The sequence below is a fragment of the Falsarthrobacter nasiphocae genome (assembly GCF_031456275.1).
Lineage (GTDB): Bacteria > Actinomycetota > Actinomycetes > Actinomycetales > Micrococcaceae > Falsarthrobacter > Falsarthrobacter nasiphocae.
This window is the reverse complement of record NZ_JAVDUI010000001.1, coordinates 1198697-1255750: the sequence shown is the minus strand read 5'-3', so window position 1 is coordinate 1255750 and position 57054 is coordinate 1198697. Positions and strand designations below refer to the sequence as shown.

General features: G+C 70.3%; 51 protein-coding genes (2 of these 51 only partly in view). 25 read left to right on the top strand and 26 right to left on the bottom strand.

Features of this window, described 5'->3' with window-relative positions; genetic code table 11:
• A protein-coding gene (locus J2S35_RS05655; protein ID WP_309850794.1) for a PucR family transcriptional regulator crosses the window boundary here: on the bottom strand, positions 1-270 show its 5' portion. The gene continues 1020 nt to the left of window position 1, outside the view; 270 of the gene's 1290 nt are visible here — the first part of the coding sequence; it begins with the start codon at positions 268-270; its stop codon lies off the left edge, out of view.
• A 203-nt stretch (positions 271-473) separates the two neighbouring features.
• On the opposite strand from J2S35_RS05655, the gene ald reads away from it, so the two are divergent.
• The 7 genes from ald to J2S35_RS05620 all read left to right on the top strand — a co-directional run bounded on the left by ald (position 474) and on the right by J2S35_RS05620 (position 8419).
• Positions 474-1571: an alanine dehydrogenase gene (gene ald / locus J2S35_RS05650; RefSeq protein WP_309850792.1), complete on the top strand. Its 1098-nt coding sequence runs from the start codon at positions 474-476 to the stop codon at positions 1569-1571.
• 229 nt (positions 1572-1800) lie between these two features.
• Positions 1801-2184 (top strand): peptidase inhibitor family I36 protein, encoded by a 384-nt coding sequence (locus J2S35_RS05645; protein WP_309850790.1) that lies wholly within the window; start codon positions 1801-1803, stop codon positions 2182-2184.
• 86 nt (positions 2185-2270) lie between these two features.
• Positions 2271-3107: a hypothetical protein gene (locus J2S35_RS05640; RefSeq protein ID WP_309850787.1), complete on the top strand. Its 837-nt coding sequence runs from the start codon at positions 2271-2273 to the stop codon at positions 3105-3107.
• 41 nt (positions 3108-3148) lie between these two features.
• Positions 3149-4201 carry a hypothetical protein gene (locus J2S35_RS05635; protein ID WP_309850785.1) on the top strand — a complete coding sequence of 351 codons (1053 nt, stop codon included), beginning with the start codon at positions 3149-3151 and terminating at the stop codon, positions 4199-4201.
• Complete coding sequence (locus J2S35_RS05630) at positions 4189-6207, top strand: ABC transporter ATP-binding protein/permease (protein WP_309850782.1); 2019 nt, start codon at positions 4189-4191, stop codon at positions 6205-6207. The genes J2S35_RS05635 and J2S35_RS05630 overlap by 13 nt, the downstream gene beginning before the upstream one ends.
• 127 nt (positions 6208-6334) lie before the next feature.
• A complete protein-coding gene (locus J2S35_RS05625; protein ID WP_309850779.1) occupies positions 6335-7576 on the top strand; it encodes an aminotransferase-like domain-containing protein in 1242 nt (413 codons plus the stop codon).
• A 90-nt stretch (positions 7577-7666) separates the two neighbouring features.
• Positions 7667-8419, top strand: a complete 753-nt coding sequence (locus tag J2S35_RS05620; protein WP_309850776.1) for a class I SAM-dependent DNA methyltransferase — start codon at positions 7667-7669, stop codon at positions 8417-8419.
• On the opposite strand, the gene J2S35_RS05615 is transcribed toward J2S35_RS05620, so the two are convergent.
• From J2S35_RS05615 to J2S35_RS05580, 8 genes are all read right to left on the bottom strand, one after another.
• Positions 8367-8957 (bottom strand): methylated-DNA--[protein]-cysteine S-methyltransferase, encoded by a 591-nt coding sequence (locus J2S35_RS05615; RefSeq protein WP_309850773.1) that lies wholly within the window; start codon positions 8955-8957, stop codon positions 8367-8369. The genes J2S35_RS05620 and J2S35_RS05615 overlap by 53 nt on opposite strands.
• Before the next feature lie 158 nt (positions 8958-9115).
• Positions 9116-10918, bottom strand: a complete 1803-nt coding sequence (locus J2S35_RS05610) for a DNA-3-methyladenine glycosylase 2 family protein (protein WP_309850772.1) — start codon at positions 10916-10918, stop codon at positions 9116-9118.
• A gap of 220 nt (positions 10919-11138) precedes the next feature.
• Positions 11139-12590, bottom strand: coding sequence for a dihydrolipoamide acetyltransferase family protein (locus J2S35_RS05605; protein WP_309850770.1), 1452 nt, complete (start codon positions 12588-12590; stop codon positions 11139-11141).
• Positions 12587-13567 carry an alpha-ketoacid dehydrogenase subunit beta gene (locus J2S35_RS05600; RefSeq protein ID WP_309853061.1) on the bottom strand — a complete coding sequence of 327 codons (981 nt, stop codon included), beginning with the start codon at positions 13565-13567 and terminating at the stop codon, positions 12587-12589. Before J2S35_RS05600 ends, J2S35_RS05605 begins: the two co-directional genes overlap by 4 nt.
• An 18-nt stretch (positions 13568-13585) precedes the next feature.
• Entirely contained in the window at positions 13586-14665 is a 1080-nt protein-coding gene (locus tag J2S35_RS05595; RefSeq protein ID WP_309850768.1) for a thiamine pyrophosphate-dependent enzyme, read from the bottom strand.
• 226 nt (positions 14666-14891) lie between these two features.
• Complete coding sequence (locus J2S35_RS05590; RefSeq protein WP_309850764.1) at positions 14892-16016, bottom strand: histidinol-phosphate transaminase; 1125 nt, start codon at positions 16014-16016, stop codon at positions 14892-14894.
• 54 nt (positions 16017-16070) lie between these two features.
• On the bottom strand, positions 16071-17492 hold the full coding sequence (locus J2S35_RS05585; protein ID WP_309850761.1) for an alpha/beta fold hydrolase: 1422 nt from the start codon (positions 17490-17492) through the stop codon (positions 16071-16073).
• Positions 17489-17758 carry a hypothetical protein gene (locus J2S35_RS05580; RefSeq protein WP_309850758.1) on the bottom strand — a complete coding sequence of 90 codons (270 nt, stop codon included), beginning with the start codon at positions 17756-17758 and terminating at the stop codon, positions 17489-17491. The genes J2S35_RS05585 and J2S35_RS05580 overlap by 4 nt, the downstream gene beginning before the upstream one ends.
• A gap of 202 nt (positions 17759-17960) precedes the next feature.
• On the opposite strand from J2S35_RS05580, the gene purB reads away from it, so the two are divergent.
• From purB to J2S35_RS05565, 3 genes are all read left to right on the top strand, one after another.
• The gene (purB, locus tag J2S35_RS05575) at positions 17961-19385 is read left to right on the top strand and encodes an adenylosuccinate lyase (protein WP_309850755.1); all 1425 of its coding nucleotides are present in this window, start codon (positions 17961-17963) and stop codon (positions 19383-19385) included.
• A 169-nt stretch (positions 19386-19554) separates the two neighbouring features.
• Positions 19555-20175: a thymidine kinase gene (locus J2S35_RS05570; protein WP_309850752.1), complete on the top strand. Its 621-nt coding sequence runs from the start codon at positions 19555-19557 to the stop codon at positions 20173-20175.
• Positions 20176-20241: 66 nt separating this feature from the next.
• Entirely contained in the window at positions 20242-20550 is a 309-nt protein-coding gene (locus J2S35_RS05565) for a hypothetical protein (RefSeq protein WP_309850750.1), read from the top strand.
• Here the strand turns inward: J2S35_RS05565 and J2S35_RS05560 are convergent.
• Positions 20547-21602, bottom strand: a complete 1056-nt coding sequence (locus J2S35_RS05560) for an ornithine cyclodeaminase family protein (protein ID WP_309850747.1) — start codon at positions 21600-21602, stop codon at positions 20547-20549. The genes J2S35_RS05565 and J2S35_RS05560 overlap by 4 nt on opposite strands.
• Before the next feature lie 188 nt (positions 21603-21790).
• Here J2S35_RS05560 and J2S35_RS05555 point away from each other — a divergent pair, with 188 nt between their 5' ends.
• Positions 21791-22528 (top strand): response regulator transcription factor, encoded by a 738-nt coding sequence (locus J2S35_RS05555; protein WP_309850744.1) that lies wholly within the window; start codon positions 21791-21793, stop codon positions 22526-22528.
• A complete protein-coding gene (locus J2S35_RS05550; RefSeq protein WP_309850741.1) occupies positions 22525-23964 on the top strand; it encodes a sensor histidine kinase in 1440 nt (479 codons plus the stop codon). Before J2S35_RS05555 ends, J2S35_RS05550 begins: the two co-directional genes overlap by 4 nt.
• A gap of 28 nt (positions 23965-23992) precedes the next feature.
• Here J2S35_RS05550 and J2S35_RS05545 read toward each other — a convergent pair whose 3' ends face one another.
• Positions 23993-24670 carry a CE1759 family FMN reductase gene (locus tag J2S35_RS05545; protein WP_309850737.1) on the bottom strand — a complete coding sequence of 226 codons (678 nt, stop codon included), beginning with the start codon at positions 24668-24670 and terminating at the stop codon, positions 23993-23995.
• Positions 24671-24863: 193 nt separating this feature from the next.
• Between J2S35_RS05545 and J2S35_RS05540 the strand changes: the two genes are divergently transcribed.
• The 4 genes from J2S35_RS05540 to J2S35_RS05525 all read left to right on the top strand — a co-directional run bounded on the left by J2S35_RS05540 (position 24864) and on the right by J2S35_RS05525 (position 28153).
• On the top strand, positions 24864-25124 hold the full coding sequence (locus tag J2S35_RS05540) for a GlsB/YeaQ/YmgE family stress response membrane protein (protein WP_309850735.1): 261 nt from the start codon (positions 24864-24866) through the stop codon (positions 25122-25124).
• 158 nt (positions 25125-25282) lie between these two features.
• Positions 25283-25627: a metal-sensitive transcriptional regulator gene (locus J2S35_RS05535; protein ID WP_309850734.1), complete on the top strand. Its 345-nt coding sequence runs from the start codon at positions 25283-25285 to the stop codon at positions 25625-25627.
• An 86-nt stretch (positions 25628-25713) separates the two neighbouring features.
• Positions 25714-25938: a heavy-metal-associated domain-containing protein gene (locus J2S35_RS05530; protein WP_309850732.1), complete on the top strand. Its 225-nt coding sequence runs from the start codon at positions 25714-25716 to the stop codon at positions 25936-25938.
• 4 nt (positions 25939-25942) lie between these two features.
• The gene (locus J2S35_RS05525; RefSeq protein ID WP_309850731.1) at positions 25943-28153 is read left to right on the top strand and encodes a heavy metal translocating P-type ATPase; all 2211 of its coding nucleotides are present in this window, start codon (positions 25943-25945) and stop codon (positions 28151-28153) included.
• Here J2S35_RS05525 and J2S35_RS05520 read toward each other — a convergent pair.
• From J2S35_RS05520 to J2S35_RS05510, 3 genes are all read right to left on the bottom strand, one after another.
• On the bottom strand, positions 28150-28626 hold the full coding sequence (locus J2S35_RS05520; RefSeq protein ID WP_309850730.1) for a hypothetical protein: 477 nt from the start codon (positions 28624-28626) through the stop codon (positions 28150-28152). The genes J2S35_RS05525 and J2S35_RS05520 overlap by 4 nt on opposite strands.
• 143 nt (positions 28627-28769) lie before the next feature.
• On the bottom strand, positions 28770-30128 hold the full coding sequence (locus J2S35_RS05515; protein ID WP_309850728.1) for an MATE family efflux transporter: 1359 nt from the start codon (positions 30126-30128) through the stop codon (positions 28770-28772).
• On the bottom strand, positions 30125-30961 hold the full coding sequence (locus J2S35_RS05510) for a CPBP family intramembrane glutamic endopeptidase (protein WP_309850726.1): 837 nt from the start codon (positions 30959-30961) through the stop codon (positions 30125-30127). The genes J2S35_RS05515 and J2S35_RS05510 overlap by 4 nt, the downstream gene beginning before the upstream one ends.
• A 124-nt stretch (positions 30962-31085) precedes the next feature.
• Between J2S35_RS05510 and J2S35_RS05505 the strand changes: the two genes are divergently transcribed.
• The 3 genes from J2S35_RS05505 (at position 31086) to lysX (ending at position 35692) form a co-directional block, all read left to right on the top strand.
• Positions 31086-31547, top strand: coding sequence for an SRPBCC family protein (locus tag J2S35_RS05505; protein ID WP_309850723.1), 462 nt, complete (start codon positions 31086-31088; stop codon positions 31545-31547).
• Between the two features lie 143 nt (positions 31548-31690).
• Entirely contained in the window at positions 31691-32365 is a 675-nt protein-coding gene (locus tag J2S35_RS05500; protein WP_309850718.1) for a DNA-3-methyladenine glycosylase I, read from the top strand.
• 12 nt (positions 32366-32377) lie between these two features.
• The gene (gene lysX, locus J2S35_RS05495; RefSeq protein WP_309850715.1) at positions 32378-35692 is read left to right on the top strand and encodes a bifunctional lysylphosphatidylglycerol synthetase/lysine--tRNA ligase LysX; all 3315 of its coding nucleotides are present in this window, start codon (positions 32378-32380) and stop codon (positions 35690-35692) included.
• A 73-nt stretch (positions 35693-35765) separates the two neighbouring features.
• Here lysX and J2S35_RS05490 read toward each other — a convergent pair whose 3' ends face one another.
• Positions 35766-36695: a GNAT family N-acetyltransferase gene (locus J2S35_RS05490; protein ID WP_309850712.1), complete on the bottom strand. Its 930-nt coding sequence runs from the start codon at positions 36693-36695 to the stop codon at positions 35766-35768.
• A 170-nt stretch (positions 36696-36865) separates the two neighbouring features.
• Positions 36866-37777 (bottom strand): VOC family protein, encoded by a 912-nt coding sequence (locus tag J2S35_RS05485; RefSeq protein ID WP_380083736.1) that lies wholly within the window; start codon positions 37775-37777, stop codon positions 36866-36868.
• 151 nt (positions 37778-37928) lie between these two features.
• On the opposite strand from J2S35_RS05485, the gene J2S35_RS05480 reads away from it, so the two are divergent.
• Positions 37929-39428 (top strand): long-chain-fatty-acid--CoA ligase, encoded by a 1500-nt coding sequence (locus J2S35_RS05480; RefSeq protein ID WP_309850709.1) that lies wholly within the window; start codon positions 37929-37931, stop codon positions 39426-39428.
• Positions 39429-39500: 72 nt separating this feature from the next.
• On the opposite strand, the gene J2S35_RS05475 is transcribed toward J2S35_RS05480, so the two are convergent.
• Positions 39501-40031, bottom strand: a complete 531-nt coding sequence (locus J2S35_RS05475; protein ID WP_309850706.1) for a DUF2087 domain-containing protein — start codon at positions 40029-40031, stop codon at positions 39501-39503.
• A 168-nt stretch (positions 40032-40199) separates the two neighbouring features.
• Here J2S35_RS05475 and J2S35_RS05470 point away from each other — a divergent pair, with 168 nt between their 5' ends.
• From J2S35_RS05470 to J2S35_RS05460, 3 genes are all read left to right on the top strand, one after another.
• Positions 40200-40814 carry a GrpB family protein gene (locus tag J2S35_RS05470; RefSeq protein WP_309850705.1) on the top strand — a complete coding sequence of 205 codons (615 nt, stop codon included), beginning with the start codon at positions 40200-40202 and terminating at the stop codon, positions 40812-40814.
• A 109-nt stretch (positions 40815-40923) separates the two neighbouring features.
• Positions 40924-42093, top strand: a complete 1170-nt coding sequence (locus J2S35_RS05465; protein ID WP_309850704.1) for an AI-2E family transporter — start codon at positions 40924-40926, stop codon at positions 42091-42093.
• A 187-nt stretch (positions 42094-42280) separates the two neighbouring features.
• Entirely contained in the window at positions 42281-44521 is a 2241-nt protein-coding gene (locus J2S35_RS05460; RefSeq protein ID WP_309850702.1) for an immune inhibitor A domain-containing protein, read from the top strand.
• Between the two features lie 157 nt (positions 44522-44678).
• On the opposite strand, the gene J2S35_RS05455 is transcribed toward J2S35_RS05460, so the two are convergent.
• The 5 genes from J2S35_RS05455 to J2S35_RS05435 form a co-directional block, all read right to left on the bottom strand.
• Positions 44679-45806, bottom strand: a complete 1128-nt coding sequence (locus tag J2S35_RS05455) for an MFS transporter (protein ID WP_309850700.1) — start codon at positions 45804-45806, stop codon at positions 44679-44681.
• Positions 45807-45951: 145 nt separating this feature from the next.
• A complete protein-coding gene (locus J2S35_RS05450; RefSeq protein ID WP_309850698.1) occupies positions 45952-47310 on the bottom strand; it encodes an endonuclease/exonuclease/phosphatase family protein in 1359 nt (452 codons plus the stop codon).
• 142 nt (positions 47311-47452) lie between these two features.
• Entirely contained in the window at positions 47453-48028 is a 576-nt protein-coding gene (locus J2S35_RS05445; RefSeq protein ID WP_309850697.1) for a dihydrofolate reductase family protein, read from the bottom strand.
• Between the two features lie 81 nt (positions 48029-48109).
• Positions 48110-49072 carry a D-erythronate dehydrogenase gene (gene denD, locus J2S35_RS05440; protein ID WP_309850696.1) on the bottom strand — a complete coding sequence of 321 codons (963 nt, stop codon included), beginning with the start codon at positions 49070-49072 and terminating at the stop codon, positions 48110-48112.
• Between the two features lie 58 nt (positions 49073-49130).
• The gene (locus J2S35_RS05435; RefSeq protein WP_309850694.1) at positions 49131-49856 is read right to left on the bottom strand and encodes a FadR/GntR family transcriptional regulator; all 726 of its coding nucleotides are present in this window, start codon (positions 49854-49856) and stop codon (positions 49131-49133) included.
• A 206-nt stretch (positions 49857-50062) separates the two neighbouring features.
• Here J2S35_RS05435 and J2S35_RS05430 point away from each other — a divergent pair, with 206 nt between their 5' ends.
• Both J2S35_RS05430 and J2S35_RS05425 read left to right on the top strand, forming a co-directional pair.
• On the top strand, positions 50063-51442 hold the full coding sequence (locus tag J2S35_RS05430) for a GntT/GntP/DsdX family permease (protein WP_309850693.1): 1380 nt from the start codon (positions 50063-50065) through the stop codon (positions 51440-51442).
• Between the two features lie 46 nt (positions 51443-51488).
• The gene (locus J2S35_RS05425) at positions 51489-53975 is read left to right on the top strand and encodes a four-carbon acid sugar kinase family protein (RefSeq protein ID WP_309850692.1); all 2487 of its coding nucleotides are present in this window, start codon (positions 51489-51491) and stop codon (positions 53973-53975) included.
• An 86-nt stretch (positions 53976-54061) separates the two neighbouring features.
• On the opposite strand, the gene J2S35_RS05420 is transcribed toward J2S35_RS05425, so the two are convergent.
• The 4 genes from J2S35_RS05420 to dnaB all read right to left on the bottom strand — a co-directional run.
• Positions 54062-54553: a hypothetical protein gene (locus tag J2S35_RS05420; RefSeq protein WP_309850691.1), complete on the bottom strand. Its 492-nt coding sequence runs from the start codon at positions 54551-54553 to the stop codon at positions 54062-54064.
• 105 nt (positions 54554-54658) lie between these two features.
• On the bottom strand, positions 54659-55555 hold the full coding sequence (locus J2S35_RS05415) for a PRC and DUF2382 domain-containing protein (protein WP_309850690.1): 897 nt from the start codon (positions 55553-55555) through the stop codon (positions 54659-54661).
• A 249-nt stretch (positions 55556-55804) separates the two neighbouring features.
• A complete protein-coding gene (locus J2S35_RS05410) occupies positions 55805-56425 on the bottom strand; it encodes an HD domain-containing protein (protein ID WP_309850688.1) in 621 nt (206 codons plus the stop codon).
• 77 nt (positions 56426-56502) lie between these two features.
• Positions 56503-57054, bottom strand: partial view of a replicative DNA helicase gene (gene dnaB, locus J2S35_RS05405; protein WP_309850686.1) — the end only. It continues 813 nt past the right edge of the window; only the last 552 of its 1365 coding nucleotides appear in the window; its start codon lies off the right edge, out of view; the stop codon is at positions 56503-56505.

Here is a 57054-nt window from a genome sequence, read left to right as displayed (position 1 = left end):
AAGGAGGGGGACGCACACGCGCGGGCGCATGCCGAGCGCAGGGTTTGCGGGGATGACGACGGGGCGCACCGCATCCTCGATCCCGTGCGAGCGCTGCCATGACGCGACATCCGCAGGAACCCGCTTGGCGAGGAGGAACCGCACGCGCACCGGGTCAGCGTCCGCCTGGTTGGAGCTGTAGGCGAGAAGAAGCCCGTCAAGATCCTCCAGGGACACGCCGTGTCCGATCCTCTGCCCGGCCTCTTCGACAAGCTCCTCAATGGACTGCACACCCTGATTCTACGGGGCGGACTGGGACGAAGGTCGACATTCGTCGAGGGAGCGCTCGACAGATGTCGAGCGGACGAGGCTCCGCCTGCCCGGCATGAGGCCGAAGCGGCCCCGGCGTCGTCCGCATCCCCCTCACGCACCCCGAACGTGACGCGAATCCCGGCCCTACGCTGGAAGAAACACCACACGATTCAGGAGAGCCCATGCGCATTTCCATCCCCCGCGAGGTCAAGAACAACGAGTTCCGCGTCGGCGCCACCGCCGCGGGCGTGCACGAGCTCGTCGCCGCCGGCCACACCGTCTACGTCGAGAAGGGCGCAGGCCTCGGCTCCGGCATCCCCGACGAGGAGTACATCGCAGCCGGCGCCGAGATCATGGACTCGGCCGACGAGCTCTGGGCCGCGGCCGACATGGTCCTCAAGGTCAAGGAGCCGGTCAAGGAGGAGTACCACCGCTTCCGCAAGGACCTCATCCTCTTCGCGTACCTCCACCTCGCGGCCGAGCCCGAGCTGACCCGAGCCCTCATGGACGCCGGCGTCACGGCCATCGCCTTCGAGACCGTGCGCCGCGGCCGTGCCCTCCCGCTCCTCGCGCCCATGTCCGAGGTCGCCGGCCGCATGTCCGTGCAGGTCGGCGCAAACGCGCTCATGGCCCCCAACGGCGGCTCCGGCAAGCTCCTCGGCGGCGTTCCGGGTGTGGCACCGGCGAAGGTTGTCGTCCTCGGCGCGGGCGTCGCGGGCACCAACGCGGCCGTCATGGCCATGGGCCTCGGCGCCGACGTGACCGTCATGGACATCAACGTCGACCGCCTCCGCGAGCTCAACGCCCTCTACGGCGGGCGCCTCAAGACGCTCGTGTCCAACAAGCTGAGCGTGGAGCAGGAAGTCACGAGCGCCGACCTCGTGATCGGCTCCGTCCTCATCCCCGGCGCCAAGGCTCCGAAGCTCGTCACGCTCGACATGGTCTCCAAGATGCGCCCGGGCTCGGTCCTCGTCGACATCGCCATCGACCAGGGCGGCTGCTTCGAGGGCTCGCGCCCGACCACGCACCAGGACCCCACGTTCCAGGTGCACGACGCGATCTACTACTGCGTGGCCAACATGCCCGGCGGCGTGTCCCACACGTCCACCGCGGCGCTCGCCAACGTGACCCTGCCCTACGCGGTCAAGCTCGCCGGCCTCGGCGTCGAGGCCGCTCTCGCCTCGGACGAGGGCTTCGCCGAGGGCCTCAACGTGCGTGACGGCAAGCTCGCCAACAAGCCCGTGGCCGTGGCCCTGGGCCTTGAGGCCGAGCTCGCCTAAGGGGACTCACGTCTCCCTCGAAGGGGGCTGGCTGCTGGAGACGATCGCGTCTCCGGCGGCCAGCCCCCTTTCTGCGTCGGCCGGGCCTTAGCTAGAGGCCCACCAGGGTTGCCGGGGGCCTCAACGCATCCGCAAAGACACATTCCGCAACATTCGTTACACGTTCGATCGTTCTATGTATGATGTGATTGCCTGCATCTCGCAGGACAGGATCGAACCAGGAGGTTACGTGAAGAAGCCAGTGACTACAGCCCTCCTTGGCGGACTGCTCGCGTCCGGCGGGGTAGTCGCCGCAGCAACACCCGCCCAAGCAGCCTTCGACTGCAATTCCAATGTGTGCCTGTGGCAGGACATCAACTACAGCGGACCCAAGTGGAACTTCTCTCCGCGAAAGGTTGACAACGTCGGATCAGCAAACGACCAGGCAACTTCGTTGCACAACCGAATCAACCGGCAAACCGCCTTCTACACAGACGCCCACCAAATGGGATACAAGATCACTCTTCAGCCCGGGATGTCGGTCAACAACCTGAGCAGCTACATTCTTCCACGTGGGATCTATCCCTGGTGGACGAACTGGAACGACGAGATCTCCAGTTACATCACGTACTGAGTAGGACACAACTTCCCTCCTTGAGGGCCCACATGTCTCACGGGGTGGGCCCTCAGTCAGTTTTCTCCTGGTTTTCTGAATACACCATGTCTTCATACCGTTCTCTTCTCGTCATCGCCGTGGCATCGCTCCTCGCCGTCTCGGGTTGTACCACGACTCCCGCCAACGCTCCTCAGGACCAGATTTCCCCAACTCCAACCAAAGCCCGTCTCGACCCCTCGACTGGCGCCATCACGCTCCCACTCAACGCTTACGCCCCCACAGTCGCGGACAAGAAAGCCGGACAGAAAGCAATCGACCTTGCGATGCGTGCGTGCATGAAACCAACCGGGGTTATTGTCCCGGACACGTCCGTCACCATTCCGGAGGAAGACCGCATATACGGCATTTGGTCCAAGGCGAAAGCCTCAAAGTATGGTTACCAGCTTCCACCCCGAGAGGGCTCAGAAGACCTGGATCTGAGCACTCTCAGTGCTACACAAAACCAGGCATGGGACGACTGTCTGAATCGCCTCAATGGCGTCCCTGGCGCAAACCTCCCGGGTGTCACGCTCGACAGCCTCTCCGAACAATTGCGTCTCAAGGCACGCCTCACCGCACAGGCCAACCCCGCATGGAACGAGTACGTCGGAGCTTGGAAGACCTGCCTCCGTTCCAAGGGCCACCACATAGAGGACGGCGCCGAGAAGTGGTCGCCAGACAAACCAGACGGGCTGAGTCGAGAGAATGAGATTCGCATGGCCGTCGACGACGTCGCCTGCAAAGAATCCACAGGCATGATCCAGAAACTGGCCGACCTCGAAGCGTCCTATCAGCAGACGCTCGTGACTCAGAATGAGGCCGCGCTCAAGGCCCAGCGAGATGCCATCGACAAAGAGGTCGCAGCCGCCAAACGGTATGCCGCAACCCACTCCGCTCAATGACCCGGCCACGCAGGACCCGCACCCCACGCCTCACGCGCCCCGTGGCCACCGCCGTCATGGCGCTCCTCATCGTGTGCGCCATCGGCGGCGCTTTTCTCCTCGGACGGCTTGTCACCAGCCCGTCTCAGAAAGCACTCCAGGAGGCCCCCGCGTCCGTCCAGAGCTACGCGGTCGTCGAACAGCGCACTGTCAACGCGACGGAACGCATCACGGGCACGCTCTCATCGGGACAGAGCAGCGCCATCGGCACGAGTGCCGTCGCGGCAAGCCCCGTGGTCACACATATGCCCCTCTCCCCTGGGGCGAAAGTATTGCCCCTGCAATACCTGGGGTCTCTTGGCGAGCAGCCCGTCTTCGCCATGAGCGCCTCGATCCCACTGTTTCGGGACTTGAAACTCGGCGACAGGGGAAACGACGTCTTCATGCTGCAGAACTTTCTCTCCTCGCACGGGTTCCCAGGGGTCTCCTCCAGCGGTTCCGTTGACGCCGTGACGCTCGAGGCTGTGCGCCTCGTCTACACGAACCAGGGGCTCGAGGCCCCCGGCAAGACGGCCAAGGACACTGTCTTCCATCACGCCCACTTCTTGCGCTTCGGGGACGGCAGCGGGATTGTGACCAAGGCGGCCGCTGTGGCCAGCAGCGTGAGCGAAAAATCGCCGCTGCTCACCATCTCCCGGGGGGACGCCATCGTCACCGCTCGCGTCACGCTGCCGACGGCGGATGAGATCCGCAAGGGCGACGTCGTCGGCCTGGCGGCAGGCGAGAAGACCGCCACAGGCACGGTGACGGATGTGGGTGATTTCCGCACTGACGACAGCGGCATCTCCGCGCGAGACGTCACCGTCCGGCCGGACGGGAACCTCAGCTCGGTCTCGACAGTGTCCATCACCCCAAAGGGCACTGCCGGCCCGGGGCCCGCTGTTCCGATGATTGCACTCCGCGAGGAGAACGGACAGACCTATGTCATGGCAGCGCGATCACGATCGGACGAGCCGCGGCGCATCAACGTCAAGGTCCTGCGCCAGGCGGACGGCTGGGCGGCTATTGCCCCGGAGACGGACCTCCCTGTGGGAAGCGTTCTATGGATTCCATAGGGACCCCCGTTCTCCGCCTGCGGGGCGTGAGACGGGAGTTCGGAACGGGGCCCACAACCGTCGCCCTCGCCGAGGCGAGCTTCGAGGTGTGGCCCGGAGAACTGGTGGCGGTCGTCGGGCCGTCCGGAGCCGGCAAGTCCACGCTGCTCAATCTCATGGGTCTTCTGGACCGGCCGACGCGCGGCTCGATCGAGATCCTCGGGCGCGACGTGACCACCCTGTCTGAACGCGAACGCGACGTCTTCCGGGGCCTCCATATCGGGTTCGTCTTCCAGTCGAGTCATCTCATTGGCTACGAGTCCACCGCGAACAACGTCGGGCTCAACCTGAGGGTGCGAGGCGTTGACCAGGGTTACCGCGATGACCGCATCACCGAACTCTTGCAGACCTACGGACTCAGCGACCGTGCGGCTACGCCTGGCGCCCTTCTATCCGGTGGCGAGCGCCAGAGAGCGGCGATCGCGAGGGCCGCCGCAGGGCACCCAGAGCTCCTCCTTGCCGACGAGCCCACGGGAAACTTGGACTCCCGCAACGCCGCGGGAGTCATGCGGCAGCTGAAGGGCCTCGCGCGGGCGGGTGTCGCCGTTGTCGTCATCACGCACGACCCAACTGTGGCAGCTGCCGCAGACCGCCGTCTGGACGTCTTTGATGGCCGCGTGTCGGCACCCCCGAGGCCCAAAGAGACGACTCCTGCGCAGGCGCGGCCCGGGTCCGTGACCAGAAAACACCTCGGGGTGGACACAGGCGGGCTAGGCAGCAGGAAGCCCACACTGCCCAAGGGGCGGGCCCTCTCCCGATGGGCAGACACTTTGGCTGACGGGGTCAACGCTCTATGGTCTCTCACGTTTCGCTCCGCCCTCCTCATCACGGCGTTTGCGCTTGGTGTGGGCGGTCTGATCGCGGCGTCGGGCCTCACCGCGACAACGAGCGCTCACATCAGCGACCGCCTCGACGACGCGGCCCTGAGCGAGGTCCGATTCCAGGACCTTCGCGACAGACCCACGCTCCCCGTCCCCGCCGGCCAGCGGGACCCCCGAGACGCGACTCGGGGCCCCGTTCCATCGGACGCGATTGTCCGCGCCGTGTCCGAGCAGGCCGCGTCGATCGATGGCGTCCTCAGTGTGGGGTACGAGGCTACGGCCGACACCGTCTCGATCAAACGCCTGCACGAACCCGGTCCGGGCGCCAAGACCGTCATCTCGACACTAACCGCCGTCAACGGTGAACGCGTCAAGCAGTTCCTCGTGACCGGAGGCGTCGCTCTCTGGGACTCCCCGCAGGGCGGGCACCAGGCCATCCTGGGCGCTGAGGCCGCCCAGAAGCTGTCCGTGGCCCGCGCCGGGCCTGGGGTCAATGTGTACGTGGGCGACACCCGTGCGGCCGTGGTGGCGGTTCTTCCAGGGCGAGGTGACCCAATCATCGATCAAGGTGTCTTCGGCAACCTCAACCTCGCCCGCACCGTAGGCGACGTAAAACACGCCTACGTCGTGAAAACGCGTCCCGGGTATCCGACAGCCGTCGGCGAAGCGGTTGCTCAAACACTGAGCCCCGGAGCCCCTGCCGCTGTCCACGTTCAACGGACGGCGGATCTGCGAAATCTCAAGAAAGGCGTTGCGGGGGACCTGACCCTCATGGTCCGCATCATGGGGATCGTCCTGCTCATTCTCGCGGCGCTCACCGCCGCCACCAGCATGTATATTTCCGTCCTCAGCCGAACAGGTGAAATCTCGCTGCGCCGGGCCCTCGGGCAAAGTCGCCTGTCCATCGCACGGCAGTTCATCCTCGAGGGCTCCCTTCTCGGCTTCGTGGGCGGACTCGGTGGCCTGTTTCTCGGCGTGCTCTTCGTCGTGGGCCTTTCCATGACCCAAGGATGGATCCCGATTCTCGATCCTGTCGTCATGCCCCTCGTCGCGGTCCTGCTTGGCCTGGGGGTGGGGTCCATTGCCGCTGTAGTGCCCGCCGGCATTGCCGCCAGGCTCGAACCCGCTGCTGGGCTTCGCGGCTGACTCCGCGTTCGGGGCGGCGCCGAGGCCGGAGACGGCGAGGTGTGGGGCGCTGGGCATGAGCCGTCGCACCGGCATCCCGGGCGCGAGCCGGGGCGCGAGAGGCCCCGGACAGGCTAGGCTGAAGACTGTGACTGACAACGCCTTCTCGAATCCCCTCGAAGCCCTCTTCTCCGAGCGCAGCGCGCACATCAAGCAGTCCGCAGTTCGGGACGTCTTCGACATCTCCGTCCAGCCCGGGCTCGTCTCCTTCGCCAGCGGCAGCCCCAACCTGAAGGCCCTCCCGGTCGAGGAGCTTGGGGAGGCCGCCAGGCGCGTCGTCGTCGACCACTCCGCCGAGGCGCTCAACTACGGCGTGGGCACCGGCATGGACCAGCTGCGGAAGCAGATCACCGAGGTCATGGCGCTGGAAGGCGCAGAGAACGTGGACTGGGAGACGGTCCTCGTGACCACCGGCTCGCAGTTTGCGCAGGACATTGCGGCGAAGGTGTTCTGCGACGAGGGCGACGTCATCCTCTGCGAGGACCCCACGTACGTGGGCGCGCTCAACGCGTTCGAGGTGTACCGCGTTGAGGTGGTGCCTGTGGCGACCGACGAGCACGGCATCATTCCCGAGGCGCTCACCGAGACGATCCGCTCCCTCAAGGCCGCGGGCAAGCGGGTCAAGATGCTCTACACGATCCCCTCGTTCAACAACCCGTCCGGGATCTCGCTCGCGGAAGAGCGCCGCCAGCCCGTCGTTGACGCATGCCGCGCGGAGAATATTCTCGTCCTGGAAGACAACCCGTACGGTCTCCTGAAGTTCGACGGCAAGCCGTTCCGACCCCTCGTCGCCGACAACCCGGACGACGTCATCTACCTCGGCTCGTTCTCGAAGATCCTCGCCCCCGGCGTCCGCGTCGGCTGGGCCGTCATCCCCAAGGCCCTCTTCCGGCGCTTCTACCTCGCCGCAGAGGCCGTGGTCCTCACGCCGTCCACCGTCACGCAGCTGCTCGTGTCCGAATACCTCACCTCGATCGACTGGCGCGGCGCCATCAGCGAGTCTCGCGCGCTCTACAAGGAGCGGTGCGAGGCGATGCTCGCGGCCCTCGAGCGCGAGTTCGGGGATGTCGAGGGCGTCTCGTGGACCGTGCCCGAGGGCGGCTTCTTCGTGTGGGTCACCCTGCCCGAGGGGATCGACACGTACCCGCTCATGCGCGAGGGCATCGACGCCGGCGTGGTCTTCATCCCCGGCGTGGCCTTCTCCCCCAACGACGAGCCCAATCACCACCTGCGCCTCGCGTTCTCCAACGTCACGCCGGAGCAGATTGACGAGGGCTTCCGCCGCCTCAAGCCCGTGCTCATGCGGGCCATCGAGGGCGCGCGGGGCTAGGCTCTGGGCTCCGTCCGACTCGATTGGTGCCTGGATGCCGGAAACACGCCCATTGCCGGCGGCGGGCCCACAACCGAGGAGCGTGACCCTGTGAGGACGGTTGCGGACCCAGACCACGGTGGCCCTTCCGGTGCCCGCGGTGGAACCTCCGCCGCGGCGGACGCCTACACGCGCCGCGCCGCAGAGTACGCGGCCGCTCTGGGCTCAATGGATGCCGTCGCCGCCCCGGACCGCGAACTCGTGACCCGCTGGGCCCTCGAGCAGGACGGGCCCATCGTCGACCTGGGGTGCGGGCCCGGGCACTGGACGGCACACCTCGCGGGTCTCGGCTGCACGATTGACGGCGTCGACCCCTCCACCGAGTTCGCCCGCCTCGCCGCGCGCGAGCACCCGGGGGTGCACTTCTGGCGCGGGACCGCCGCAGACCTCCAGCCCGGGGGCGCGGCGGGCATCCTGGCCTGGTACTCCTTGATTCACCTGCCCCCGGCCGAGCTCCCGCAGCACCTCGCCTGGATCCGGACGGCCCTGACAGCGGGCGGGAGTCTGCTCGTCGGGTTCTTCGAAGGGCCGGAGCTCAGCCCCTTTGATCACGCGGTGACCACGGCCTACCGCTGGCCGGTCTCCCGCATGTCCGCTCTCCTTGAGCGCGCGGGGTTCCGTGTGACTGAGGTGCATCAACGGCACGACGACGGCGCCCGCCCGCACGCAGCCATCGTCTGCCGACGCGGCACGGCCCTCAATTGGCGGCTCAATGCCGGAAACGGGCCCATTTCTGGCGGCGAGCCCACAATCAACGAGAAAGAGGCAGGCGCCCAGCCTCCCGCGCCAAGAGACGCTCCTTGATCTCAGTCCCGTAGCGGAACCCTCCCATCCCGCCGCCCGTTCGCACCACCCGGTGGCATGGCACAAAGAGCGCGGCCGCGTTCGAGGCGCACGCACCGGCTGCGGCGCGGACTGCGGCCGGGCGGCCCGCTCGCTCGGCGTATTCGGCGTATGTCACGGGAGCCCCGGGACCGACCTGTCGCAGGACATCCCAGGCATGAGCCCTGAACTCAGCCGAGTCCTGACGCACAGGCACCGCCGCCGGGGCGTCCAGGTCCCCGGCGTAGTAGGCGCGGACGGCGTTGAGTGCGTGGGTGATCCGCTCGTCGTCGTCATCCACGAGGTCCACCTCAGCGGGGCGCAGGCGCGCGTGGATGAGCTCCCGCAGAGCCCAGACATCATTGGTCCAGCCGGAGGCGAGGACGTGGCCGTCACTGGCGATGACCGTGAACGGGCCGTCCTCCGTGGTGAGCGTCGCGGTGACGGCGGGGGTGTGATCGGGGGACGAGGCCGCGCCAGAAGACGGGGCCGTGGTGCTGGGCTGCGGCGATGCGTTCATGAGGTGTCCTTAGGGATGGGGGCCCGGCGAGGCGGGCTGATCGGGTCAGGGGTGGTCGAATCAAGGCTGGACTGGTCCGGGCCGGCGCGAATGGCGGGAAGCTCGGGCAACGCGGCGCCGGCGTGGCGGGCCAGACACGTTGCGCCCGCCGCCTCGGGCTAGGGCGCGGGCATCGCCACTGCCCGCCACAGGTGCATTTGCGCGTAGGAGCGCCACGGCGACCAGTCCGCGGCAATGCGCTCGAGCTCCACATGGGCGGTGCGCGCCGGCATGTCCGCCTCAAGGAGGCCTAAACGCTTCGCGCCGGCAATGAGCGCGACATCCCCGCGCATCCAGACATCCGGGTCACCGAGGACGCGCATCGTCACGTACGCGGCCGTCCACGGCCCAATGCCGGGCAGAGCCACGAGATCCCGGGCGAGCTCGGCGCGGTCCCGCCCGGCGTCGAGCACCAGATCCCCCGAGGCGAGCGCCGCCATGGCGCCCCGGAACGCCACGATGCTCCGCCGCGGCAGCCGCAGCGGGCGCCCCGGTTCCAGCGCCACGTCCTTGGGGCCGGGGTCTGGGACGACGGCGAGGCACTCCTCCGCGGTGGGGAACAGCCGCGTCAGCCCGTCGAACCCGAAGGACACGGCCGGTCCCAGCTCGGCCACGCGCGAGAGGTGCCCCCGCGCGGCGCCCACGGTGATCTGCTGGCCCACGATGGCCCGGGCGAGCATCTCGTGGGCGTCCGCCGCTCCCGGCACGCGCATGCCCGGGGTGGCCGCGACGCCCTCCGCGAGACGGGGGTGCGAGGCGGCGAGGGCCGCGTCCACGGCGACCGGGTCCGCATCGAGGTCGAAGAGGCGGCGCAGCCGGGCGATGGCGGCGGGCAGGTCGGAGAGCGCGCCCAGCTCCAGGTCGGCGGACAGGGTCCATTCGGCCACGGGCTGCCCCGCTGCTCTGGGGCCGCTGTCTGGGTATGACGGGGGCGCGGCTGTGACTGCCGGTGTGGCGTTGGAGCCGCGAACCCTGGCCGCGCCGCCGCGAACTGGGCGCCTCTCCGCGATGACCCGGGCGGCCCCGGGCGCGCCCGGCAAGCGGAGCGTCCGCGCGTAGACGAGGCGGTCGGGGTCGGAGAGGTCGATCCGCTCCACGCCGTCCAGCGCGCGCGGCGCGAGGAACTCGAAGACACCGGGCGCGTCGAACGGCTGCCTGACGGGCAGGTCCACAGTCAAGCGGATCGCGTCTCCGGGGCTGGATGGGCTCTCGCCCCTGGGCGCGCCGCCGTCCTGGGCCGCGCGGACACTCCGGAGGGCGGCAGCCCCCTGGTCTGCGCCGCGGTGCCCGCCCAAACTGCGGGCCGCGCCGACGCCCTGACGTGCACCGCGACGATCCCCCGCGGTCCGCCGGGGCAAGTCCCCTGGGGCCACGGCGAAGACCTCGCGCATGGTCTCGTTGAACTGGCGCACCGAGCCGAAGCCCGCCGCGAAGGCCACGTCAGACATGGGCAGATCCGTCCCGGCGATGAGAGCGCGCGCCGTCTGGGCCCGCTGCGCCCGGGCGAGCGCGGCCGGCCCCGCCCCGAGTTCAGCCGTCATGACACGCTGGAGCTGCCGCGGCGAGTAGCCCAGGCGCGCGGCCAGCCCCGGAACGCCCTCCCGGTCCACGATGCCCTCGCCGATCAGGCGCATCGCCCGCGCCGCGACATCTCCGCGCACATCCCACTGGGGCGAGCCTGGCGTCGCCTCGGGCAGGCACCGCTTGCACGCCCGGAACCCCGCCTCATGCGCGGCCGCCGACGTCAGGTAGAACCGCACGTTCTCCGGCTTCGGGGTCCGTGCGGGGCATGACGGGCGGCAGTAAATCCCTGTGCTGAGGACGCCGACGACGAATTGGCCGTCAAACCGCCTGTCCCGCGACGAGAGGGCACGGTGCCGCTCAGCATGGAGGGCGTCGGCGGAGTTATGGGGCGTCGTCATGTCCCCAGTCCACACCACACGGGGCCGGGGCGCCAGCGGTTTTCGGACACCGCGGTCCGGCACCTCTGGAACAAGCTTGGAATAACCGGGTGCGGCCATCCCACACGGCTTGCCCCCTGGATTGGCGTTTGCCACTGACATTGCAGGGGGCAAACACCAGAACAGGGGGCGAACGGGTGAGGGTGCCAGGCCAGCCGTGCTGCCAGGCCCCGCCGACGCCCTAGCTCAGGAGCAGCAGCGGGTCCTCGAGCACGCTCGCCACGTCCACCGTGAACTGTGCGGCCACGTCACCGTCGACGATCCGGTGGTCGAACGACCCGCCCACCGTCGTCACCCAGCGCGGCTTGATCTCGCCGTCCACGACCCACGGCTTCTGCCTGATCGTGCCGAACGCGAGGATCGCGGCCTCGCCCGGGTTGATGATCGGCGTGCCGGAGTCCAGCCCCAGGGAGCCGATGTTCGTGATCGTGAAGGTGCCCTGCTGCATCTCCGCGGGGCGGGTCCGCCCCTCGCGCGCCGTGAGGATGAGCGTGTTGATGGCGATTGCCAGCTCCCGCAGCCCCATCTCGTGAACGTTCTTGATGTTCGGGACCATGAGCCCGCGGGGCGTCGCGGCGGCAATGCCGAGGTTGACGAAGTTCTTCACGAGGATCTCTTCGCCCGCCCACATCGAGTTGACGGTGCGGTTGCGCTCCAGCGCGTAGATGACGGCCTTCGCCACGATGAGCAGCGGCGAGATCTTGATGCCCTCGAAGTCGCGGCGCTTCTTGAGGCGCTGCACAAGCTCCATCGTGGCGGTCGCGTCGACTTCCTTGAACACGGTCACGTGCGGCGCGGTGAACGCGGAGTCCACCATGGCGGCCGCGGTCATCTTGCGGACGCTGCGGACGGGAACGCGCTCCACGTCGCCCGTGAATCCGCGTGAGAACCCCGGCCCGCCCTCGTGCGCCTGGCGGGCGATGGCGGCCGCAGTGCCGATCTCGATCCCGCTGAGCGGCACCTTGATCTTGGGCGCGTCCTCGGCATCCCGCTGGGCGATGAAGTCCTCGAGGTCCTTGCGCGTCACCTCGCCCCGCAGGCCGGTAGGGGTGCAGTCGGCCAGGTCAACGCCTGCGTCCTTCGCCGCCTTGCGCACGGGCGGCTTGGCCAGCGGCCTCTCCACCGGAGCGGACGACGACGGAGCTGGCGCGGCGGCCACCCCCGCGGCCGGCGCAGGCGCAGGCGTGTCCGCCGCGGGGCGAGCCTGCGCCGTGGAGCCAGCCGCCCCCGAGCGGCGGCGGCGCCGTGTCACGGACTCCGCCTTAGGGCCGGTGCCCACGAGCGGCTTCATGACCTCGTCGGCGTTGTCGGCCGCAGCGAGGGATGCGGCATCGGCCTCTGGCGCCGATGCGGCGTTCTCGCCGCCGGCGGGGTCTGAGCCCTGCGGCTCGGCGTCGTCGGCCACTTCATAGATGGGGGTGCCCACGCTGACCGTCTTGCCCTCAGGGACGAGGAGGCGCGCCATCCGCCCCGTGAACGGAGAGGGGAGCTCGACGAGGGACTTGGCCGTCTCAATCTCGAGGACGACCTGGTTGAGGGCGACCTCGTCCCCCTCGGCGACGCGCCAGGAGACGATCTCCGCCTCCGTCAGGCCTTCCCCGACGTCCGGCAGCTTGAAAATGTGCGTGCTCACGATGCGGGCTCCTCGTAGGTGTACAGCTCGTCAAGGGCGGTGAGGAGCTTGTCGACGTCCGGCAGGTACTCCTCTTCCACCTTGGCCACCGGGTACGGCATGTGGAATCCGCCGACGCGCAGGATCGGCGCCTCAAGGGACAAGAACGCCCGCTCGGTGACGCGGGCCGCGATCTCGCCGCCGATGCCGCCGAACGTCGGGGCCTCGTGGGTGACGATCATCCGGCCGGTCTTGCGGGCTGACGCCACAAGGGTGTCGAAGTCGATCGGCGAGATGGAGCGCAGGTCCACCACCTCCACGCTGCGGCCCTCCTCCTCCGCGGCCTCCGCCGCCGCGAGGGCCGTGGCCACGAGGGGTCCGTAGGCGACGATCGTCGCGTCCGTGCCCTCACGCACGACGCGCGCCGTGAAGGGACTGCCCGGGTCCGTGTCCGTGTCCACCTCGCCCTTGACCCAGTACCGACGCTTGGGCTCGAAGACGATGACGGGGTCCTGGCACTCGACCGCCTGCTGGATCATCCAGTACGCGTCCTGCGGGTTGGACGGCGTGATGATGCGCAGGCCCGCGGTGTGCGCGAAGAGCGCCTCCGGGGACTCGGAGTGGTGCTCAATGGAGCCGATCCCGCCGCCGTACGGCACGCGGATGACGACGGGCGCGCTCATCCGGCCGGCGCTGCGGGTGCGGAACTTGGCGAGCTGAGTGGTGATCTGGTTGAAGGCGGGGAAGATGAAGCCGTCGAACTGGATCTCGCAGACGGGCAGGTAGCCGCGCATCGTCATGCCGATGGCTGTGCCCACGATCCCGGACTCCGCGAGCGGGGAGTCGATGACGCGATCCGTCCCGAAGTCCGCCTGGAGCCCCTCCGTCACGCGGTAGACGCCGCCGAGCCGGCCGACGTCCTCGCCCATGATGAGGGACTTCTCGTGCGTTTCGAGGACGCGGCGGAGCCCCGCGGTGATCGCCTTGGCGATGCTCATGTTCTGGGTTGCCACGTCTTACTCCTCGAGTCCGGCGGTGTAGGCGAGGTGAGCCTGAAGCTCTTCCGCCACGAGGGGGTGCTCCTCGGCGTAGACCGTGCGGAACGAGTCCTCGATGACTGGCGACTCGCTGGCGAGGACGCGCTCGCGCACGTGCATGGCCAGCTCCGTGGCCGCCGCCTCGATGCGGGCGGCCGCGTCGTCGTCGAGAATCCCCTCCGCGCGCAGGTAGCGCTCCATCCGGGAGATGGGGCACTTGGCGTGCCACTCGGTCTCCTCGTCCTTGACCCGGTACTTCGTGGGGTCGTCGGCGGTGGTGTGCGCGGCGAGGCGGTACGTCTGGGCCTCGATGAGCGTGGGGCCCTCTCCGGCGCGCGCTCGCCTGAGCGCTCGGCTGGAGGCCACAAAGGTCGCGACGACGTCGTTGCCGTCCACCTGGATCCCGGGGAATCCGTAGCCGGCCGCCCGCTCGGCCAGGGGCCGCTTGGACTGGACGGAGAACGGCACGGAGATCGCGTACTGGTTGTTCTGGGCGAAGAAGACGATGGGCGCGTTGTAGGAGGCGGCGAAGACCATGGCCTCGTGGACGTCGCCCTCGCTGGAGGAGCCGTCCCCGAAGAAGGCCACGGTAGCCTCCCCCGGCTCGGTCCGGCCGTCGCGCTGCGCGTCCCACGACGTGCCCATGGCGTAGCCCACGGCATGGAGCGTCTGGGCGGCGAGGACGAGGGTGTAATGGTGGAAGTTGTGCTCGCGGGGGTCCCGCCCCGAGTGGGCCGCGCCGCGGAAGGTCTCGAAGAGGTCGGCGACGTCCATCCCGCGTGTGAGGGCCACACCGTGCTCCCGGTAGGTGGGGAACGCGAAGTCCTCGGGCTTCATGGCGTGGCCGATCCCGATCTGTGCGCCTTCCTGGCCCAGCATCGGGGGCCAGAGGGCGAGGTGGCCTTGGCGCTGGAGGCTCGTGCCCTCCGCGTCGAACCGGCGCGTGAGCACCATGTCCCGGTACAGGCCGAGCATGACGTCCGGCGTCAGCGCCTTGGCGTCCTCCTCGTAGCCCTCGGGGACGGTGAAGCGCCCCTCGGGGTCAAGGAATTGGAGCATGTCTAGAGCCTCCGTGTGTCGAAAGCGGGGCTCGTCGCTGACCCCGGGTGGTCTCGAGAGCGGGGAGGCCAGGCCTCACCCGCGCGCCCTGTTCAGTGGGCAGGCGGCCGTCTCCGGGCGAACCCGGAGCGGCCAGCCTCTGCCATTGTCACCCACCGGGCGGGCGATGTTTATATTCTGATTTCCGCATATAACCCGCTGGCCAACTAGACCCCGGTCGGCTCCGTCAGGCCTGCGAGCCGTGAGGGGCCCTTGGGTACTCCGCGCACAGTTCGAGGAACCGAGTGTTGGCCTCCGCCTCCCCGATGCTCACGCGGACTCCCTCGCCTGCGAAGGCCCGCACGGACAGGGCCCGCGCTTCTGCGGCCGCAGCGAACTCGGCAGCATCCCCTTCGCCACCCGAATAGTCGAGCCAGACGAAATTCGCGTGCGTCTCGGGAACGACCCACCCGAGCTCCTTGAGACCGGCGACGACGCGCTGGCGCTCCTCGACGAGCTCGTCCACCCGGGCCAGGACGTCCTCCATGTGCTCCAGGGAGGTGCTCGCCGCGGCCTCGGCCATGCTTGTCACGGCGAAGGTCGTGGCGGCGGCCCGGACGTATCCCCGCAGGGCCGACCCCTGGAGCGAGTAGCCGACGCGCAGGCCTGCGAGGCCATGCGCCTTCGAGAAGGTGCGGAGGACCACGACGTTGGGGTGCTCCTGATAGAGGCGGACGCCGTCCACCGCTCCCTCGAGCCGCACGAACTCGATGTACGCCTCGTCGAGGACCACGACGACATCCTCGGGCACCCGGGCCAGGAACGCCTCGACCTGCTCGTGGGTCATCGCAGGGCCCGTGGGGTTGTTCGGCGAGCACAGGAGGATGACGCGGGTGGCCGGGGTGACGGCGGCCGCGAGCGCGTCGAAATCGTGTGAGCCGTCCGCCGCATTGGCCACGGGCACGGGGGTCGCACCCGCGAGCGTCACGCAGATGGGGTACGCCTCGAAGGAGCGCCACGAGAAGACGACCTCGTCCGCGTCCCCCTCCGGCTCCTGCCCAGCAAAGGCCGCGAGGACCTGGCTCAGGGCGCCGAGGGAGCCCGCCGCGGTGACCACGTCCTCCGGGTCCACCCCGAGGGCCGCCCCGATGGCCCCGCGCAGGCGAGTGGTGGCCGGATCCGGGTAGCGGTTGACGGCGGACTCTGCCTGGATCGCCTCGAGAACCACCGGAAGGGGCGGGAAGGGGTTCTCGTTCGAGGAGAGCTTGTAGCTGGTCAGGCCGTCGACAGGTGCGGGGCTCTTCCCCGCTCGGTACACCGGAAGGCGCCCAATGGCGGAGCGCGGGTGCACAGGGCGATTGTTGTGAGTCATGCGTCACAGCCTACGGCCCCCTCTTGCCGAACAACAGGGCACGACTGCCGCCCTTCACCGCCGACCCCTGTCCCCGCCCCACTGCCACGAGGTGTGCGGGGGCGGGGCCGCCGCGTCCTGCCGCACGCCGAACGCCAGGTAGTCCCGGGTGACCCCGCTGCCGCCCGCGCCGAGAAGGTCCCCCAGGGGCCTCGCGGCCGAGGCGATGCCGGGCCGACCCTCCGCCCGGTCCACGCCCTTCACGGACTCGGCGTAGGCGGTGAGCGCGTGCTCCACCGGGAATCCCCCAGCGGCAAGGTTGGCGACGTCCGGCCGCTCATAGGGGACCGTCACGGTGACCCGCTCAGCCGTGGCCCGGTTCCGCACCCCCTCGAGCCCCGGCACGGCGTCCCCGGAGTTCTCAATCTGGAGGGCCGCGACTCCTGGCTGGGGCTCCGCCAGGCCCGTCGGCGCACCCACGGTGAAGAGGCCACGCACGTTCCAGCGCGATGCGAACGCCGGGTCCGCGGCGAGGTTGGCCGCGTGCATCCCTCCTTGGCTGTGTCCCGCGAGGACTAGCCGGTCTCCCGGGCTGAACTCTGCCCCTTCAAGCGCGGCCTCCACGCCGGACCGCATGGCCTCCGACTGCCCATAGAGTGCGTCCGCGACGCCCAGGATCCCATTGGGGTTCTGCGAGCCCACGTGGGTCAGGTCCGCCGAGCCCGGCAGGTACACCACGAACGTGTCCGGCTCCCCCGGCCTGCGGATCCTCTCGACAAGGATGCTGCTGCCGTCGGAGCCCTCCCGCGGGACGGCGTGCCGCTTGACGGCGTCCAGTCCGCCCACGAGGTAGGACGCCACCCCAGCCCCGGGGTCCATGCCCGGCCCCTCCACCCGCTCCGGGTCTCCCTCGACGACGACGGGGCGCTGCCGCTCCCTGAACCCGCCCGCCGCGAGGCCCGGGCCGAGCCACCGCCCCAGGCCGGACCACTGGCCAAGCATCCGCTCCACCCCGCGGCCGCTCACGGACGTGAGGACGAGCAGGCCCGCCAGCGGCAGTGCGGGCAGGCGAGGGCCGTTGTACATCGCCCGGATGGCGTCATCCTCCATGCGCACGTAGCTCGCGTAGGCGGTGTCCACGGCCCGCGCCAGGGCCTCGATTTCCCCGGCCGTCCGCCCGGCTGAGCGGCTGAGCTCCGTCAGGGCCTCCTCGAGGCGCTGGGCCGCCCACTGGGCGGCGCTCCCCGCGTCCGGGCCAAGGCCCGGGGGCGCGAGGAGCCGCCGCACCGCCCCGTCCTGCACCTGGGAGACAGCCTCCGCCGCTGACCGCAGCTGCCCGGGCACGGCCGCGACCTGCTCCCAGGCGAAGGCCATGCTCTCCGCGCCGCCGCGGACGAGCATGCCGTCCACCATGAGCGGGCCCTCCCCGTCCGCCCAGGGGTCCGCGGCCCCAGGCAGCTCCGGGAGGGCCGGCCCCACGGGCGCCCCCGCGATCACCAGCCACCCGCCTCTGCCCGCGCGCCCGGGGCCGCCGCGAGCGCGCCCTCCAGCGCCCGCGCCGCCTCACGGCACTCCTCCACACGGCGGAGCACGTCCGCGAGCCCGTGCCGCGCCTCCTCCACGCGGACCCTGAACCGCCTCCCGGCCCTCGAGGACCACACGGCCCCCGTCACGAGCTCCGCCTCCGCGAGGGCCCTCAGGACGCGCTCCTCCCACGCCCCCGCCTCGGCCGCCACCAGTCCGGGCTCCCCAAACCCGTTCATTCCTGTCTCCCCCTTCGGTCTCCCCCGCGCCCTCCTGCGCGGTCCATGGCAGAGACCGTACGGGGGTTCCGGCCCGCGCGTGCCGGGCTGCGCGCAAACGTGGATATCTCTCGGCTCCGGCGTCAGGACGGGCGGCAACGCCGTCGTCGGCCACTGCAGCCGCGCCCCCGCAGACCAGGGCACGCCGTGGGAGAATGGGGCCATGCCTGAGTACTCCGACGCACAGCTCACGTCCACGGGGCGCGCCTCGCTCGCCTCCTCCTCCCTGGCCCTCGGCCCCCTCGACGGGCGCTACCGGCCGCAGACCGCGCCCCTCGTGGACTACCTCTCCGAGGCGGCCCTCAACCGAGACCGCGTGCATGTCGAGGTCGAGTGGCTCATCCACCTCTGCGAGAAGCGCGTCCTCCCCGGCCTCGAGCCGCTGACCGAGGATCAGGTCGCCGGGCTGCGGCGCATCGTCACCGAGTTCGACGAAAGCTCCGTGGCCGAGCTCGCCGAGACCGAGGCCGTCACGGTCCACGACGTCAAGGCAGTCGAGTACTTCATCGGTGACCGCCTCGAGGGCCTGGGCCTTGCCCGTCTGCGCCCCCTCGTCCACTTCGCGTGCACCTCCGAGGACATCAACAACCTCGCCTACGCCCTGGGCGTGCGGGACGCCGTCCAGCAGGTCTGGCTGCCGGCGGCACGCGGCGTCGTCGAGCAGATCCGCGAGCTGGCCACCGCGCAGGCGGACACGCCGATGCTCTCCCGCACGCACGGCCAGCCCGCCACCCCCACGACCCTCGGCAAGGAGCTCGCCGTCACGGCCCGCCGCCTCGAGCGCCAGCTGGAGCGGATCGGCCGCCAGGAGTTCCTCGGCAAGATCAACGGCGCCACGGGCACCTACGCCGCCCACGTGACCGCGGCCCCGGCCGTGGACTGGCAGGAGATCTCCCGGACGTTCGTCGAGGGCCTCGGCCTCACGTGGAACCCGCTGACCACGCAGATCGAGTCGCACGACTGGCAGGCGGAGCTCTACGCGGACGTCGCGCGGTTCAACCGCATCCTCCACAACTTCTGCACGGACGTGTGGAGCTACATCTCCATCGGCTACTTCAAGCAGATCCCCGTCGCCGGCGCCACGGGCTCCTCGACCATGCCGCACAAGGTCAACCCGATCCGCTTCGAGAACGCCGAGGCCAACCTTGAGCTCTCCTGCGCGGTGCTCGACTCGCTCGCCTCGACCCTCGTCACGAGCCGCTGGCAGCGGGACCTCACGGACTCCTCGGCGCAGCGCAACATCGGCATCGGGTTCGGGCACTCCCTCCTGGCGCTGAGCAACGTGGCCAAGGGCCTGCGCCAGCTGGATGTCAACGTGGAGGCTCTGCGCGCGGACCTCGACACCAACTGGGAGGTCCTCGGCGAGGCCATTCAGACGGTCATGCGCGCCGAGGCCATCGCGGGCGTTGCCGGCATGGAGAACCCGTACGAGCGCCTCAAGGAGCTCACTCGCGGACACCGCGTCGACGCGGCCCGCATGCAGGAGTTCGTCAAGGGCCTCGGCCTGAGCGAGGCGGCCGAGCGGCGTCTTCTCGAGCTCACGCCGGAGGGGTACACGGGCGTCGCCTCGCAGCTCGTTGGCCATTAGCACGGGAGGCAGTGACACGCCCACCCCTATTACGCTACGCTGAGAGAGCGTAATAGCCCTGAAGCCCCCTCGCCCCGCACCGTCCCGCACGGCGAGGGGGCTTCACACGTCCCCAGCTCACCGCTCCCGGCCGGGCCTGCACCCCGCCGCCCCTGCAAGAATGGATCCCATGGCCAAACTGTATTTTCGCTACGGCGCCATGAACTCCGGCAAGACCACGGCGCTCCTGCAGGCGGCCTTCAACTATGAAGAGCGCGGCCAGCGCGTGCTCCTCGCCAAGCCGAGCATCGATTCCAAGGGCGAGGGAGACCTCGTCTCTCGCCTCGGCGTCACCCGTCCCGTTGACGTCCTCATCGGGGCCGACGACGACGCCCGGGCCCTTTTCCACGCGGCCAATCGAGGCAGCGAGTCCCTCGTGCCCGAGCTGCCGCTTGCGGACGTGGCGTGCTTGCTCGTCGACGAGGCGCAGTTCCTCACGGAGGACCAGGTGGACGACCTTCTGAGGATCGCCGTCCTCGACGACGTCCCCGTCCTGGCCTACGGCATCCGCACCGACTTCCAGACCCGGGCGTTCCCCGGCGCAGCCCGCCTTCTGGAGATCGCGCACACGCTCGAGGAGCTCAAGACCATCTGCCGCTGCGGGCGCAAGGCCGTCTTCAACGGGAGGAAGATCGGCGAGACGTTCATCTTCGACGGAGACCAGGTCGCGATCGACGGCGAGGCCGTCACGTACGAGTCCCTCTGCGCCACGTGCTACCTCACCGAGTCCGGGGGCCGCCTCGCCTCCTGACGCCGCCCGGGCCTGGGCCGGTTGCTAAACTCGTGCCATCTTTCCGCCTCGACGAATGGACCAGCCATGTCTGACAGCCAGCTTGCCAACACCGTGTATGACGCCCGCATCGAGAGCGCCGAGGGCAACGTCATCCGCCGCGCGGGCGAGTGGCTCGTCGCTGCTGCGGAGATGTTCTTCGGGGGCACGGGCGTGGACGCGCGGCAGGCCGAGGTCGTCGTGCGCCGCCGCTCGGACGACGAGGCCGTCCTCCGCACCGAGCCCGGCTCCTTCGAGGAGGCCGAGGCCGAGTGCGACGACCTCGAGCGCGTCCTCGCCCAGATGACGGCGGCCGAGTTCGAGGACGCGTACCTCTCCCGCAGGGGCGAGGCCTAGACCCAGCCCCCCGCAGCCGTCTCCTCCCCCAGGCCGCGGACGACCTCCGCCGCGAGGGCGAGGTCCTCCCACGGCATGCCCGTCGTCGTGAAGACGCCCGGGCGCGCGAATCCGCGGCGCTCGAAGAGCGTCATCTCGGCCAGGGTCACGAGGCTGTACTGGCTGACGATGACCTCGTTCTCGAGCCCCTGGATGACCTCGCCCGACTCCCGCGTGGCCGTGGACCGCGACTCCACGAGGACTTCCGCACGGCCCATGAGGGTGTCGTCGAGCTCCCGGGCCTCCGGTGTGTGGGCGCCCACGGCGATGACGACCGCCTGGTCGCTGACCCACTCCCCCCGGAAGAGGGGCTCCGTGGCCGCCGTGCAGGTCACGATGAGATCCGCGCGGCGCACCTCCGGCTCAAGCGGAGAGCCCAGCGGGCCCTCGTCCATCGTGACGGCGCGCGAGGGCACACCGAGCTCCGCCCGGATCCGCGCCGCGAGCGCCTCGGCCTTGCCGTACGAGCGGCCGGCGACGACGATCTCGCCGAGCGAGAAGAGCGCCGCAAACGTGCGAGCGTGCTCCCAGGCCTGGACGCCCGTGCCGATGATGAGCATGCGCAGGGCTTCCTCCCGCGCCTCGGGGCTCAAGAGCATCTCGGCGCCGAGGGCCGAGACGGCGGGCGTGCGCACGCTGGTCAGGGCCGCGCCGTCGAGCACAGCAACGGGGGCCTGCTGAGGGCCCCCGAAGAACTGATACGTGCCCTGGATGACGGGCGCGCCGAGCACCCCGTTGGCGGGCGTGAGCGTGAGAATCTTGACACCGGAGCAGACGTACCCGTCCCGGAGCGTGAGGGAGGACGGCATGTAGAGCAGGGAGCCGCCGGGCGTGTCCACGCGGCCGCGCGGGGCGTCCGTCTCGGGGGAGAACCCGCTGTCCAGGACGGCGCGCAGCGCTGCCACGGCGCGCTCCGGTGCAAGGCTCGCTCGGATCTCAGCCGCTCCTACCCAGCGCGGCTCGGCCTGGACGGGAGACGCGACGCTCCGGGGGATGCTCCTCTTCCCTCGCATGTGCAAGTCCTTCCGGTTCTGACACCCAACTCGTGGTGAGGCGAACACACGTACTCTATTCTGAAGGCTACCGGAGCGTAAAAGCCAGTACCCACAAGCTGTCATATACGTCCTCCGCCGCCAGCTTCACAGCCCAGGCACAGAGCCGCCCCAGCTCCTCCCCACCGCCCCCACGGAAGATCGAAGCTATGTCCTCACGTTTCTCCCCCGCCCAGCTCCCCCGCCTCGAACACCCGGACGGCACCCCCGTCCGCGTCCTCGTGGCCGACGACGAACCGAACCTGACCGAGCTCCTCAACATGGGCCTCGGCATGCAGGGCTGGTCCGTCAGGACGGCCTCGAACGGCGACGAGGCCGTCGCGGCCGCCCGCGACTTCCGCCCCGACCTCTGCATCCTGGACCGCATGATGCCAGGCCTCTCCGGGGTGGAGGCCCTCGCGAAGATCCGCACGTTCGCCCCCGGCGTCCCCGCCCTCTTCCTCACAGCGAAGGACAGCGTGGAGGACCGCATCGAGGGGCTCGCGGCCGGCGGGGACGACTACGTGACCAAACCGTTCTCGCTTGAGGAGGTCGTCCTGCGCGCGCACCGGCTCGTCCAGCGCTCCGGTGTCATCGCGGCGGACGACTCCCAGCTCGTCGTCGGAGACCTCCGGATGGACCTCGACTCCCGCGAGGTCAGCCGGGCCGGGGAGGAGATTCAGCTGACCGCCACGGAGTTCGACCTGCTGCGGTACCTCATGGAGAACCCGCGCCGCGTCATCTCCAAGGCGAAGATCCTCGACACGGTGTGGAACTACGACTTCGGCGGACAGGTCAACATCGTCGAGCTCTACGTGAGCTACCTCCGCAAGAAGATCGACGCGGGCCGCGAGCCCATGATCCACACCGTCCGCGGCGCAGGGTACGTCCTCAAGCCGGCCACGTGAGGCGCGCGCTCTCCCTCCGCGTCACGCTCACCATCACGGTCGTCATGCTCCTGACCGCCGTGGTGGCGGCCCTTGGATTCTTCACGCACGCCCTCATGGAGCGCTCGCTCCTGCGGCAGGCCGACGAGCAGCTCAGGGCTTCGTCGTCCCGGGCGGCGCACTACCGGGACTCGCCCCCGCCGTCGGCCGCTGACGCGAGCGCCCCGGACCCCCTCAACGCCCCGGGGCAAGGGCCGGGCACCCTCCAGGCCCTCGTGACCTCGGGAACCGTGGTCCGCGGGCAGATCATCGACGCGAAGACGGGCAACCGGGAGGCCCTGAGCGCGGAGGACGCGAGCGCGCTCAAGACCATCGCTGCGAGCGCGAGGCCGACCACGGTGACCCTCTCGGCCGGGAAGTACCGCGTCCAGGCGGTGGCCGTCTCTGACGGCCAGAGCCTCGTGACGGGCCTGCCGCTGGCCGCGACGGAGCGCTCCCTGAAGAACCTGACGATCATCATCCTCGGCGTGGGCGGCGCGGCCGTGCTCACGGGCGGGGTCCTGGGCGCGGTGGTCGTGCGCCAGCGGCTTCGTCCGCTCGAGCGGCTCGCGGATGTGGCCGACGACGTCTCCCGTCTCCCCCTGGACGCCGGTGAGGTCCGGCTGGCCGCACGGGTCGAGGACGGCGACGCCCGGGCGGGGACCGAGGTCGGCGCGGTCGGCGTCGCGCTCAACCGCATGCTCGACTCGGTGGAGGGAGCGCTCGAGGCCCGCCAGGCCTCGGAGATGAAGGTCCGCCAGTTCGTGGCGGATGCGAGCCACGAGCTGCGCAACCCTCTCGCGGCCATCCGCGGATACTCCGAGCTCCTCGCCGCCACGGAACAGCTCTCCGAGGACGGGTTCCGCTCGCTGGGCCGCGTTCAGGCCCAGGCGCGCCGGATGGGGACCCTCGTGGAGGACCTCCTCCTCCTGGCCCGGCTCGACGAGGGCAGTCCCGTCTCCGTGACGGAGGTCGACGTGACGCGCATGGTCCTCGAGTCCGTCAACGACTTCCGCGTGGCGGCGCCGGACCACGCCTGGCGGCTGGACCTCGGCGAGGAGCCCGCGGTGGTGCGGGCGGACGAGCGCCAGGTCCAGCAGGCGCTGACGAACCTCCTCTCGAACGCCCGCAAGCACACGGCACCCGGCACGGAGATCACGACGGGCGCACGGATCACCCCCGACGGCGAGTGGGTGGTGCTCAGCGTCACGGACAACGGCGAGGGGATCGCGAGCGACTTCGTGCCGCACATCTTCGAGCGCTTCACGCGCGCGGACCAGGCCCGCTCCGGCTCTGACGGGACCACGGGGCTCGGCCTGTCCATCGTGGACGCGGTGGCGCGCAGCCACGGCGGGTCTGTGGGCGTCGAGTCGAGGCCCGGGCGCACCCGCTTCGAGGTGCGGCTGCCCGTGCGCTAAGCCCAGGCCGTCAGGCCCGGCGCGCGCCTCACCCCTCAGCCCCCTTCGGGGAGGCCCCGACCTGCGCGGCGGGGTCCACGAACGGGTCGGCGTCGAGCGCCGCCTGGACGGCGTTCTCGGTCAGGCCGACGGCGGCCACAGCCTGCTGGCCCCTGCCGAAGCCCACGCCCACGCTCAGCTGGCCTACAAGCTCCCGGGCGGCGCGATCCACGCGCTGCTGCAGGGCGTCGTCGGCCCAGTCCTCCGGTGCCGCAAAGACCGCGGTGGGCAGGACGAGGGCCTTGAGGTAGCTGAAGAGAGGGCGCAGGTGATGCTCGATCATGAGGCTGTGGCGCCCCGAGCCGCCCGTGGCGGCGAGGAGGGTCGGCAGGCCCGCGATGGCACCGTCCACGGTCAGGTCCCAGAAGCTCTTGAAGAGGCCGGAGTAGCTGGCCTTGAAGGTCGGGGAGCCGACGACGAGGGCGTCGGCCGTGACGAGGTCGTCCACCGCGTCCTTGAGGGGCCCGCCCGTCAGGCCCGTCAGCTGGCCCTCTCCGAGCTCCCGCGCGTAGTCCCGCAGGTCGACGATGCGGGGCTCCACCGTGAGGCCGCGCTCGGCGGCCTGACGCACGACCGAGTCGACGAGCAGGTCGATGAGGCGACGCGTGGAGGAGTCTCGGCTGAGGCCTCCGCTCACCGCAACGATGGTTCGGGCAGTGGTGTCCATGCGGTCGTCGTCTCCCTTGGTTGTCCAGCGTCGCGCGGCAGGCCGCGTGCCTTCAATCCTAAGGGCGGCCCCCAAACCTACGCGCGCGTAGAAACTTCTCACGTGACTTTGCTTTGCCTACCTGCATACAATGGACTGTCCCCCACGCGCTGAGACATAGCTACGTGCGTGAATCTTGCTAAGGAGCACAATCATGAACTTCCTCGTCTGGCTCATTGTCGGCCTCGTCGCTGGCGCTCTCGCCAAGCTCATCATGCCCGGCAAGCAGGGTGGCGGTTTCCTCGCCACGATGATCCTCGGCGTGATCGGCGCTTTTGTCGGCGGTTTCATCGGCAGCGCCATCTTCAACATCAACACGAACTCCGGCTTCAACATGGCCACGCTTTTCTGGGCCGTCATCGGCTCGCTCATCGTGTCCTTCGCCTGGGGCGCGTTCCAGCGCCGCAAGGGCTGATTCACGCAGCCCCTTCGGCGGCTGCTGCCTGACGGCAGCCCAGTGACCGCCGCAGCCTGAAGAGGCCCGTCCCGCACGCCGCGGGGCGGGCCTCTTTCGTGTGCCCGGCGGCACCAGCCCCCTTGACCCATACCCCAGGGGGGTATAGGATCACTGCCATGATCCCCCCGCATGACACCCACCCCACAGCGGCCCCGGGCCCCGTGGAGTCCGCAGAGGCACCCGCGCCCGACGCCCCTGGCTACAGCGGGGACAAGAAGGCGCTGCTCGCCCGCCTCAAACGCATCGAGGGGCAGGTCCGCGGCATCCGCCGAATGATCGAGGAGGACGAATACTGCATTGACGTGCTGACGCAGGTCAACGCCGCAGACTCGGCACTGCGCGGGGTCAGCATCAAACTCCTCGAAAAGCACGTCGGCCATTGCGTGGCCCACGCTGAAGGTCAGGAATTGGACGCCAAGGTGGAAGAGGTCATCACGACCATTTCCCGCCTCGTCCGCTGAAAGCCCCTCGGCGCAGGCCGTGCCGGGGGTCAAAAATTGCACGATTGCCTAACCAAGAGGCAAATCCACCGACCGAAGGAGACATCATGTCGAACACCACCACCGTGCTCGTCGAGGGAATGACGTGCGGGCACTGCGCCACGGCCGTCACCGAGGAGCTCACCTCCATCGAGGCGGTCACCGACGTCGCCGTTGAGCTGGCCGAGGACGGCCCCAGCCGCGTGACTGTCACCTCGAGCGCCCCCGTCAGCCCCGCCGAGATCTCCGAGGCCGTCGCGGAGGCCGGGTACAGCGTCGTGGGCGAGGCCTGAGGACGTGACTGACTCGCGCGTTCTCGAGCTCAATATCGGCGGCATGACGTGCGCCTCGTGCGTCCGCCGCGTCGAGAAGCGCCTCAGCGCCGTGGAGGGGGTGGAGGCCTCCGTCAACCTCCCCCTCCACTCCGCCACCGTCACGGCCCCCGAGTCCGTTGACACCCAGGAGCTCATCGCGGCCGTCGAGCGGGCCGGCTACTCGGCCTCCCTCGCCTCTGCGGAGTCCGCCCCTGAGCACGACGACGCCGGCTCGCGCCGCCTCGTCCCCCGCCTCGTCGTGGCCGCCGTTCTCACGCTCCCGGTGGTCCTCCTCAGCATGGTTCCCGCACTGGCCTTCCCGGGCAGCGCATGGGTCGTCGCAGCTCTGTCCACTCCCGTGGCCACCTGGGCCGCCTGGCCGTTCCACAAGGCCGCGGCCGTCAACGCCCGGCACGGCGGCGCCACGATGGACACGCTCGTGTCCCTCGGCGTAGCGGCCGCCTGGATCTCCTCCCTCGTGGGGCTCGTCCTCCACGGCGATGCGTCCGCGAGCTCCGGCCACGGGGCCGGACACGGCGGGCCAGCCCTGTACTTCGAGAGCGCGGCAGTCATCGTGACGTTCCTCCTCCTGGGGCGCATCCTTGAGGCGCGGGCCACGCGCTCTGCCTCCGCGGCCCTGGCCGCCCTGCGGGACGCCTCGCCCCGGACGGCGCTGCTCCTCGAGCGGGAGGGGATGCCTCTGCCCGAGCCCGCCCCGGTGGCCTCGGCCAGCCTGCGCACTGGGGACCTGGTCCAGGTCCGCCCCGGCGACCTCGTCCCCGCGGACGGCACCGTGGAATCGGGCACGCTCAGCCTCGACACGTCCTCCATGACGGGCGAGTCCGTCCCGCGCTCCGCTCGCCCGGGGGACGAGGCCCATGCGGGCGCCGTCGTCCTCGACGGCTCAGCGCGCCTGCGGGCCCAGGCGGTCGGCGCGGAGACCCGCCTTGCGCGCATGAGCCGCCTCGTCGCGGACGCGCAGACCAAGAAGGCGAGGATCGCGCGCCTCGCGGACCGCGTCTCTGGCGTGTTCGTACCCGTAGTCGTAGTCCTGGCTGTCCTGACGTTCGCCGCCTGGTGGGTCGTCACTGGCTCGCCGGCCGAGGCCCTCGGCCCCGCCGTGGCCGTCCTCGTCATCGCGTGCCCGTGCGCCCTGGGGCTCGCCACCCCGGTGGGGCTCGTGGCCGGAAGCGGGCGCGGCGCCGAGCTCGGGATCTTCATCTCTGGCCCGCAGGCGCTCGAGCGGGCCTCGGGACTCAAGGCTGTCGTCTTCGACAAGACCGGCACCCTGACCACCGGGCGGATGTCGGTGTCGAGCACGTGGGGGGACCCTGAGGCGCTGCGACTCGCGGCGGCCCTCGAGCGGGAGTCGACCCACCCCATCGCCCAGGCCATCGCCGCCTGGACCCCCGGCCCTGCGCCCCAGCAGGACGCAGCGGCGCTGGCCGTCGAGGACATGGCGCTCCTCGCGGACGGCGGCGTGCGCGGATGCGTCGAGGGGCGCGAGGTCCTCGCAGGCTCGCCCCGGGCGCTCCGCTCGGCGGGGATCGACGTCCCCGAGGGCGCCTTCGCGGACGCGGGGCTGACGGGCGGGGAGACCCTCGCCGCGGTGGCCGTGGATGGACGCCTCGCAGCCCTCTTCGCGGTCTCCGACGCCCCTCGCGAGGATGCCGCCGAGACCGTGGCCCAGCTGACCCGGGACGGCCTGGCGGTCTACATGCTCACGGGTGACCACGCGGGGGCCGCCCGCAGCGTGGCCAACGCCGTCGGCATTGAGGAAGGCCGTGTGCGCGCCGGGCTCCTGCCGGAGGACAAGGTGCGGGAGATTGAGCGGATCCGCGCGGAGCACGGCAGCGTGGTCATGGTGGGCGACGGGCTCAACGACGCGGCTGCACTCGCGACCGCGGACCTCGGCATCAGCCTCACCACCGGCACGGATGCTGCCCAAGGCGCCGCCGACATGACCATCCTCGCCGACCGGCTCGGCACCGTGGTCACCGCGCTCGCGCTGGCGCGCCGGACCCTGCGGACCATCCGCACGAACCTGGGGTGGGCGTTCGCCTACAACGTCATCGGCATTCCAATTGCCGCGCTGGGGCTGCTCAGCCCCATGTTCGCGGGCATGGCCATGGCGGCCTCGAGCGTGCTCGTCGTGGCCAACTCCCTCCGGCTCCGCCGGTGGGAGGGGCGCTAGGCGCGGCTCGAGCCGCCGCGCTCGAGGTCCTCGGGCTCAGCGGCCGAGGGATGGCCCGCGGCGGCGGCGGCCTCCGCTGCGGCGTCCTCGGAGCCGGCGGGGTGCTGTGCGGCGGCTGCGTCGTCGTCCGCAGCAGGCCGGGAGGCCTGAGGCTTGCGCGGATCCGGCACGTTCATGGCCCCGCCGGGGATGTCCGCGGACCGGCGGTTGATGCCGGAGCCCTGGCCCAGCTCGGGGTCATTCGGCTTCTCCACCATCTGAAGCATGGCGGCCACCACGAGCGAGGCGATGAACGCGATGCCGAAGCCGATGGCCCCCACGTCCACGCGCAGCGGGTGGTCCGAGCCCCCGGTCATGGCGAGCATGGAGACCCAGCCCGCCACGGCGCCCGCGCAGGTGGCAAAGAGCAACGGGATCTTGACGGCGTCTCGCTTGTACCAAGGGGTCTGCACGCGGAGGGGCTCCTCTGTCACGAATTCACGGTGGGCGGGGGTCAAACCCCGATTCTACGCGGTCAGCCTTGGGCCCGGCCGAGTGCGTCGGTCTGCGGTGTCACGCCGCGTCGAATGGCCGTCGGCCCACACAGCGGCCTACGCGGCGACCCAGCCCGGGCGGGTCAGTCCGCGCCGAGGCGCACCCACGCCCCCGTGCGGGCCCTCACCCACAGGGTCGCGGCCCTCGCCGCCATGAAGCCCACGGACCAGGCGGCCCAGAGCCACGCAAGTTCCGCCGTCGGCATCTGACGCGCCCCCGGCGGAAACGCGAGCCCCACCCCGGCGAGGCACGCCGCGTACACCGCGAGCGTGGCGATGGACACGAGCGCGAGGTACTTGAGATCCGAGGCCCCGATGAGCACGCCGTCCAGGACGAACACCACCGCCGCGAGCGGCTGCGAGGCCGCCAGAACGAGGACCGCCGCCGTGACCGCCGGGGCGATCTGCGCCTGGCCGAACCACCCGGCCACGAACGGCGAGCACGCGGCCAACACGGCCCCCGCTGCGAGGCCCACGCCCACTCCCCACCGCAGCATGATCTTCAGGAACACGAGGACGCGCTCGGCGTTCGAGGCGCCGAGCTCACGGGCGATGAGCGTCTGCGCGGCGATGGCAATCGCGTCCAGCGCCAGCGAGAGAAGCATGAAGAGCCCCTGGATGATCTGGTGGCCGGCGGCCGCCTCCGGCCCCCATCCGGTGACGACGACGAGGGCCGCGAGAATCGCCGCGCGCATCGTCACGCTCCGCAGCACGAGCCACACGCCCGCGCCCGCGTTGGCCCGGACGCCCGGGAGAGTGGGGATGAAGGAGACCCCCTCGCGGACCATGCGCCGCCCCAGCACGAGACCCAGCGTCACCGCCATGCCCCACTGGACGAGCGAGGTGCCGAGGCCGGAGCCCAACACGCCGAGCCCCAGGCCGTAGATGAAGAGGGCGTTGACGCCCACGTTGGCCACCGCGCCCGCCACCGCCACGCGCAGCGGGGTCTTCGCGTCTCCGAGGCCGCGGAAGACCCCCGTCAGCGCGAACATGGCGAGCATGCCCGTCAGGCCAGGGAGGGAGCCGTGGATGTACTCGGCCGCGTAGGGCGCCATCGCGCCCCGGGCGCCGAGGGCCTCCGCGAGGGCTGGGCCCGCGAACGCCCCCGCGGCCGTGAGGGCCAGGCCGAGGCCAAGGGCCAGGGCCACACCGTCCCTGCCGACGCCCAGGGCCTCCCGCATGCGGCCCGCGCCCACGAGCCGGGAGACCCGCGGCGTGGTGCCGTAGGCGAGGAAGACGAGCAGGCCGAGGGCGGTCTGGATGATCGTGGAGGCGACGCCCGTGCCGCCGAGCTGGGCGGCCCCGAGGTGGCCGATCATGGCGGTGTCGGCGAGGACGAAGAGCGGCTCGGCGACGAGGGCGCCCAGGGCCGGAACGGCGAGAACGAGAAGCTCGCGGCTGACGCCCGCGCGGTCAGGGCGCGGCCCCCGGGCGCGGATCACGTCGGCAGATTCGAGGGCAGGACGTAGATCAAGGACAGCGCCATGAGGTTGTGCAGCGCGTGAATGATGGTGGAGTACACGAAGCTCTTGCCGGAGAGGATGTAGATCGTGCCGAACGTGAGACCCATGACGAGGTACGGCACGAGCGTCAGCGGGTTCTCCGGCCAGCCCGCGAGCGCGTGCAGGAGCGTGAATGCCACGGAGGAGATCCCAAGGCAGACCCACTGGTTGACGCGCCGGGAGAGCTTGCCGATGAGCAGGTTCCGGAAGATGTACTCCTCGACGAGCGGCGCGCAGAGGACGGTGGAGATGGCCATGAGGGCGAACGGCTGCGCCTTGGCCATCTCGGTCAGGCCGGTCTGGTTCGCGGACTCCGCCACGCCGCCGGTCAGGGCCGTGACGATCGCGGAGGCGACCGTCAGGACGATGAGGTTGCCGAAGAAGAAGACGGGGACGAGGCCCCACTTCAGGCCCGGGTGGTCCGTGAAGGTCCGGGCCGCGCGGGCCACATCCTTGCGCACGGCGACGAGGAGGATGAGCGTCACGATGACGTAGATGGACGTCTGTGCCGCCGCTTGGGTCACGGGGTCCTTGAAGTCCAGCGGGTGGCCGGCGGCGCTGAGCGCGGCCACAACCACGATGAGCGGCACGGGCAGGATCATCGTGAAGACATAGGCGGCAACCACGACCCAGTCGCGGCCGCCGAATGGCAGCGTCCACGGCGGGCCGTCCACGCGGTCCATGTCGGCTACGGGCGTGAGCGCGGCCGGCGGGACGGGAGCCCACTCCCCCGTGGGGAGGAATCTGCCGCGTGAAGCGTGAGGTTCAGGCATGCAGTCAAGTCTAGGCGGTGGGCCTCCAGGGCGGCCGAGCCCAGGGGATTAGGCTGGGACGGCGGGAATGGGCCACCGCGCCGCCTCAGAGAACGGCCCCACACGCGCACGAGGGAGACACCGCATGAGCCACCCCGAAGGCTTCGGAGAGTTCGAGACCGGACACACCGTCGAGGCCCCCATCGAGAAGGTCTACGAGGCCTTCATGACGACCGAGGGGCTCGCCGCCTGGTTCGGTCCGGCCGGCTGGAGCGTGCCCGCCGAGTCCGTGGCGATTGAGCCGCGCGAGGGCGGGGCGTATCGCCTGACGATGGTCAACGACGAGGACGCGGAGCAGTCCTCCCCCGTGACGGCTGTCATCGACGAGCTCCGCGCGCCGGAGTACATCCGCGCCACCGACTCCGCGTACGCGGCCCTGGGCTTCCCCCAGGACGTCGTCATGGAGACCGTGCTGACACGGGTCGAGGGCGGCACGAGCATCGTCATCCGCCAGGCGCCCCTTCCCCTCGCGGTCTTCGAGCCCGCCTCGGCCGGCTGGGCCTCCTCCTTCCAGAAGCTGGACGCGCACCTTTCGCGCCAGGCCTAGCCGGGTGCCCCTCCCCTGCCCCAGCGGGCGACGACGGGGCCGCGGGGACTTATCCACGTTCTGCCGGGGCACGGCGCGCACGCTGCTCCCCCGCGCCTACAGTGGCAGTCCATCGGCCGCGTGGCGCCGGGAGAGGAGAGACCATGACGGAGGACACCGTGATTGAGGACATCGTGATCGGCGGGGACGGCCTCGCGCGCCCGGCGTGGGCCGCGACGGACCCGCTCATGAGGGAGTACTACGACACCGAGTGGGGCATGCCCGTGCACGGGGAGGCCGCGATGTTCGAGCGTCTCGCCCTCGAGGGCTTCCAGGCGGGCCTGTCCTGGGCCACAGTTCTGCGCAAGCGCCCGGCGTTCCGGCGGGAGTTCGCGGGCTTCGTGCCGGAGGCGGTGGCGGAGTTCGGCGCGGCCGACGTCGAGCGCCTCATGGGGTGCGCGGACATCATCCGCAACCGCCAGAAGATCGAGGCGACCATCTCCAACGCCGCAGCCGTCATCCGCCTGCGGGAGAAGGGCGGCCTGGAGCGGTTCGTGTGGTCGTTCCAGCCCGCGGAGGGGCTTGCGCCCGCGAGCTTCGAGGAGGTCCCGTCCCAGAGCCCGGAGTCACGCGCGCTTTCCGCCGCGCTCAAGAAGGAGGGGTTCCGGTTCGTGGGCCCGACGACGATGTTCGCCCTCATGGAGGCAGTCGGCGTGGTGGACACACACCTTGTGGGCTCGCACCGCCGCGGCGCGTCTGGCGTGTGGGTGCTGGACGAGCACGGGCGTGCCGTGCTCGCCCCAAAGGTCGCCCCTGGAGCTCCTCCCAGCGACGGCTAATAACATGACCTTGTGACCAAACAGCTCGACCGTGCTCAGGGATGCACCCCGCCCGCTCGCTCCCACGAGGCGGTGGCCCGTGTCGTCATCGCTGTGTACGCGGTGGCGGCGTTCATCTCGGTCTTCGTCCTGCTCTCTCGTGGGGGACGGCGGCCGGGCGGCAGCTCGTTCCTCGAGGACCTGTTCGGCTCCCTCAACGTGCCGTTGGCCTCGACGCCCCTCTCCGTCATCGTTCTGTGGATCATCTGGGGTGCGCTCGCCCGCCGCAAGCGGATTGCGCTCATCGCGGTCATCGTCCTCCAGATCTCCGGCGGCCTGTTGTCGCTCGCAGCACTCGTGTCCCTCCTCCAGCACGGCAGGGGTCAGGAGGGGGCCCCGGGTCCGCTCGCCCTCTTCACAGTGGTTCAGTCCATCAGCGGCGTGGTGCTCGGCATCGTCATGCCCTTCGTGCTCTACCGCTGCCGGGCGGCCTTCCCCGCGAAGATCCGCTCGCGGCTGTGGATGCGCGCCGTCGCGATCACGCTGACGGGCTTCGTCGTCGCGCTCGGCCTCTCAGCCTTCCTCCTCACGCTGACCCAGGTTCCGGGGCTCAACGACTCCGAGCTCTTCGCCGCCGCCCTCAAACGGGCGCTCGGCCTGGAGGTCGCCCGCCTGCCCCGCGAGGCCGTGCGCACGGTCTACGCGATCTCACAGCTGACCTCGATGCTCCTGGCCGGGAGCATCTGCGCCGGCCTGTACGTGCTGCTGCGGCCGAGCAGCCGCTCGGAGGCCGAAGACCCGAGCGCCGAGGAGCGCCTGCGGGAGCAGATGCTCCACATGGACCGCCCGGACTCCCTCTCGTACTTCGCCACCCGCCGGGACAAGCGGATCTTCACGTCTTCGGACGGGAAGGCGAGCCTCGCGTACCGCATCATCGGCCCTGTGTGCCTCGTCGCGGCGGACCCCGTGGGCGATCGCGCCTCCTGGCCGGCCCTGGCCCGCGAGTGGATGAGCACCTGCCGCGCCTATGGGTGGGTTCCGGCGGTCATCGGTGCCTCGGAGGAAGCTGCCCGCGCGTACCTCGAGACGGGCCTGAGCGTCTTCGCCCTCGGAGACGAGGCCATTCTCAAGCCCGACTCCTTCACCCTCAACACAGAGGCCATGACCAGCGTCCGTCAGGCCGTCGGGCGAGCCCGCCGGGCGGGCCTCGACGTCGGCATCCACCGCATGGGGGACCTCCCTGCGGACCAGCGCGAGACCCTCGCCGCCACGGTGGAGGACTGGCGCACTGAGCGGGAGCGGGGCTTCTCCATGGCGCTCGGCCGGTTCAACGACCCGGCGGACCAGGACACGGTCGTCGTCCTCGCGCACACCGCAGACGGCGAGCTTCACGGCCTCCTCAGCTTTGTGCCGTGGGGAACGCGCGGCCTCTCGCTCGACCTCATGCTCCGCCGCCCAGGGGCGCCGAACGGCACGACCGAGCTCATGGTCGCCGAGCTCATGGCCTTCGGCCGCGCCCAGGGCGTCTCAAAAGTCTCTCTCAACTTCGCCGTGTTCCGCGCGATCTTCGCGGACGGGGAACGCCTCGGCGCGGGCCTGGCCACCCGCGTCAACACGGGCCTGCTCGGCGTCCTCAACCGGTTCACCCAGGTGGAGAGCCTCTACCGGGCCAACGCGAAGTTCCACCCCGAGTGGTCCCCGCGCTACTTCCTCTTCGACGGAATCTTCTCGCTCCCCCGGGCCGCCGTGGCCGCGGGCGTCGCCGAGGGCTTCCTCCCGGAGCTGCCGTGGGCTCGCCCGGCCCGCCGCGCGCCGCTGTGCCAGGAGGCGCTCGACCGCCTTCGGGGTCAGTCCCTCATGCTGCGCCGCCCCCGCGTCGACGAGGTGACGCATGTGCCCTCGAGCCACACTCGCCTGCGCCTCGCCCAGGCCACGCGCCTCATGCGGGAGGGCATGCCGCCCTTCCCGCTCGGCGCCCAAGAGACGATCGCCCTCCACGACCTCACCCAGGCCGACTGGACCTCCGGCGCCCCGCTCAGCGTCTACGGGCGCGCGGCGTCCGTCCGCCGCCACGGCGGGGTCATCTTCGTGGACCTCGTGGACTCCGGGGCTCGTCTGCAGGTGGTTGCTGAGCGCGGGTCCAGCCAGGACTTCACCGCCCTGAGGGTGGGGCTCGGCACCGGGGACCTCATCCTCGTCCGGGGCGTGCCCGGCGCCTCCCGCAACGGCACACCGTCCCTTATTCTCTCCTCGTGGAGCATGGCCGCCAAGGCCTTCCACCCCATCCCGTTCCAGGGCATGACGGACCCGGAGGCGCGCCTGCGCCGGCGGTCCACGGAGCTTCTCACCAACCCGGACCAGGTCGCCAGGTTGCGGCTGCGCTCCCGGGCCGTCCATGCGCTGCGCGAGGTGCTCATCGGCGAGGGGTTCATCGAGGTTGAGACCCCCATGCTCAACACCGTCCACGGCGGCGCCTCGGCCCGCCCGTTCCGGACCTTCATCAACGCCTACAGCATGGACCTCACGCTGCGGATCGCCCCGGAGCTCCAGCTCAAGCGCCTCCTCGTCGGCGGCCTGGGACCGGTCTTCGAGATCGGCCGCAACTTCCGCAATGAGGGCGCGGACGCCACCCACAACCCCGAGTTCACGGCCCTGGAGGCCTACCAGCCCTTCGGCGACTACACGACGATGCGCCTGCTCACCGAGAAGCTCATCAAGCGCGCGGCCTTCGACGCGCACGGGGCCGTGGCTCTGCCGCTGCGCCAAGAGGACGGGACCACGGCCCTCACGGACGTCTCCGAGCCGTGGGCCGTGGTGAGCGTCGTGGACGCCGTCTCTGAGGCGGTCGGCGTGCCCGTGGGCCTGGACACGGAGATCGAGGTGCTCCTGGACCTCTGCCGCCGCCACGAGGTGGACTACCGCCCTGACATGGGTCCCGGAGCGCTCATCGAGGAGCTCTACGGGGAGATCGTGGAGCCCGCCACGATCCGGCCCACCTTCTACGTGGACTTCCCCGTGGAGACGAGCCCCCTCGCGGGCCCCCATCGCACCAAGGCGGGCTTCGCCGAGCGCTGGGACCTCGTGGCGAACGGCATGGAGATCGGCACCGCCTACTCCGAGCTGACGGACCCCGTCGAGCAGCGCCGCCGCCTCACGGAGCAGTCCCTCAAGGCCGCTCACGGCGATCCCGAGGCCATGGCGGTGGACGAGGACTTCCTCTACTCCCTCGAGACGGGCATGCCCCCGGCGGGTGGGCTCGGGATCGGCGTGGACCGGCTCATCATGCTGCTCACCGGCACCAACATCCGGGACGTGCTCACGTTCCCGTTCGTGCGGCCCCTCAGCTAGGGCCTGCCTTCCACTTGCGGCTGTCCTGTCATGGCGATACGCGCCCGGCAGCGAGAGCGCGTGCGGAGATGGGTTAGCGTTCGAGGTCGATTCGTGTCTCGACGCATTGGTAGCCGGCCCGCTCGAACGCCGCTGCCATGGGTGTGTTCACGGCATCTGTAGTTGCAGTGATCCTCTCCGCTCCGGACGCGGCATGGAAAGCGGTGATGAATCCGAGGAGATCATCGACGTATCCGTGCCCACGGTGTTCTGGCAAGACCGCCACATAGCCGACATTGCGATTCGTCGGCGTTGCCGAAGGGATGGCAATCCCCACGATGGCGCCGCGCTTGTCACGCGCGAGGCGCCACCAGTCCCGATCGCCGGGGCAGGAGCGGTAATAGCCCACCTCTTCTCGCGCCAAGCTCAGCGCATCGGTGGTGGCCAGTTCGCGTCGGGTCATGACGTCGAGGGAGCCGTGCGCGGCGCGGGCGAAGAGACTGATGAACGTATCGTCATCAGCTGGCTCGAACCGCAGCCGCGGGCTGGGCGAGGTTACGGGTGTTCCTTGAACCCACTCGAACTGCCGCCGCTCGTTGTGGTGACCGAGGCCGACGCCTGCGGCTTCCACGATCTTCGTGTGCACCTCCTCGGCCACGGCGGCGGCGTCTCGCCACGCGACGGGGACACGCATGGTGTGCGGCAACGGAACAGGGACGCCGCGAGCTGCCAGAATGGCGTGGCCGCGCTCCAGGAGTGCACGGAGGACCTTTGCCGCCTCGGCGTGGCCGGCCATGACATCCCACACGTCCAGTGCTATGGGAGTCTGGTGGTCACGCCCCCACCACAAAGCTCGGCCGATGACTTGGCCAGTATCGTCGATGGCGACCTGTGACCACTGAGGCTGCAGACGCCCGGCAGCGATCTCTGTCTCGATCTGGACGGATGTCATCCCAGTCCCGGACGCGGTCGCCATGGTGGCGGCTTCGTGCAGCAGCTCTGGTGTGGGTGTCTCGATCCTCATGCCTCAAGATCATTGCTGACCCCCTGGATCGAGCGCAACGGAATTTCATGGCTACCTAGGGAAAACTGCCAAGCGCAGCCACACTCGCACCGCCGGACGGCACGAACGGCTCGCCCCCCACTCGGCGTCCGACAGTACCCGAGTCCGCAGCATGGCCCCCGCCGACCCGGCTACGCGCGAGCGAGCAGCGTCCCCGCATCCGCGCCCGGCACCGAGACCCGGACCCGCGTTCCCCACGGGTCCGCCACGGCGACGCTCGCGCCGTCGTCCTCGAAGCCCACGGACCGCGAGCGCAGCCGGGCCGCCAGGGCGTCCAGGTCCTCGCGGCCGGGCACCTCGATGCTCACCGAGCCGAGCCCGAGGCTCGCCGCCCGCGGCCCGGCCCCGCGCGAGTTCCACGTGTTCATGGCCACGTGGTGGTGGTAGCCGCCCGCGGAGGCGAAGAGGGCTGTGGGGATCTGGGAGTTGGCGATGTCGAACCCGAGGGCGTTGACGTAGAAGTCCCGGGCCTTGGGGATGTCGCCGACCTGGAGGTGGACGTGGCCCACGCTGCCAGCGGAGGTGGGCCGGGCGGCTGCGCCGTCGTCGGCCAGATGCCGCCGAAGGTAGGCGGAAGGATCCAGCGCGAGGGTGGCCATGCGGATCTCCCCGCCCTCGCGGGTCCACTGGGCGCGCGGGCGGTCCCAGTAGAGCTCCACGCCGTTGCCCTCGGGATCGGTGAAGTAGAACGCCTCGCTGACAAGGTGGTCCGCGGCGCCGGCGAAGCGCGTCTGGGGGTGGCCGCTGGCCCGCAGAACAGTCGCGGCGAGGTCCGCCTGGGACTCGAAGAGGAACGCGGTGTGGAAGAGGCCCGCGGATCGGGGGCTCCACGCGGGGAGTCCGGGCGTCTCGTCGAGGCGGATCATGGGCGTGGCGCCCCGGCCCAGGACGCGGCTGCGGACGCCGCCGGACTCGCGCTCCTCGAGGGGCTCCAGGAGGAAGGCGCGCTCGTAGTAGGACGCCATGGCCGGCAGGTCCCCGACGTTGAGGGTGACGGCGCCCATGCGCGCATCCGGGTGGAGGGTCTGCTCGGGCGTGTTCACATGTCCTTCTTCTGGGTGGAGTGGGGCGGGGCGCTCCCCTCTGAAACCGTTTCACCAGCCGAAATATTCTCCGGACGACGAGCCCCAAGGGTGAGATGGACCACATAGACTGGCCCCACGCGCCGTACGGCGCCCCACGACAGGAGTTCCGATGACCAACCTCGCCACCCACCTCCTCGAGACCGCAGCCCGCCTCCCCGACGCACGTGCGCTCACCCTGGACGAGCACACGGTGACCTACGCCGAGTTCGCCCAGCGGGCCCGCGCTGTGGCCGACGACCTCATCGCCAAAGGCCTCACCCCCGGGGACCGCGTGGGGCTCATCCTCCCCAACGTGCCCGCGTACGGCATCTACTTCTACGGGATCCAGCTGGCGGGCCTCGTGGCCGTGCCCATGAACCCGCTCCTCAAGGCCCGCGAGATCCACTACCACCTCGAGAACTCCGGCAGCCGGGCCGTCTTCACACTGGGGGCCACGGCGGACGAGGTGCGTTCCGGGGCCGGGGAAGCGGAGGTGATCGAGGTGGACCCCCTCGGCGCTTCGCTCGCCTCACGCGAGCCGGCCCTCGCAGACGCGGTGGAGCGGGCCGACGACGACGACTGCGTCATCCTCTACACCTCCGGCACGACGGGCCGGCCCAAGGGCGCACGCCTGACCCACTGGAACATGCGCTCGAACGCCCTGGTCGGCCAGAAGGACCTCCTCCTCATCACAGAGAAGGACGTCGTCATGGGCTGCCTGCCGCTGTTCCATGTCTTCGGGCTGACGTGCGGGCTGAACGCGTGCATCCTCGGCGGCGCCGAACTCACCCTCCTGCCCCGGTTCGACTCCGCGAAGGCCCTCGAGATGCTCGAGCGGGACAAGGTGACCCTCTTCGAGGGCGTCCCCACGATGTACCAGGGGCTGCTCGCGGCGGCGGCAGCCGCCCGGAGCGGGTCCGGCATGCCTGACGTGTCCTCCCTGCGCGCCGCGATCTCCGGCGGCTCCGCCATGCCGCTAGAGGTCATGCGGCACTTCGAGGAGGCGTTCGACTGCCTCATTCTCGAGGGCTACGGCCTCTCCGAGACGGCGCCCATCGCCACGTTCAACCTCATGACCGGCGAGCGCCGCCCCGGCACCGTGGGCGCGGCCGTGCCCGGGGTCGAGGTGCGGATCCTCGACGACATGGGCGGCGAGCTGCCCCGCGGCGAGTCCGGCGAGGTCGCCGTGCGAGGGGACAACGTCATGAAGGGCTACTGGGAGAACCCCGAGGCCACGGCGGCGGCCATCCCGGACGGCTGGTTCCGCACGGGGGACATCGGGACGATGGACGAGGACGGGTTCGTCACGATCGTTGACCGCAAGAAGGACATGATCCTCCACGGTGGATACAACGTGTACCCCCGCGAGGTGGAGGAGGTCCTCTACGAGCACCCGGCCATCGCGGAGGCGGCCGTCGTCGGCATCCCGGATGAGACGTACGGCGAGAACGTGGCCGCAGCGGTCAGCCTCACCCCAGGGTCCACGGTGACACCGGAGGAGATCCGGGCGTTTGTGGCCGAGCGGCTCGCGGCGTACAAGAAGCCGGCGGTGGTGTGGATTCTCGACGGCCTCCCCAAGGGGCCCACGGGCAAGATCCTGCGGCGGGAGATCAGGGCCTCCCACAGCTGATCTGGCCCGGCGGCTGGCGCGCCCGTGAGGCCGGGGTGCGCCACCCGACCTCGGCTGCCGCCCCAGGGGCGGTCACCCTGCTGGATCGACGCGGCGGCGGTACTCACCCCCGTCCACGGAGCGCTCCAGCAGGCCCGCATCCACGAGGTAGCGCCGCAGCGTGACGACGTCCTCGGCCACGGCGGCCAGCGCCTCGTTGACCTCGGGCTCCGTGTAGGTGCGGCCAGGCCCGAGCGCCCTGTCCGCGAGCGCCGCAAGCAGCGGCCCCCGGCGCCCGGGCTTGGCCGGGTAGCTCACGAGCCGGCCGTCCTGGCCGCAGTGGGCCTCGAACCCCGGGATGGCCGCGCTCTCAGAGGAGCGGGCCTCTGCGCCTGCGCGCATGAGGGCGACGACGACGGACTCGTCGAACGTGAACCCGCCGTCCCCGTCTGGGCGGAGAAAGGGGCGGGCGCGCTCGATCGCCGTCGCCGATTTCCGGGGCGGGAGCCCCGGCACACCTTCAGGCCCAAGCTGCCCGAGGATGGCGAGCGCCAGGGCGCGCCTGGCGTTCTCATTGGCCAGGGCCGCGAGGAGGGGGAGGGCGTCAGAGGATGCAGCGCTCATAGGGACACTTTCTCACAACGAGCGTGCGGGGTCACCTGCGCTCCGGCTGCACGGGGCGCAGGGCGCATGGCGCAGGGCGCAGGGCGCGGGCACGGGGCACGGGGCACGGGGCACGGGGCACGGGGCACGGCGCGGGAGCCCCGGGGAGAGCGCGCTAGGTTTGGGCTCATGAATGACACGCCCCAGTCTCGCAGCCACCCCGGGCCCAGCCCCCGGCGCCGGCCCCGCCACCCGGACGTCACGGAGCTGGAGCTCGTCGGCGGGGCGGAGCGCCGCGCGGTCATCCTCGCCGACCCCGACATCTCCTGGCCCTCTGCCTTTCGGGCCCACGAGGAGCGCATCCGCGGTGCCGTGGGGGCGGCAGCCCTCGGAATCGAGCACATTGGCTCCACGTCCGTGCCCGGGCTCGCGGCGAAGCCGATCATCGATGTCCTTCTCATCGTCGAGGACATCACCGCGGAGGAAGACTGGCTGGGCCACCTGCTCGGCGCCGGGTACGAGCTGCGCGTCCGCGAGCCCGGCCACCGCATGGTCCGCACGCCCCAGCGTGACGCCCACGTCCACATCTTCCAGGAGGGGGACCAGGCCATCGAGGCGTACCTCGTCTTCCGCGACGGGCTGCGCTCGAGCCCCGAAGACCGGGCCCTCTACGAGGACACCAAGCGCCGTCTCGCCGCCCAGGACTGGGCCGACATGAACGACTATGCGGACGCGAAGAGCGACGTCGTCGCGGAGATCCTCGCGCGGGGGCGCGGCCGGGCGCGGGGGCGCGGGCGCGCGTAGGCTGGCCGCCCTCGGCTCCGCGCCACCACGCGGAGGCGGCCCCGTCCCGGCCCCACAGACGTGAGGCCTAGGATGGCAACGGCCCCGATCCCCTCCGAAAGGCCCCGTTGTGGACGCTCCCCGTGCTCTCTGGTCCGATTCCGTTGGACGCCCGGCTACCCGAGTCCTTCAGTTCCTCATCTTCGCGGCCGGCCTTGCGGTGGTGGTCTGGGCGCTGACGTCGCAGGCCCTGACCACGCTGCCGATCCTCATTGCCATCATCCTCGCCTCCGCCCTCCAGCCCGTCCTCGTGGCCCTGAGGCGGCGGGGCGCGGGCCGGATCGGCTCCACCGCCATCACCTTCACGGGGACGCTGCTGCTGCTCATCGGCATCTTCACCCTCGTCTCGATCTCGATCTACCGGCAGAGCGATGTCCTCGCGGCCCGGGCCGTGGAGGGTGTGACGCGCCTCCAGGACTGGCTGCGCAGCCTGGGGGTCGAGGTGGACGCGGCACGATTCGACGCCATCGAGAAGAGCCTCAACTCCAGTTCAGGCGGGGACCTGGCTTCGCGGGCGCTTCACGGCGTCGCCACAGCCGGGGAAATCGGAACGGGCACGCTGCTCACGCTCGTCCTCTTGTTCTTCTTCCTCCTTGACGGAGACCGGATGTGGACCTTCATCAAGCGGTTCATCCCCGCCCGACGGCGCGACGAGGCACACACGGCCGGTGTCACGAGCGTGAAGGTCCTCGGCGCGTACGTCCGGGGGACGGTGTTCATCGCGGCCTTCGCGGCCATCGTGGACACGGTCGCCATGCTCGTCATGGGCGCGCCGCTCGCCATTCCGCTCGGCACGCTCATTTTCTTCGGCGCTTTCGTTCCCATTCTCGGGGCGCTCGTGACGGGTGTTCTCGCGGCCCTGGTCACCCTCGTGACCCTGGGCCCCATCCCCGCCCTGGTCCTCGTGGGAATTGTCATTCTCGTCAACCAGATTGAGCACCACATCCTCCAGCCGAAAGTCATGGGAGACTCGCTGGGCCTTCACGGCTCCGTCATTCTCATTGCCCTGGCCATCGGGGCGCACACGGGCGGCATTTCCGGCGCCATTGTGGCGGTCCCCATCACGGCGGTCGTCTGGGCCGCGGTCAAGAGCGTCATGGAGGGGCGCGGGCTGTACTCCCCGGTCTTCCACTCCAAGCACGGTGCCCCCGCTTCGGAGGCCGACGACGACGGGGCCGCCGGAACGGCATCCCCCGAGCCTCGCGGTGGCCGGGGCTCGCACGCCGCGCCGTCGGCCTGAGCCGTTGCTCACCCGAGGGGCGGCGCCGTTCACGCGAACGGCGCCGCCCCTCGGCGCGTTCCGCCTGAGTCTTCAAGGCTGAGATATCGAATATTCGGGGCCGCATTGACAGCGCGCAGCCTCCACACAGTAGGATCACATCATCATCACAATCATGTGATCCACCTCTCACACTTTGGGGCTTTCTATGAAGAACATTCGTCTTGCCGGGGCGGCCGCCGTCGTCGTCCTGGCCCTGACTCCCCTCGGAGCGTCCGCCGCGCCGCCGCTCAAGGATGCCCAGGGCACCCCGCAGGCCGCGCCGCGGGAGGACAACCTCTCGGGGCCCTTCAGCGAGAAGCAGAAGGCGCTGCGCGCGGAGGCTCAGAAGCTCGTCCGCAGCGGCAAGAAGAAGCCCAACGCCAAGGGCGTGGTGCAGCTCGCCGAGAACAGCTTCGCCGAGACCACCACCCCGAAGAGTGACAAGATCCTCACGATCCTCTCCGAGTTCGGCGGGACCGGCCCCAAGCACAACCAGATTCCGGAGCCGGACCGCACCAAGGACAACTCCACGCTGTGGACCAAGGACTTCGGCCTGGCCCACTACGAAAACCTGTTCAACGGCCCCGCGTTCTCGATGAAGGACTATTACGAGAAGCAGTCCAACGGCAAGTACTCCGTGACGAACTCGGTGCAGAACTGGGTCACGGTCCCCGGAAACGCGGCGTCCTACGGCGCAAACACCGTTGAGCAGAAGGGCGGCGCCTGGAACTACATCAAGGACACGGGCAACTCCTGGTACGACTCCCAGCTCGCCGCAGGCAAGACGCCTGCGCAGATTGACGAGTACCTCGCCCAGTTCGACGTCTGGGACCGCTACGACTTCGACGGCGACGGCAACTTCAACGAGCCCGACGGCTACATCGACCACTTCCAGGCCGTCCACGCGGGCGAGGGCGAGGAGGCCGGCGCGAGCGAGGATGCCATCTGGTCCCACCGCTGGTACGCGTTCGGCAACCAGGCCGGCACGAGCGGCCCCCAGGGCAACCTCGCCGGCGGCACGCGCATCGGCCAGTCCAAGTACTGGATCGGCGACTACACGACCGAGCCTGAGAACGGCGGCCTCGGCGTCTTCGCACACGAGTACGGCCACGACCTCGGTCTGCCGGACTTCTACGACACGACGAACAAGGCCGAGAACGGCACTGGCTTCTGGACAATCATGAGCGCGGGCTCCTGGCTCGGCCGCAACGAGATCCAGGGCACCGGCGACACCCCCGGAAACTTCGGCCCCGAGGAGAAGCTCAACCTCGGCTGGCTGCGCGGCTCAAACGTCCCGCTCGGCGCCACCCAGACCCGCACCCTGAACCCGTCCCAGTTCCACACGGCGGGCCAGGACCAGGCGGTCCGCGTCGACCTCCCGAACAAGACGGTCCGCACGGTGTTCCCGACCCCGGTCCAGGGCCGCAAGGCGATGTGGAGCGGCGCGGCGGACGGGCTGAACGGCTCGCTGACCGCGGACGTTCCGGCCACCCCGAGCGTGACGGTCTCCGCCCAGATGAACTGGGCCATCGAGCAGGACTACGACTTCCTCTACGCCGAGTACTCCCTCGACGGCGGCAAGACGTGGAAGCTGGCGACGAGCCCGGAGCTCGGCACCGAGCCCCTCACCGGCTCGAGCGAGGGCCAGTGGAAGACCGTCACGTACCAGTACGAGACGGGCGGCAAGGCCTCCCAGTTCCGCCTCCGCTATGCCACGGACGGCGCGGTGACGGAGAACGGCGTCTTCGTCGACTCGCTGACCATCAAGGGCAAGCGCGTCAACATGAAGCTCAACGGCGAGCCCAAGAACCTCCCCAAGGGCTTCACGGCGGACGCCAACTGGACGGCGAACCCGGGCTACCTGGACACGACGACGGACCGCTACTACCTCATCGAGAACCGCCAGTTCCAGGGGTATGACGCCGTCCTCAAGACGGGCCCGTACAACTTCGGCAACCGCCTGACCAAGCCGGACTGGGTGACGTTCTTCTCCTACACGCCGGGCATGCTCGTCTGGTACGTGGACCACGCGTACGAGAACAACAACACGTCCCAGCACCCGGGCGCCGGGCGGGTCCTCCCCGTCGATGCCCGCATCAGCCCCATCGTTGCGGAGAACGGCCTCATGCCGCTCGGTGGCCGTCGCCAGGCGTACGACGCGACGTTCGGCCTCGGCACGTGGGCCAAGCTCTGCCTCCCCACGGAGACGAACACCGGCCTCGTGACCCCGTGCGCTCCCGCCGCGCCGCAGGCCCCGGTCTTCGATGACTCGAACCCGGACGCCTACTACTCCACCGCCCTCCCGTACCACTCGGTCAAGGTGGCGGGGCACGGAGTGAAGGCCACCGTGGTCAAGCAGAACGCTGACGGCTCCCTGACGGTGACCATCGCCAACCCCCAGGGCTGAGCCCCACGGGACGGGCCGGCTCCGCGCCTCTGGCGCTCCGGGCCCGCACCGTGACAGAGTGCCCCGCACGGAATATTCCGGGCGGGGCACTCTTGTGTTCTGCGGACGACGACGGGGCCGCGGGGGTTGCGCCCCGCGGCCCCGTCGTCGCTGGCTTCTACCGGGAGGCCTCCGCGGCGCCGATGGGCCGCAGCGCCGCAATGAGCGCGGTGACGGCAAAGGACACCACGGCGAAGAGCATGGCCGTCACGGCCCCCTGATCCTGTGCCACCCGCGTCACGATGGGCGCCGCGAGCGCCACCCAGAGCGAATTGCACAGCGAGCTCATGGAGCCCGAGGCCGCGCGGACGTCATTGGTCAGCTGGCTCTGGAAGTACGCGCCGATCATGAGGGAGAGGACCCCCTGGAGCACGATGTGCACCATGAAGGTCACGAAGGACCAGGCGCCGGCTGGGGCGAGGGCGAACCCGGCCATGGCGACCGCGTTGAGGACCGCCACGGCCACCATCTGCGGGCGGCGGACGGGGACCTTCCGCTGGATCGCCGGGGACAGGAGGCCAACGAGGTACATGGACACGAAGGTCACGATGACGAAGGGCACCGAGGTCTCGGCGAAGCGCATCTGCCAGAGGATGTACGGGGCCACGGACGCCGTCCCAGCCGCGCACCCCACCCACATGGAGTGATTCTTGAAGACCCCCAGCACCTTGACGAGGTAGCCGCGCAGGGGTGTGCGCTCGACCTCGGCCTCCGGGGCGCGGAACCCGATCATGGCGATCGTCCCCGCCGCGAGAAACACGATGGCGGAGAGCCAGATCCCCTGCGGGTAGACCTGGAAGATGAGGCCGCCCGCTACCCCGCCGATGACGCTTCCCGCGCCGCCCATCCAGTCGAGGATCCGGTATGCGCTGGCGAACCCCTCGATGGACTGGTCCTCGATGCTGTTGGCGATCAACGCGGGGATGGTCCCGCTGAGGGCCGCGACCGCGATACCCGCCAGAAGCTGGGCCACGAGGAGCCACCCCTCGCCGGGATTGACGAAGAAGATGGCCAGGGCAGCCAGGCGGAGGACCAGGCCGATGTAGATGACCTTGGTGCCGGAGAAGCGGTCGAAGAGCACCGCAAGCGGGAGCTCCGCTGCGGAGACGGTGCCGTTGAAGACGAGGAACATCGTCCCCACGAACGCCAGGGAGTACCCGGCCCCGGTGAAGTACAGCATGTCGACGACCGTGAACGAGGTGATCGCCGCCGCAGCGAAAAATGAGTAGGCGTAGATTCTTTTCATCGCGAGCGCCGGGCGGCGTACGACGCCTCCCTGACGATGATGCCCGCTTAATGGGCCTGGAGCGGGCCGCCCGTCCTTCTAGCCACAATAGATATAACAGGCAATGAATTCGGTCAAGGCGACGGCGCGGCTCGCGCCCAGAGGATTAGCCCTTGAGGTCCACCCAGACGAGGCGGTGGTCGGACGTCGGGAACGGGTAGACGCCCGTCAGCTCCGAGCCGGGCTGCCCCTGCGCCGGCCAGAACACGCCAGAGCCGCGAGGGGTCAGCTGCTTGGAGGGCAGGACGTAGTCCACGCGGAGGTTGCCGGGGGCGTTGTCGCCGAAGTCCGCGGTGTCAAGGCGCGGATCGCCCTTCTGGGTCGCGTTGGCCCCGCCCTGGAGCCGGGAGGCCTCCGGTCCGCCGAGGCTCATGGGGCTCGTTGCGGTCACCCGGGGGTGCGCCAGGACCTGCCAGATGGCCTTCCCGTAGGAGTCCCCGTCCACAGGATCGGCGTTCATGTCCCCGAGGATGACGAACCGCTCGTTCGCGGGGAGGCCGCCGCGGCGCCCGGCGTCGTCGACGATGTAGGAGGATGCCCGCGGCGACGGCGAGACGTAGTCCGCCCAGAGGCGGATCTCGTCATGGTTGCGGCGCCCGTTGCGGTCCTCCGGCCCGTCGAAGGACGGCGGCGTGGGGTGGGAGGCGAGGACGTGGATGGTCTTGCCGCCGACCCGGACCGGGACGTCCCAGTGGGACTTGCTGGACAGCGGGAGGACGTTGAGCGCGGCAGGGCTGTACCAGTCCCCCGGCTCGGGGGTCGCGGGGTCATCTGGCAGGGCCGCTCCCGGCATGTCCTTCCAGAGGAGGTTCTTGAACGTGCGGACCTTCGCCGTGTCGATGGGGTACTTCGAGTAGATGACCATGCCGTACTGGCCGGGGAAGAGGCCGAAACCCTTGGCGTCGTTGGGGCCGCCGACGCTCCCGGAGCGGTCGAGGTCCACGCCGCTGGGCATGCCCGTGTTGACGGGTGCGGTGTACATGTACGGGTAGTCGATAGGCGCATGCCCGCCGTGGCCCACATTGAGGTAGTTGGCGCGGAAGAGGCTGGCGGAGCGGTGGGCGGAGTCGTAGTCGAACTCGTTGACGAGCACGATGTCCGGCCGGGCCGACTGGATGACGTCTGCGACCGCGCGGGCCTGGGCGTTGCCCGGCGTGGACAGGTCACGCTGGAGCTCGCCCTCGGCGCCGCGGTTGAGGCTCGCGTTGAACGTGGCCACCCGGACGCTGTCGCGCCCTGTCTTGGGCCCATGAGCAGGAGAGCTCTGATGGGACGCGCCCTGGCCGGGTGTGCCCGGATGGGCGGAACTCTGGTGGGACGCGCCCACGGCGGCGCCTCGGGCGGGACCCTGGCCGACGCCGGCCTGCGCGGGGGCGGCCGCCGCGGCAAGGAGGGCCACCGCCCCTCCCACCGCGGCCAGGCGGGCCGAGGCACCGATGCGGCGCGAACGAGGGGACAGGCTCATGAGGGATCCTTCGGAGACTGGGCTGCGGAGTGGCAGGCCCCGCGGCGAGGCCTGCCCAGCCACCCTAAGGCTCCCTTCTAACCCGTGGGTGTCCTCCCGGTGAACGTCTCCGACCCCCCGGACGAAGCCACCCCAGGCGCCGCTAGGCCACGACGTCGTACACCGCCAGGCGGATGCCGTTGGAGAACGCCTTCTCCTCCACGAGCGAGAGGCGCTGCTTGCGGTCCCCGTCCTCCGCGAAGAGGCGCTTGCCCTCGCCGAGCACGAGCGGGAACGTGAGGAGGTGGTAGCGGTCCACGATGCCTGCCTCGGCAAGGCTCTGCGCGAGGCTCGCGGAGCCGTGGACGTAGATGGGCCCCTCGCCCTGCTCCTTGAGCGCGCGCACGTCTTCGATGGAGCGGAGGAGGCGGCAGTTCTCCCACCCGCACTCGGTGACCTCTGCCTCTGTCAGGCTCGTGGAGACCACGTACTTGGGCATGCGGTTGTAGAGAGGGAACTCCTCGTCCATGCTCGGCCACACGGGCGCGAACTCCTCGAAGCTCACGCGACCCAGGAGGAGGCCCGCGGCCTCCTCCTGCTCCCGCCCCTTGATCTCGTAGGCCTCCGGCACGAACTCGATGTCCTTGAAGGTCCACCCGGCGTGGGCGTAGTCCCCGCCTCCGGGGGCCTCGATGACGCCGTCAAGGGTGATGAACTCGGTGACGATGATCTGATGCATGGGGGACTCCTTCGCAAGGCTGAGGCGGCACGCGATCCGCGCCGAGATGAAGCTTCAGCCTACGCGGAGGGGTGGACACGATCAGCGCGCGGCGAGACCGTCCGCGTAGCGGCGAACCACGGAGAGGAAGTCCTCGTCCCGCGTGAATCCGGCGTCGAGGAGCCGCTGAACCTCGAACTCCCCGGGCCAGGAGCACACGATGCCCTCGACGGCCGGGTCCCGCTCGTCCCGGACGAGGGCCCGCGCGTCCGGCCCGCCGACCTCGTCGAGCGCCGCGAGCATCTCCCCCACCGTGACGCTGATGCCCGGGATGTTGATCCCGCGCCACGCGCCGAGCGCCTCGCCGGGCACCCCGAGCGCGAAGACCAGGTTGCGCACGGCGGCCTCGGGGGAGCTCAGCCACATGCGGGTCTCGTGCGGCACGGGGCAGACGGACTCCACGCCGGCGAGTGGCTCGCGGATGATCCCGCTCGCGAACGAGGACGCCGCGGAGTTCGGCACCCCCGGCCGGACGGAGATCGTGGGGAGTCGGCAGATGCGCGCGTCCACCCACCCTCGGCGGGAGTACTCGTTGACGAGCAGCTCCCCCATCGCCTTGGCCGCGCCGTAGGTCGAGTCAGGCTGGGCGGCCCAGGTCTCGGGGACGACCTCCGGGACATTCCCGCCGAAGACCGCCAGGGAGCTCGTGAAGACGAATCGCGGGGCGGAGCCGGCGGCGCGCGCCGCCTCGAGCAGCGCCCGCGTGCCGTCCACGTTGACGCGCATCGCCAGATCGAAGTCCGCCTCGGATCCCCCGGAGAGGACGGCGGCCAGGTGGAAGATGCCGACGACCTCGGCCGTCACCGCTTCCCGCAGCACATCAGGGGACGCCAGGTCCCCCACGAGAGACGTGACGCGCTCGTCCTGGACGGGGCAGGGGGCGAGGTCCACGGAGAGGATCTCGTCGAAGGGGATCGGGGCCTGACCGGCGTCCGCCGCTCGCAGCAGCTCCGTGGCCACGAGGCTGCCGAGGAACCCGGCGCCTCCAGTGATGATGATCTTCATTGCCCAATCTCCCTTCCGGGGCGGGGGCTCCACCCCCTCCGCGTCTATTCCTTCATGTTTATATTCCGCCAAATGAATTTGCCGAGGCCTCGGGGCGCCCCAGGTCCATCCCTGACGCCGCGTCCGCCGTCTGGTCCATGTGGCCCTGCATGGCGGCCGCAGCCCGCGCGGGGTCCCGCGCCTCGAGCGCCTCGAGAATGCGCCCGTGCCAGGTGATGGCATCCTGGCGCACGGAGCGCGGGGTGCTCGTCTTGATGCGCACCGCCATGAGCACGTGCTCCAGCGGCGCGTACGAGCCCGCGAGGAACGGGTTCCCCGCCGCCTCGACGATCCCCCTGTGGAAACGGAGGTCCGCCTGGGCGCTGCGCAGGGCGTCGTCGTCATCCAGAGCCTCCACCATGGCCCCGAGGTGACAGCGAAGGTCAGCGATCTCCGCGTCCGTGATGCGCGTGGCCGCGAGCCGCGCGAAGGCGATCTCGAGAACCCTGCGGGCCTCAATGAGCTCCATGACGAGCCTCGCCGAGTCCTCGGTGAGGCGCCCGCGAAGCATGAGGATCGCCGGGTCCAGGACGGACCAGCTCGCCACCGGCGCCACCGTGGAACGCTTGCCGTGCCTCACCTCGACGACGCCCCGCGAGGCGAGGCTCACGATCGCCTCCCTGACGGTGAGGCGCGAGACGGAGTACGTCTCGGCCAGCTGGGCCTCGGCGGGCAGGGGCTCGCCGACGGCAAAGGCGCCGTCGGCGATGTCGTTGAGAATCCGGCTCGCAGTCTGCTCGGACATCTTCATGGGGTGCTCTCCTGGCCGGAAGGTCGGTGGACTCCTCCCAGGATCTCACTTGACGCTCGTCCCGCCTCAGCCGGCCATCCCGTCTCGGGGCGGGGTTGACAAGCCAGGAGGAACGGCTCTAACTTATCAGACATCTGATAAGTAGACGTCGGTCACACTTATATCCGAGTGGCACCCCGGCGAAATCAACGGAGATTTCAATGTCCACAACAATCCTGGTCCTCCTCGGCCTCGCCTCGGTGGCGGTCATCCTGGCCCTCATCATCAAGGGACGGACACACCCCTTCATCGCCCTCCTCCTCGTGTCCGTCGGCCTCGCCCTCGCCGCCGGCATCCCCATGGAGAAGGTCGTGCCCGCACTGCAGCAGGGCATGGGCAAGACCCTCGGCAGCGTGGCCCTCATCGTCACCCTGGGCGCCATGCTCGGGCGCATCGTCGAGGTCTCCGGCGGCGCAGACGTCCTCGCCAACCGCCTCCTGAAGACATTCGGCCCCCGCCGCGCCCCGTGGGCTCTCGGCGCGGCCAGCTTCATCTTCGGCATCCCCGTCTTCGTCGATGTCGCCACGATCGTCCTCGTGCCCATCGTCCTCTCGGTGGCCCGCCGCCTGACCGGCCGCGTCAACATGCTCGTCTTCGCGCTCCCCACCGTCATGGCGCTCCTCACCGTGCACGTCGTCCTCCCGCCGCACCCCGGCATCGTCGGCGGCTCCGAGCTCATGGGCGCCGACGTCGGCATGGTCCTGCTCCTCGGCCTCATCCCCGCCGTCATCATGTGGCTCTTCGCCCAGGTCATGAGCGGGTTCATCGTCCGCCGCGTCTTCTCCCCCGTCCCCGTGGAGGGCGAGGAGGCGGCCGGCGCCGCGACGAACGCCCGCGAGGAGATCGCGGAGGAGAACCTCCCGAGCATGGGACTCGTGCTCGCGATGATCCTCATCCCGCTCCTGCTCATCATGGGTCAGACCGTGACCGCCCTGACTCTCCCGGCGGGCTCGTGGGTCCGGAATTTCTTCGCGCTCATCGGCGCGTCCCCCGCGGCCCTCCTCATCGGCGTCCTCCTCGCGATCTTCTTCCTCGGCTTCCGCCGCGGCTGGAGCCTCAAGCACGCCGAGGACGTCGTCGCCTCCGCCCTGCCCGCGACCGCGGCCGTCATCCTCATCACGGGTGCCGGCGGCACATTCGGCTTCATCCTCGCCGAGACCGGCGTCGCCAAGGCCGTCGCCGATGTCCTCTCCGCCTCGGGCCTGCCGATCCTCGTGCTCGCCTGGCTCATGGCAGCGCTCATCCGCGCGGCCCAGGGCTCGGCGACGGTCGCCACGATCACCACTGCCCCGCTCATCGCCCCGCTGGCCGCGAGCATGGGCCTCGCGCCGCTCCAGGTGGCCCTCGTGGCCATCACCATCGGCATCGGCTCCATGGCCCTCTCCCACGTCAACGACTCGCTCTTCTGGGTCTGGAGCCGCTACTTCGGCGTGAGCACCTCGGCGGCGCTGAAGTCCTACACGGTGACCACCACGGCCACGTCCGTCGTCGGCTTCTTCGTGGCCCTGGCCCTCTGGCCGCTCGTCAGCGCCCTGTCCTGACGCCCCGCGCCCGCCCCAGTCTCGCCTCCGCTCGAAAGGTCCGCCCATGCTTCCCTCCCCCCGCCGCCTCCTCGTCCTCGACGACGACCCGACCGGCTCCCAGTGCGTCAGCGGCGTCGCCGTCGCCTTCGAGGAGGACCCCCGCATCACCGCGGAGGCCCTGCGGGAGGAGGGGAGCGTGTGCTTCGTCCTGACGAACACCCGGGCGCTGGGCCCGGAGGAGGCGCGGGCGGCCAACCGTCGCGTCGTGGCCGGCCACCTCGCCGAGGCGGGGCGGGCGGGCGCCTCGCGTCAGGGTGGCGGGGCAGACGGTGCCAACGGGGCGGACGACGACGCGGCTGGCGCCGTCTCGGCCCCGCACGGGGCGGCGACGGGGCTCCACGTCGTCTCCCGCTCTGACTCGACCCTGCGCGGCCATGTCATCGAGGAGCCCAACGAGATCGCCGACGTGCTGGCCGAGCACGGCCGACCCGTCGACGCCTTCCTCTTCTGCCCCGCCATGATCGAGGCAGGTCGCACCACGGTGGACAACGTCCACTACGCCCGCGTTGACGGCCGCGACGTCCCTGTCGAGGACACCGACTTCGCCCAGGACGCCACGTTCGGCTACTCCACCTCGAACCTGCCCGCGTTCCTCGCCGAGAAGGGCGAGGCCCACCGGCGCGAGCACCCGGACACCCCGTGGCGGACGCCCTCGGCGGCCGACGTCCTCACCCTCTCCCTCGAGGACATCCGCACCGGCGGCGCGGACCGCGTGGCCGAGCTCCTGTCCGCCGCTCATGACCGCCAGTGGGTCGTGGTCAACGCCACCGAGTACGCGGACATGGAGGTCGTCGCGGACGCCGTGACGCGCCTCGAGGCAGAGGGGCGGACCTTCGTGACCCGCTGCGGCCCCTCGTTCGTGCGCGCCCTGGTCGGCCAGTCCTCCTCCGCGCCCCTGACCGAGGCGGCGCTGACGCCTGAGGGCGGCCGCGCGCCCCACGGCCTCGTCGTCGTCGGCTCCCACGTGGGGCTGACCACGAAGCAGCTGGAGGCGGTGCAGCGCCGCGGAACCCTCGCGGAAGTGGAGCTGAACGTGCCCCGCCTCCTGGACCCGCAGACGCGCGAGGAGACCATCGCGGGCGCCGTCACGACCGCAGCTAAGGCCCTCCGCACCTCCGACGTGGTCGTCTACACGAGCCGGGACCTGGTGAGGGAGGAGAGCGCCGCGCAGTCTCTGGACATTGCGCGCTCCGTCTCTGACGGGGTCGTGGAGGTCGTGCAGCGCCTGCGCGCCGAGCGGCCCGCGTGGGTCGTCGCAAAGGGCGGCATCACCTCCCACGAGGTCGCGCACAACGGCCTCGGCATCCGCCTCGCCCGCGTGGAAGGCCAGTTCTTCCCCGGCCAGATCTCCCTCTTCACCCCCGTCGAGGCGCCCGAGAGCGTCCTGGGTGCCCCGTACGTCGTCTTCCCGGGGAACGTCGGCGGCGAGGAGGCCTTGGCCGACGTCGTCGACCGGCTCTCCGCAGCCGCCGCCCCTCAGCAGGGCCAGCCCGGGGAGCGCGCCGCCGGCGGGAACGGGCCCGCCACCGCCACCGACGAGAACCGCCACGGGGCCACCCCCGAGAACAGGACCACCGCCATGACTGCACCCTCCCGACCCCGCGTCGCCTGGATCGGCCTCGGCGCCATGGGCTCACCGATGTCCCTGGCCGTCGCGGACGCGGGCCTCGAGGTCACGGCGTTCGACATGTCCGCCGACGCCCTCGCGGCGGTGGCGCCCCGTGTCAGCGGCGCCGCCTCGGCGCGCGAGGCTGCGGAGGGCGCGGACGTCGTCGTCATCATGGTGGCGACGGGGCCGCAGCTCCAGTCCGTCCTCTTCGGCTCTCCCGCCGCGGAGGGACGCCCGGCGCTCCCCGGCATCGCGGACGCCCTCACCCCGGAGACGGTCGTCCTCGTCATGGCCACCGTGGGGCCCGAGGCCATCGAGGCCGCGCTGACCGGCCTGGCAGGCGTGACATCGCGGCTTGTCGACGCCCCCGTCTCCGGCGGCGTGGCCCGTGCCGCGACCGGCGACCTCCTCGTCATGGTCTCCGGGGCCGAGACGGACGTCGAGGCGGTCCGCCCGCTCCTCGACGCGATGGCGTCCAACGCGCCCGTCGTGGGCCCGCGGCCGGGCGACGGTCAGCGTTTCAAGATCGTCAACCAGCTCCTGTGCGGCGTGCACATCGCGGCAGCGGGCGAGGCGCTCGCGCTGGCCTCCTCCATGGGGCTCGACGTCCGCCAGTGCTACGACGTCCTGGGCACCGGCGCCGCCGCGTCCTTCATGTTCGCGGACCGCGGCGCGCGGATGGTCGAGGAGAGCTTCGACGAGGTGCGCTCCGCCCTGGACATCTTCGTCAAGGACATGGGGCTCGTGACCGAGGCCGCGCGGGCCGCCGGGCAGGAGGTGCCGCTCGCCGCGAGCGCGCAGGAGGTCTACGAGCGCGGGCACCGCGAGGGGCTGGGCCGCAAAGACGACTCCGTGGTCTACGAGCTGCTCCGCCGGCGCTGACGCCCCAGGGCGTGAACGGCGGGCGGTCCGGGAGCACGAGACCTTCGACTGCTACGACGCGTTCTGAGCCCCCCGTGTGGCGCGGCTCAGGCGTGCCGGGCGCCTCGGGGCGCCGGCTTGAGTCCCTCTGCCATGCCGACGACGCCGGCTGCCGCCGCGAGGAGCAGCCGCGGCCTCGTGACACCCCGCCGCTCCAGCCACCCGCACACGCGGGCGTCGAGGGCGTGATCCAGGCGTGTCATGAGCAGGCTTGCCCCCACGCCGAGGCCCACGCCCACGGCACGCCCCAGCGAGGAGGGGCGAGCCCCCGTGCCGGCACGGCGGGGCGTGGCGCTGCTCAGCCGAGAGCCCGGTCCCTGGGGGCGCGCATCGCGGGAGCCCTCGGCGCTGCGCGCCACGGCCCAGCCGGCGAACCCTCCGGCCACCGCACGCAGCACCGTGTCAGCGCGCCGGGCCGCGGGCTTGCGCGGATCCAGCAGCGTATAGAGGAAGGCCGCCGTCCCCAGAGCGGCGCCGCGGCCCCAGGACCGCGGGTTCACGGTGGACGGCCCCGTCGTCGTCATAAAAAGAACACTCATAGGACAACGCTACCCGCTCCCCCGGCCACGCAAAAGGCCCCCGACCTCAGACGAGGGCGGGGGCCTTGCAGCGTCAGCGGCGAGGCCGCTTGGGCTCAGGTGCGACTAGCGGCGGTTGCCGTCTTCGTCGACAACGATCTCCTCGCGGCGAACCTCGCCGGAGACCTGCTCGGAGTCCTGGCGGACCTCCTTGTCGAGGTTGATGCGCTCCGTGGCGACGACCTCGGTCTCGACGACCGGGCGCTCCTCGTGCGTGGTGACGACGATCTCGTCCTCCTCGAAGACGCCCTCGCCGGAGACGCGAGCCTCAGCGGAGTTCGGGTCGATCTTCTCGCGCTGAATGTGCACCTCTTCACGGCGGACGGGAACCTCAACGGTCTCCGTGTCCGTGATGACGTGCTTGCGGAGGCGGACGCGGCCCGTCTCGCGGGTCTCAACGCGGTCGGACGTCGCGAGGCGCTCCTCGTGGGCGACAACGTCACGGTCGCCCTCAACGCGGTCACCGGCGACGGCGTCGCGGCGATCGGCGGCGAGGTCAGCGTCGGCAGCGTTGCGGCGGTCGGCGTCGATCGCGTCGGTGCGGTCGGCGTCGAGGCCGGGGCGGCCAGCGTTGTAGCCCGTGCCAGCGACACCGGCAGCGCCGGTCTCGGCCAGACGGTCATCGCGGACGTCGTCACGACGGCCAGCGGCACCGTTGGTGGCGTAGTAGTCGTAGATGCGCTGCTCTTCCTCGGGGGAGAGGTTGCCGTCAGCGTCCACGTTCGGGGCGTCCTTGATGAAGTCCTTCGAGAAAGGAACCGTCAGGCCGTCCGCAGTCTCCTGCGCGCGGTCGAGGGGGACGAAGGTCTCCTTGAGGCCGAAGAGGCCCGTGTTAACCGTGGCGAACGTCGGCTCGTTGGTCTGGTCGTCGAGGTAGACCTCGCCGATCTTGCCGATCTTCTCGCCGTCGTTGCCGAAGACAGTGCTTCCGCGAAGAGCTTCGAGGTTGAGGTTGACAGTCATGCTGAGAACTCCATTTCTTTCTCGGTGACATGTTTTGTGTTGCACGGCAAAACCCTTAGGTCCCCGTGCATCCATAGCCACATTATCAACCGGCCCCGGGGTGTCAAACGGCGGACCCGTCTTTGCGGGATAATTTCAGGAAACGCCCAGACTGGGGGTTGAACCTGGGAAATGTCCACCAACAGTCATGGCCATTTTCCGCATTGTTCACCGAAGCCCCGGTGATAAAGCGAGCGCGGCTGCGTGCCCTCAGCGGCCCTGGGAGCCGGCTCTCGCCTCGTGGGGATGCTCGGCCATCTTCGCGACGACACCGGCCTGCACAATCCGCCGAGCCTGTGTGTGCGGCTTCCTCTCTGACTGGCCAGTGACGGCTTTCCCGAAGACCTGGGCGAGGTCTCCTCGCGGATAGGATGCGAGCACCTCCGCGGCGAAGCCCGAGGGCAGCAGGTCCGCCTGAGCCCCGGCGACATCGAGCGCCGTGGCCCTCTCGAGAAGGTGGCCCTCGACATCCAGGGCAGGGTCCACCGAGGGCCAGTTGTGGCGCACGATCACCTCATGCACCCGGAGTCGCCGCGCGTGCGGCCACCCGGCCCCCGCGGTCAGCGCCACGGCGACGTGCCCGCCCGCGTCCTCATAGGAATTCAGGTGGTTGTCGAACTCGGGGACAATCCCGATGTCGTGCAAGAGTGCCGCCACCCAGAGCAGCTCCCGATCCGGGATCGCTATTCCCACAACGCGGGCAATTGCTTCTGACCAGTAACCAGAGCGAATCGCGTGAGCCGTCAATGATTCGGGCTGATAAATGCTCGCCAGTTCCATGGCGGCGCGCACCGCAGTCGTGTCAGGCATAACGACGTCGTCCATGTTCATGCCGAGCGCTCCTTGAGTCCGAGTGGCCGTGACGCGTGCAGCCGCCGCCGGCGCCTCAGCGCACGGCGGCCACAGGCCTAGAAACCGCCGGCGTCCGCAGCGGGAGACATGTTGTTGAACCGAGAGTAGTGACCCTGGAAGGCCACCGTGATGGTGCGGGTGGGGCCGTTGCGGTGCTTGGCGACGATCACGTCCGCCTCTCCCGCGCGGGGTGACTCCTTGTCATAGATGTCCTCGCGGTGCAGGAGGATGACCATGTCGGCGTCCTGCTCGATCGAGCCCGACTCACGGAGGTCGCTGATCATCGGCTTCTTGTCCGTGCGCTGCTCCGAGCCGCGGTTGAGCTGCGAGAGCGCGATGAGAGGCACGTCGAGCTCCTTGGCGAGCAGCTTGAGCGAGCGCGAGAACTCCGAGACCTCCTGCTGACGGGACTCCACACGCTTGCCCGAGCTCATGAGCTGGAGGTAGTCGAGGACGATCAGCTTGAGGTCATGCTTCTGCTTGAGCCGGCGGCACTTGGCCCGGATCTCCATGAGGGACATGTTGGGCGAGTCGTCCACGAAGAGCGGCGCCTTGTCCACCTCGCCCATCGTCTGCGCGAGCTTGGACCAGCCGTCGCCGTCCACCGT

Excerpts from the sequence above, each read along its gene's own strand:
- J2S35_RS05475 (WP_309850706.1), bottom strand. The coding sequence starts at position 40,031 with ATGAGCGCTGCATCCTCTGACGCCCTCCCCCTCCTCGCGGCCCTGGCC.
- J2S35_RS05435 (WP_309850694.1), bottom strand. The coding sequence starts at position 49,856 with ATGTCCGAGCAGACTGCGAGCCGGATTCTCAACGACATCGCCGACGGC.
- J2S35_RS05430 (WP_309850693.1), top strand. The coding sequence starts at position 50,063 with ATGTCCACAACAATCCTGGTCCTCCTCGGCCTCGCCTCGGTGGCGGTC.
- J2S35_RS05420 (WP_309850691.1), bottom strand. The coding sequence starts at position 54,553 with ATGAGTGTTCTTTTTATGACGACGACGGGGCCGTCCACCGTGAACCCG.
- J2S35_RS05595 (WP_309850768.1), bottom strand. The coding sequence starts at position 14,665 with ATGCTCCAATTCCTTGACCCCGAGGGGCGCTTCACCGTCCCCGAGGGC.
- J2S35_RS05565 (WP_309850750.1), top strand. The coding sequence starts at position 20,242 with ATGTCTGACAGCCAGCTTGCCAACACCGTGTATGACGCCCGCATCGAG.
- J2S35_RS05540 (WP_309850735.1), top strand. The coding sequence starts at position 24,864 with ATGAACTTCCTCGTCTGGCTCATTGTCGGCCTCGTCGCTGGCGCTCTC.
- J2S35_RS05545 (WP_309850737.1), bottom strand. The coding sequence starts at position 24,670 with ATGGACACCACTGCCCGAACCATCGTTGCGGTGAGCGGAGGCCTCAGC.
- J2S35_RS05570 (WP_309850752.1), top strand. The coding sequence starts at position 19,555 with ATGGCCAAACTGTATTTTCGCTACGGCGCCATGAACTCCGGCAAGACC.
- J2S35_RS05415 (WP_309850690.1), bottom strand. The coding sequence starts at position 55,555 with ATGACTGTCAACCTCAACCTCGAAGCTCTTCGCGGAAGCACTGTCTTC.
- J2S35_RS05610 (WP_309850772.1), bottom strand. The coding sequence starts at position 10,918 with ATGACGACGCCCCATAACTCCGCCGACGCCCTCCATGCTGAGCGGCAC.
- J2S35_RS05445 (WP_309850697.1), bottom strand. The coding sequence starts at position 48,028 with ATGCATCAGATCATCGTCACCGAGTTCATCACCCTTGACGGCGTCATC.
- purB (WP_309850755.1), top strand. The coding sequence starts at position 17,961 with ATGCCTGAGTACTCCGACGCACAGCTCACGTCCACGGGGCGCGCCTCG.
- J2S35_RS05470 (WP_309850705.1), top strand. The coding sequence starts at position 40,200 with ATGAATGACACGCCCCAGTCTCGCAGCCACCCCGGGCCCAGCCCCCGG.
- J2S35_RS05630 (WP_309850782.1), top strand. The coding sequence starts at position 4,189 with ATGGATTCCATAGGGACCCCCGTTCTCCGCCTGCGGGGCGTGAGACGG.
- J2S35_RS05640 (WP_309850787.1), top strand. The coding sequence starts at position 2,271 with ATGTCTTCATACCGTTCTCTTCTCGTCATCGCCGTGGCATCGCTCCTC.
- J2S35_RS05590 (WP_309850764.1), bottom strand. The coding sequence starts at position 16,016 with ATGACTCACAACAATCGCCCTGTGCACCCGCGCTCCGCCATTGGGCGC.
- J2S35_RS05535 (WP_309850734.1), top strand. The coding sequence starts at position 25,283 with ATGATCCCCCCGCATGACACCCACCCCACAGCGGCCCCGGGCCCCGTG.
- J2S35_RS05530 (WP_309850732.1), top strand. The coding sequence starts at position 25,714 with ATGTCGAACACCACCACCGTGCTCGTCGAGGGAATGACGTGCGGGCAC.
- J2S35_RS05500 (WP_309850718.1), top strand. The coding sequence starts at position 31,691 with ATGACGGAGGACACCGTGATTGAGGACATCGTGATCGGCGGGGACGGC.
- J2S35_RS05580 (WP_309850758.1), bottom strand. The coding sequence starts at position 17,758 with ATGAACGGGTTTGGGGAGCCCGGACTGGTGGCGGCCGAGGCGGGGGCG.
- J2S35_RS05555 (WP_309850744.1), top strand. The coding sequence starts at position 21,791 with ATGTCCTCACGTTTCTCCCCCGCCCAGCTCCCCCGCCTCGAACACCCG.
- J2S35_RS05560 (WP_309850747.1), bottom strand. The coding sequence starts at position 21,602 with ATGCGAGGGAAGAGGAGCATCCCCCGGAGCGTCGCGTCTCCCGTCCAG.
- J2S35_RS05490 (WP_309850712.1), bottom strand. The coding sequence starts at position 36,695 with ATGAGGATCGAGACACCCACACCAGAGCTGCTGCACGAAGCCGCCACC.
- J2S35_RS05510 (WP_309850726.1), bottom strand. The coding sequence starts at position 30,961 with ATGCCTGAACCTCACGCTTCACGCGGCAGATTCCTCCCCACGGGGGAG.
- denD (WP_309850696.1), bottom strand. The coding sequence starts at position 49,072 with ATGAAGATCATCATCACTGGAGGCGCCGGGTTCCTCGGCAGCCTCGTG.
- J2S35_RS05460 (WP_309850702.1), top strand. The coding sequence starts at position 42,281 with ATGAAGAACATTCGTCTTGCCGGGGCGGCCGCCGTCGTCGTCCTGGCC.
- ald (WP_309850792.1), top strand. The coding sequence starts at position 474 with ATGCGCATTTCCATCCCCCGCGAGGTCAAGAACAACGAGTTCCGCGTC.
- J2S35_RS05480 (WP_309850709.1), top strand. The coding sequence starts at position 37,929 with ATGACCAACCTCGCCACCCACCTCCTCGAGACCGCAGCCCGCCTCCCC.
- J2S35_RS05600 (WP_309853061.1), bottom strand. The coding sequence starts at position 13,567 with ATGAGCATCGCCAAGGCGATCACCGCGGGGCTCCGCCGCGTCCTCGAA.
- J2S35_RS05615 (WP_309850773.1), bottom strand. The coding sequence starts at position 8,957 with ATGAACGCATCGCCGCAGCCCAGCACCACGGCCCCGTCTTCTGGCGCG.
- J2S35_RS05455 (WP_309850700.1), bottom strand. The coding sequence starts at position 45,806 with ATGAAAAGAATCTACGCCTACTCATTTTTCGCTGCGGCGGCGATCACC.
- J2S35_RS05425 (WP_309850692.1), top strand. The coding sequence starts at position 51,489 with ATGCTTCCCTCCCCCCGCCGCCTCCTCGTCCTCGACGACGACCCGACC.
- J2S35_RS05450 (WP_309850698.1), bottom strand. The coding sequence starts at position 47,310 with ATGAGCCTGTCCCCTCGTTCGCGCCGCATCGGTGCCTCGGCCCGCCTG.
- J2S35_RS05505 (WP_309850723.1), top strand. The coding sequence starts at position 31,086 with ATGAGCCACCCCGAAGGCTTCGGAGAGTTCGAGACCGGACACACCGTC.
- J2S35_RS05410 (WP_309850688.1), bottom strand. The coding sequence starts at position 56,425 with ATGAACATGGACGACGTCGTTATGCCTGACACGACTGCGGTGCGCGCC.